The 56,665-nt window shown below is 72.2% G+C and carries 50 protein-coding genes and 2 pseudogenes (1 of these 52 cut by a window edge); 20 read left to right on the top strand and 32 right to left on the bottom strand.

Going from position 1 to position 56,665, the window contains the following annotated elements; genetic code table 11:
* Positions 1-127: 127 nt before the first annotated feature.
* The 4 genes from IE251_RS15335 to IE251_RS15320 form a co-directional block, all read right to left on the bottom strand.
* Positions 128-805, bottom strand: a complete 678-nt coding sequence (locus IE251_RS15335) for an HdeD family acid-resistance protein (protein ID WP_189753496.1) — start codon at positions 803-805, stop codon at positions 128-130.
* 141 nt (positions 806-946) lie between these two features.
* The gene (locus IE251_RS15330) at positions 947-2,215 is read right to left on the bottom strand and encodes a cytochrome P450 (protein ID WP_189753495.1); all 1,269 of its coding nucleotides are present in this window, start codon (positions 2,213-2,215) and stop codon (positions 947-949) included.
* Positions 2,216-2,277: 62 nt separating this feature from the next.
* The gene (locus IE251_RS15325) at positions 2,278-3,681 is read right to left on the bottom strand and encodes an NAD(P)/FAD-dependent oxidoreductase (protein WP_189753494.1); all 1,404 of its coding nucleotides are present in this window, start codon (positions 3,679-3,681) and stop codon (positions 2,278-2,280) included.
* A complete protein-coding gene (locus IE251_RS15320; RefSeq protein WP_189753493.1) occupies positions 3,678-3,896 on the bottom strand; it encodes a ferredoxin in 219 nt (72 codons plus the stop codon). The genes IE251_RS15325 and IE251_RS15320 overlap by 4 nt, the downstream gene beginning before the upstream one ends.
* 795 nt (positions 3,897-4,691) lie before the next feature.
* On the opposite strand from IE251_RS15320, the gene IE251_RS15315 reads away from it, so the two are divergent.
* Positions 4,692-5,408 carry a hypothetical protein gene (locus IE251_RS15315; protein WP_189753492.1) on the top strand — a complete coding sequence of 239 codons (717 nt, stop codon included), beginning with the start codon at positions 4,692-4,694 and terminating at the stop codon, positions 5,406-5,408.
* A gap of 45 nt (positions 5,409-5,453) precedes the next feature.
* Here the strand turns inward: IE251_RS15315 and IE251_RS15310 are convergent, their stop codons facing one another.
* Positions 5,454-5,963: a hypothetical protein gene (locus IE251_RS15310; protein ID WP_189753491.1), complete on the bottom strand. Its 510-nt coding sequence runs from the start codon at positions 5,961-5,963 to the stop codon at positions 5,454-5,456.
* A 54-nt stretch (positions 5,964-6,017) separates the two neighbouring features.
* Complete coding sequence (locus IE251_RS42395) at positions 6,018-6,575, bottom strand: NsdA family TPR-like regulatory protein (RefSeq protein ID WP_491590664.1); 558 nt, start codon at positions 6,573-6,575, stop codon at positions 6,018-6,020.
* Between the two features lie 10 nt (positions 6,576-6,585).
* Between IE251_RS42395 and IE251_RS41025 the strand changes: the two genes are divergently transcribed.
* The gene (locus IE251_RS41025; protein ID WP_229896779.1) at positions 6,586-6,969 is read left to right on the top strand and encodes a hypothetical protein; all 384 of its coding nucleotides are present in this window, start codon (positions 6,586-6,588) and stop codon (positions 6,967-6,969) included.
* A gap of 14 nt (positions 6,970-6,983) precedes the next feature.
* On the opposite strand, the gene IE251_RS41020 is transcribed toward IE251_RS41025, so the two are convergent.
* The gene (locus tag IE251_RS41020; protein ID WP_229896778.1) at positions 6,984-7,265 is read right to left on the bottom strand and encodes a helix-turn-helix domain-containing protein; all 282 of its coding nucleotides are present in this window, start codon (positions 7,263-7,265) and stop codon (positions 6,984-6,986) included.
* 152 nt (positions 7,266-7,417) lie between these two features.
* Here IE251_RS41020 and IE251_RS15300 point away from each other — a divergent pair.
* A pseudogene (locus tag IE251_RS15300) lies at positions 7,418-7,828 on the top strand (ATP-binding protein); the annotation flags it as partial.
* Positions 7,829-8,057: 229 nt separating this feature from the next.
* Positions 8,058-9,683, top strand: coding sequence for a glycoside hydrolase family 43 protein (locus IE251_RS15295; RefSeq protein WP_189753490.1), 1,626 nt, complete (start codon positions 8,058-8,060; stop codon positions 9,681-9,683).
* 27 nt (positions 9,684-9,710) lie between these two features.
* On the opposite strand, the gene IE251_RS15290 is transcribed toward IE251_RS15295, so the two are convergent.
* Positions 9,711-10,724, bottom strand: coding sequence for a LacI family DNA-binding transcriptional regulator (locus tag IE251_RS15290; RefSeq protein WP_189753489.1), 1,014 nt, complete (start codon positions 10,722-10,724; stop codon positions 9,711-9,713).
* A 389-nt stretch (positions 10,725-11,113) separates the two neighbouring features.
* On the opposite strand from IE251_RS15290, the gene IE251_RS15285 reads away from it, so the two are divergent.
* Positions 11,114-12,079, top strand: a complete 966-nt coding sequence (locus IE251_RS15285; RefSeq protein ID WP_189753488.1) for a glycoside hydrolase family 6 protein — start codon at positions 11,114-11,116, stop codon at positions 12,077-12,079.
* Between the two features lie 45 nt (positions 12,080-12,124).
* On the top strand, positions 12,125-13,399 hold the full coding sequence (locus IE251_RS15280; protein WP_189753487.1) for a glycoside hydrolase family 6 protein: 1,275 nt from the start codon (positions 12,125-12,127) through the stop codon (positions 13,397-13,399).
* Between the two features lie 203 nt (positions 13,400-13,602).
* Here the strand turns inward: IE251_RS15280 and IE251_RS15275 are convergent, their stop codons facing one another.
* Together IE251_RS15275 and IE251_RS15270 are read right to left on the bottom strand one after the other, a co-directional pair.
* Positions 13,603-14,346 carry a class I SAM-dependent methyltransferase gene (locus tag IE251_RS15275; protein ID WP_189753486.1) on the bottom strand — a complete coding sequence of 248 codons (744 nt, stop codon included), beginning with the start codon at positions 14,344-14,346 and terminating at the stop codon, positions 13,603-13,605.
* Between the two features lie 131 nt (positions 14,347-14,477).
* A complete protein-coding gene (locus IE251_RS15270) occupies positions 14,478-15,167 on the bottom strand; it encodes a DUF6882 domain-containing protein (protein ID WP_189753485.1) in 690 nt (229 codons plus the stop codon).
* A 382-nt stretch (positions 15,168-15,549) separates the two neighbouring features.
* Here IE251_RS15270 and IE251_RS15265 point away from each other — a divergent pair, with 382 nt between their 5' ends.
* Complete coding sequence (locus tag IE251_RS15265; protein ID WP_189753484.1) at positions 15,550-16,155, top strand: TetR family transcriptional regulator; 606 nt, start codon at positions 15,550-15,552, stop codon at positions 16,153-16,155.
* Positions 16,156-16,459: 304 nt separating this feature from the next.
* Here the strand turns inward: IE251_RS15265 and IE251_RS15260 are convergent, their stop codons facing one another.
* The 3 genes from IE251_RS15260 to IE251_RS15250 all read right to left on the bottom strand — a co-directional run bounded on the left by IE251_RS15260 (position 16,460) and on the right by IE251_RS15250 (position 18,777).
* Positions 16,460-17,131, bottom strand: coding sequence for a ScbR family autoregulator-binding transcription factor (locus tag IE251_RS15260; RefSeq protein ID WP_189753483.1), 672 nt, complete (start codon positions 17,129-17,131; stop codon positions 16,460-16,462).
* A gap of 156 nt (positions 17,132-17,287) precedes the next feature.
* Positions 17,288-18,061, bottom strand: coding sequence for a glucose 1-dehydrogenase (locus IE251_RS15255; RefSeq protein ID WP_189753482.1), 774 nt, complete (start codon positions 18,059-18,061; stop codon positions 17,288-17,290).
* Positions 18,058-18,777: an HAD family hydrolase gene (locus IE251_RS15250; RefSeq protein ID WP_189753481.1), complete on the bottom strand. Its 720-nt coding sequence runs from the start codon at positions 18,775-18,777 to the stop codon at positions 18,058-18,060. Before IE251_RS15250 ends, IE251_RS15255 begins: the two co-directional genes overlap by 4 nt.
* Positions 18,778-19,359: 582 nt before the next feature.
* Here IE251_RS15250 and IE251_RS15245 point away from each other — a divergent pair.
* Positions 19,360-20,322 carry a ScbA/BarX family gamma-butyrolactone biosynthesis protein gene (locus IE251_RS15245; protein ID WP_229896777.1) on the top strand — a complete coding sequence of 321 codons (963 nt, stop codon included), beginning with the start codon at positions 19,360-19,362 and terminating at the stop codon, positions 20,320-20,322.
* Positions 20,323-21,343: 1,021 nt separating this feature from the next.
* Here IE251_RS15245 and IE251_RS41015 read toward each other — a convergent pair.
* From IE251_RS41015 to IE251_RS15195, 10 genes are all read right to left on the bottom strand, one after another.
* On the bottom strand, positions 21,344-23,587 hold the full coding sequence (locus IE251_RS41015; RefSeq protein WP_229896776.1) for an SWIM zinc finger family protein: 2,244 nt from the start codon (positions 23,585-23,587) through the stop codon (positions 21,344-21,346).
* Complete coding sequence (locus IE251_RS15235) at positions 23,584-26,442, bottom strand: SCO1167/SCO6262 family helicase (protein ID WP_189753480.1); 2,859 nt, start codon at positions 26,440-26,442, stop codon at positions 23,584-23,586. Before IE251_RS15235 ends, IE251_RS41015 begins: the two co-directional genes overlap by 4 nt.
* Before the next feature lie 97 nt (positions 26,443-26,539).
* Positions 26,540-27,121, bottom strand: coding sequence for a sugar kinase (locus IE251_RS15230; protein ID WP_189753479.1), 582 nt, complete (start codon positions 27,119-27,121; stop codon positions 26,540-26,542).
* Positions 27,118-28,263 (bottom strand): ROK family glucokinase, encoded by a 1,146-nt coding sequence (locus tag IE251_RS15225; RefSeq protein WP_189753478.1) that lies wholly within the window; start codon positions 28,261-28,263, stop codon positions 27,118-27,120. Before IE251_RS15225 ends, IE251_RS15230 begins: the two co-directional genes overlap by 4 nt.
* Before the next feature lie 68 nt (positions 28,264-28,331).
* Positions 28,332-29,102, bottom strand: a complete 771-nt coding sequence (locus tag IE251_RS15220; RefSeq protein ID WP_181796299.1) for an ATP-binding cassette domain-containing protein — start codon at positions 29,100-29,102, stop codon at positions 28,332-28,334.
* Entirely contained in the window at positions 29,099-30,142 is a 1,044-nt protein-coding gene (locus tag IE251_RS15215) for an ABC transporter permease (protein ID WP_189753477.1), read from the bottom strand. Before IE251_RS15215 ends, IE251_RS15220 begins: the two co-directional genes overlap by 4 nt.
* Positions 30,139-31,143, bottom strand: a complete 1,005-nt coding sequence (locus IE251_RS15210) for a sugar ABC transporter substrate-binding protein (RefSeq protein WP_189753476.1) — start codon at positions 31,141-31,143, stop codon at positions 30,139-30,141. Before IE251_RS15210 ends, IE251_RS15215 begins: the two co-directional genes overlap by 4 nt.
* 221 nt (positions 31,144-31,364) lie before the next feature.
* On the bottom strand, positions 31,365-32,102 hold the full coding sequence (locus IE251_RS15205; protein WP_189753693.1) for a GntR family transcriptional regulator: 738 nt from the start codon (positions 32,100-32,102) through the stop codon (positions 31,365-31,367).
* Positions 32,103-32,234: 132 nt separating this feature from the next.
* Positions 32,235-32,948, bottom strand: a complete 714-nt coding sequence (locus tag IE251_RS15200) for a response regulator transcription factor (protein ID WP_189753475.1) — start codon at positions 32,946-32,948, stop codon at positions 32,235-32,237.
* Between the two features lie 838 nt (positions 32,949-33,786).
* Positions 33,787-35,049, bottom strand: coding sequence for a sensor histidine kinase (locus IE251_RS15195; protein WP_229896775.1), 1,263 nt, complete (start codon positions 35,047-35,049; stop codon positions 33,787-33,789).
* A gap of 202 nt (positions 35,050-35,251) precedes the next feature.
* On the opposite strand from IE251_RS15195, the gene IE251_RS15190 reads away from it, so the two are divergent.
* Both IE251_RS15190 and IE251_RS15185 read left to right on the top strand, forming a co-directional pair.
* Positions 35,252-35,452: a hypothetical protein gene (locus IE251_RS15190; RefSeq protein ID WP_030617166.1), complete on the top strand. Its 201-nt coding sequence runs from the start codon at positions 35,252-35,254 to the stop codon at positions 35,450-35,452.
* A 90-nt stretch (positions 35,453-35,542) separates the two neighbouring features.
* Positions 35,543-35,938, top strand: coding sequence for a guanyl-specific ribonuclease (locus IE251_RS15185; RefSeq protein ID WP_189753473.1), 396 nt, complete (start codon positions 35,543-35,545; stop codon positions 35,936-35,938).
* Positions 35,939-36,024: 86 nt separating this feature from the next.
* Here IE251_RS15185 and IE251_RS15180 read toward each other — a convergent pair whose 3' ends face one another.
* The 3 genes from IE251_RS15180 to allB form a co-directional block, all read right to left on the bottom strand.
* Positions 36,025-36,837 (bottom strand): AIM24 family protein, encoded by an 813-nt coding sequence (locus IE251_RS15180; RefSeq protein ID WP_181795935.1) that lies wholly within the window; start codon positions 36,835-36,837, stop codon positions 36,025-36,027.
* 124 nt (positions 36,838-36,961) lie between these two features.
* Positions 36,962-38,077 carry an allantoicase gene (gene alc, locus IE251_RS15175; protein ID WP_189753472.1) on the bottom strand — a complete coding sequence of 372 codons (1,116 nt, stop codon included), beginning with the start codon at positions 38,075-38,077 and terminating at the stop codon, positions 36,962-36,964.
* Positions 38,078-38,116: 39 nt separating this feature from the next.
* Positions 38,117-39,454 carry an allantoinase AllB gene (gene allB, locus IE251_RS15170; RefSeq protein WP_189753471.1) on the bottom strand — a complete coding sequence of 446 codons (1,338 nt, stop codon included), beginning with the start codon at positions 39,452-39,454 and terminating at the stop codon, positions 38,117-38,119.
* Between the two features lie 275 nt (positions 39,455-39,729).
* Here allB and IE251_RS15165 point away from each other — a divergent pair, with 275 nt between their 5' ends.
* Both IE251_RS15165 and IE251_RS15160 read left to right on the top strand, forming a co-directional pair.
* The gene (locus tag IE251_RS15165) at positions 39,730-40,527 is read left to right on the top strand and encodes an IclR family transcriptional regulator (RefSeq protein ID WP_189753470.1); all 798 of its coding nucleotides are present in this window, start codon (positions 39,730-39,732) and stop codon (positions 40,525-40,527) included.
* A 98-nt stretch (positions 40,528-40,625) separates the two neighbouring features.
* Positions 40,626-41,042: a DUF6234 family protein gene (locus IE251_RS15160; RefSeq protein WP_189753469.1), complete on the top strand. Its 417-nt coding sequence runs from the start codon at positions 40,626-40,628 to the stop codon at positions 41,040-41,042.
* A gap of 264 nt (positions 41,043-41,306) precedes the next feature.
* Here the strand turns inward: IE251_RS15160 and IE251_RS15155 are convergent, their stop codons facing one another.
* A complete protein-coding gene (locus IE251_RS15155; protein WP_189753468.1) occupies positions 41,307-41,621 on the bottom strand; it encodes a DUF5955 family protein in 315 nt (104 codons plus the stop codon).
* A 215-nt stretch (positions 41,622-41,836) separates the two neighbouring features.
* On the opposite strand from IE251_RS15155, the gene IE251_RS15150 reads away from it, so the two are divergent.
* A complete protein-coding gene (locus tag IE251_RS15150) occupies positions 41,837-42,445 on the top strand; it encodes a nucleotidyltransferase family protein (protein ID WP_189753467.1) in 609 nt (202 codons plus the stop codon).
* Between the two features lie 184 nt (positions 42,446-42,629).
* The gene (gene aceB, locus IE251_RS15145) at positions 42,630-44,255 is read left to right on the top strand and encodes a malate synthase A (RefSeq protein ID WP_189753466.1); all 1,626 of its coding nucleotides are present in this window, start codon (positions 42,630-42,632) and stop codon (positions 44,253-44,255) included.
* Between the two features lie 59 nt (positions 44,256-44,314).
* On the opposite strand, the gene IE251_RS15140 is transcribed toward aceB, so the two are convergent.
* Entirely contained in the window at positions 44,315-45,229 is a 915-nt protein-coding gene (locus IE251_RS15140) for a HipA family kinase (RefSeq protein ID WP_189753465.1), read from the bottom strand.
* A gap of 500 nt (positions 45,230-45,729) precedes the next feature.
* Positions 45,730-45,961, bottom strand: a pseudogene (locus tag IE251_RS15135) (ATP-binding protein); the annotation flags it as partial.
* 1,363 nt (positions 45,962-47,324) lie between these two features.
* On the opposite strand from IE251_RS15135, the gene IE251_RS15130 reads away from it, so the two are divergent.
* The 4 genes from IE251_RS15130 (at position 47,325) to IE251_RS15115 (ending at position 52,454) form a co-directional block, all read left to right on the top strand.
* Positions 47,325-47,795, top strand: coding sequence for an RICIN domain-containing protein (locus IE251_RS15130; protein WP_229896793.1), 471 nt, complete (start codon positions 47,325-47,327; stop codon positions 47,793-47,795).
* Positions 47,796-48,377: 582 nt separating this feature from the next.
* On the top strand, positions 48,378-50,834 hold the full coding sequence (locus IE251_RS15125; protein ID WP_189753463.1) for a hypothetical protein: 2,457 nt from the start codon (positions 48,378-48,380) through the stop codon (positions 50,832-50,834).
* Complete coding sequence (locus IE251_RS15120; protein ID WP_189753462.1) at positions 50,831-52,114, top strand: CHAT domain-containing protein; 1,284 nt, start codon at positions 50,831-50,833, stop codon at positions 52,112-52,114. The genes IE251_RS15125 and IE251_RS15120 overlap by 4 nt, the downstream gene beginning before the upstream one ends.
* Positions 52,086-52,454, top strand: a complete 369-nt coding sequence (locus IE251_RS15115) for a Pepco domain-containing protein (protein WP_189753461.1) — start codon at positions 52,086-52,088, stop codon at positions 52,452-52,454. Before IE251_RS15120 ends, IE251_RS15115 begins: the two co-directional genes overlap by 29 nt.
* Before the next feature lie 432 nt (positions 52,455-52,886).
* On the opposite strand, the gene IE251_RS15110 is transcribed toward IE251_RS15115, so the two are convergent.
* Positions 52,887-53,477 (bottom strand): TetR/AcrR family transcriptional regulator, encoded by a 591-nt coding sequence (locus IE251_RS15110; protein ID WP_189753460.1) that lies wholly within the window; start codon positions 53,475-53,477, stop codon positions 52,887-52,889.
* 85 nt (positions 53,478-53,562) lie between these two features.
* On the opposite strand from IE251_RS15110, the gene IE251_RS15105 reads away from it, so the two are divergent.
* Positions 53,563-54,462 (top strand): alpha/beta fold hydrolase, encoded by a 900-nt coding sequence (locus IE251_RS15105; protein WP_189753459.1) that lies wholly within the window; start codon positions 53,563-53,565, stop codon positions 54,460-54,462.
* 435 nt (positions 54,463-54,897) lie between these two features.
* On the opposite strand, the gene IE251_RS15100 is transcribed toward IE251_RS15105, so the two are convergent.
* Both IE251_RS15100 and IE251_RS15095 read right to left on the bottom strand, forming a co-directional pair.
* Positions 54,898-55,239 (bottom strand): GNAT family N-acetyltransferase, encoded by a 342-nt coding sequence (locus IE251_RS15100; RefSeq protein ID WP_189753458.1) that lies wholly within the window; start codon positions 55,237-55,239, stop codon positions 54,898-54,900.
* Positions 55,240-55,265: 26 nt separating this feature from the next.
* Positions 55,266-56,246 (bottom strand): pirin family protein, encoded by a 981-nt coding sequence (locus IE251_RS15095; protein WP_373302002.1) that lies wholly within the window; start codon positions 56,244-56,246, stop codon positions 55,266-55,268.
* Positions 56,247-56,327: 81 nt separating this feature from the next.
* Between IE251_RS15095 and IE251_RS15090 the strand changes: the two genes are divergently transcribed.
* On the top strand, positions 56,328-56,665 hold the 5' portion of the coding sequence (locus IE251_RS15090; protein ID WP_189753457.1) for a carboxymuconolactone decarboxylase family protein. Its footprint extends 145 nt past the window's final position; 338 of the gene's 483 nt are visible here — the first part of the coding sequence; its start codon is at positions 56,328-56,330; its stop codon lies off the right edge, out of view.

Here is a 56,665-nt window from a genome sequence, read left to right as displayed (position 1 = left end):
CGTCTCACGACCGCCCCTGTAACGGAGGTGACGACTGCACAGGTCCGGCCAGGTGGCTGAGCTCCCGGGCCGCGTTCGCCTGCCGGTCGGCGTTCAAGCGGGGCCCGGGGCCTCGGCTTCCCAGCGGTCAGTGCTGGGGGTGCGGACGCGCGTGGAACAGGGGGCGCCGCCCGGAGGCCGTGCCGGCGGCCAGACGGCCGAGCTCGGCGCGTGTGCTGACGGCACGGACCACTTCGGTCAGGCCGACGACGATGGCCATGATGCCTGCCACCAGGGTGAGTGTCGTGATGGAGGCGAACGGCATGACGATCATCACGATGCCGGCCATGGTGCCGATGATGCCGAAGGCCACGTGCCAGCCACGGCCTGGCATGGTCTCGTCGGAGGCCGCCGCGACCGTCTCCAAGGTGCCCCGGAGCAGCCAGCCGAAGCCGATCCACAGGGCGAGCAGGAAGACCGACTCGAGCGGACCCCGGAGACAGACCAGTCCCAGCAGGACGGAGGCCGCGCCGCTGATGAAGTGCAGCACGCGAAGATGCCGGGGGACGTGGGTGCCGAAGGCGGCGGCGAGCTGGAAGACACCGGTGGCCAGCAGGTAGACGCCGAAGAGCACGCCGACGACGCGGAGCGTCTCGCCCGGCCAGACCAGGGCGATGACGCCCAGGGCGATGGTGGCGAGGCCCATGGTGAGCAGGATCTGCCAGCCCGCGTTCGCGAGGGCGGCGATGCCCTGGGCCGCGGGCCCCTCCCGTGGCTCGGTGCCGCGTGACGGAACGGGGCCGGGGGAAACGGAAGGAGATGTCATGGCACCTGCCTCCTTCTGTGAGCAGCGTGGCACGTCACCACAGGTCCATCGTCACCCGATCGGCCTCATGACGCCCGGTGGAAGCGGGTCTCCCGGCCCTGACGGCAGTCGACGCACACCCCGCGGCCCCGGGACCGCTGGTCAGTCGCGGATGCCGTCGATGTCGACGAGGACATGCCGTGGGCCCCGGAAGATCTGGTTGTGCCGGTACGGCGGCGGGTCCTCGACCAGCCGGGGATTCCGTACCCGGCGGACGAACTCACCGACCGCGATCTGGACCTCCAGACGCGCGAGCGGCGCACCGAAGCAGAAGTGGATGCCCTGGCTGAACCCGAGGTGTTCGTTGTCCCGGCGTTCGAGGTCGAGCCGGTCGGGGTCGGTGAACCGTTCCGGGTCACGGTTCGCCGACCCGTACACCAGGAAGATCGGTGCGCCCGCCGGGATGGTGGTGCCGGCGATGTCGATGTCCTCCACGGCGGAACGGGTGTGCCAGAACTGCACCGACGACTCGAACCGCAGCAGTTCCTCCACCGCGGGCACGATCAGCTCGGGCCGGCGGCGCAGCTTCTCCAGCGCGTCGGGGTGCCGCAGCAGGGTGAGGACGCTGTGGGCGATGAGGTTGACCGTGGTTTCGTGCCCCGCGAAGATCAGGAGCAGGGCGTTGCTGGCGAGGACGCCCTTGGGCATCCGCCCTTCCGGGCCGTTGTCGTTCGCCATCGCGGAGAGCATGCCCGGGCCGGGTTGCCGGGCGTACCGGTCGAGCAACGCGTCCGCGAACCGTGCGAACTCCTGTACGGCCTGGCGCCCTCCGGCACGTCGGCTGCGGATCTCTTCGGAGGCTGCCTCGGGGCCGAAGTCCAGGGCGTCCAGGGCTGTTTCGACCCAGTGGTGGAAGCGCGGCTCGTCCTCCATCGGCACGCCCAGGACCTTGCAGATCACCGTCACCGGCAGGGGGTAGGCGAAGTCGTCGACGGCGTCGATCCGGTTCTTGCCCTTCATACCGTCCAGGAGGCCGTCGACGATGCGGCGGATGTCGGGCTCCAGGTCGGAGATCAGGTGGGGCGCATGGGGCGGGCCGACGAAGTGCGGCATCATCATCCGGCGGTCCCGGTCGTGCTCGGGCGGATCGCAGGTGATGATGTTCGGCTCGGTCAGCACCTCCCTGATCGGCTCGGCCGCCTGCTCCTCCGAGCCCTCCGCCTGGGCCGCGGCCGGGGCGGGGCGCTTTCGTGGATCCGAACTGACCCGGGGGTCGTGCAGCAGCGTGACGATCTCCCGGTAGGTGCTCACGACGTAGGTCCCGTCCGGCTGGCGCGCCACCGGTGTCTTGCGGAGTTCCTCGTAGAAGGGATACGGGTTGGCGCGGTTGGCGTAGCGGAGGGCCTGTTGCCAGGGGGTTTCCTCGACCACGGGGCTCCCCTCCTTCCTCCTGTCGGTGCGGTCCGCTTGCGGGCCGGGGCCGTCGGGCCGGGTCAGTGGCGCCGGGGCCGGAACTCCGCCGTCCGCTCGCTCGGGGCATGGCCGGTCAGGACGACGTCGGGAATCGCCGTCGGGACCCTCGGGTCCGGGAACTCGGCCGGCATCGGCTCGGTGTCGGCCGGCTGGTCCCAGCCCGACGGCGGAGGCGGGAACGGACCGGACCGCTCGATCAGCCGGGCGTAGTACTCCAGCCACTTGCCGTGGTCGAAGGTCACGGCGGCGACGATGCGGCCCCGGCGCCCGTAGGCGGCGGCGAACCGCCGGTCCTCGACGGAGCCCTGGGTGAAGACGATCTCGTCACCGAAGGGAGGCACGCCGACGGACTTGATGTTGACGCCGAACTGCCCGGACCAGAAGCCGGGCAGCAGCAGATGCGGCCGGTAGTGGGGCTCGAGGTTCACCATGTTGTGCGCTGTGACCTCGGCGCCGAAAACAGCGTTGTCCCAGTGCTCCATGGCGAGGAACTGGTACTCGTACAGCACGTGCGGTGCCCGCGCCACATCGCCTGCCACGAAGACGCTGTCGGTGACCACGCCGTTGATGTCGAAGGCCCGTCCACCGGCGTCGCACCCCACGCCCCAGAAACCTGCCGCCAGCCCGGAGCCCTCCAGCCACTCCACGTTGCGGATCGAACCCAGCGAGGCCACCACCACGTCGGCGTCGACGACCGTTCCGTCGGACAGACACGCACGCCGCACGTGCCCGCCGGAGTCGCCCTCCAGTGACGACACGCCCAGGCCGCAGCGCAGGTCCACGCCGTGATCGCGCTGCAACCGGGCGGCGATCCCCCCGATCACCCCGCCGAGCGCGCCGACCAGCGGCGCCGAACCCCGCTCGACGACGGTCACCGGGATGTCGAGCTCCCGGCACACGGAGGCCACTTCCGAGCCGATGAACCCGGCGCCGATGACCACGACCCGGGACGGCGACTCGGAGAACTCCTTCTGCAACCGTGCGGCGTCGTCGCGCGAGCGAATCGTGTGGACGCCCTCCAGTGCGGCCTCGTCCGGGTTCGGCCACTGCCGCGCGCGGGTGCCCGTGGCGATCAGCAACCGGTCGTACGGCACCTCCTCACCGTCGGCCAGCCGCACCCGCTTGGTGACCCGGTCCAGCCCGACGGCGGCCACCCCGAGGCGCCAGTCCGCATCCACTTCCCGCATACGGGGCAGCTTGGTGTGGTCTGCCGGCACCCAGCCCTTGAGCACCTGCTTGGACAGCGGCGGACGGTCGTAGGGCTCGTACGGTTCGTCCCCGATGATGGTCAGGGAACCGGTGAAGCCCTCCCCGCGCAGCGTCTCCGCCGCCCGGAGCCCGGCCAGGGAGGCCCCCACGATGACGATCCGGCCGCTGGCCCGGAACTCGCGCACCAGCTCCGCGACCGTCGCCCTCAGGGTCATGACGTCGTACTCCCCTCCGCGCCGTCCAAGCGGTCGATCATGATCGCCTGCACCGGGCAGGCCGCGGCTGCCCGCTCGACCCGCAGGCGTCGCTCGTCATCGGGATTCGGCTCATAGGTGAGCGCTTCCTGACCGTTCAACCTGAAGACCTCGTGCGCCAGATACACGCACTGCGCGTATCCCTGGCACCGGTTCAGGTCCACGACGATTCGCATGGGCGGACTCCCTCGGGCAGACGAGCTTCTCGGGGCGGAAGGCGCTCCGGGACGCGCGGTGGTCTCCGCCGTAGCCATGGCCGTCCCCATCGTCTTTCGCGGGTCCCGTCAGGAAGGCGCGAGGTGGATGGCCGTCGCCGGGCTCGGCAAGCGGGGTGCGGCGCGGTCCTCAGGTGTCACCGCAACCAGGATCGGGGAAGACCGGCGGCTGTGACCGGGCGGCCGGCAAGCCTATGGGCGAAAGGCACACGGCGCGTCGTGGACTGCGGCCTTCGCTCGAAAAGCCTAGTCCCGCCCGCGCTGCACGGCATGTCGAGCGAGGGACGGCAGAAGCGACCGGCGCTCTGATCCACCGTTACGTGCCCCGCCGTCGGCCCCCGTGCGGCCTTCCTCCGTCAGACCAACCTCCGCAGGGTGCGACGGAGCAGACTGCGGGCCGAGCGCAGTGCGGGGCGGCCCGCTGCGGGAGGGACGGTGCCGGGCCGGATCAGTGGCGACTCGGACATGGCATGCCTGCGTCCAGCGATCTCCAGTGCGCACGTGGGGGCATCCTCGGCGCTCCCACGGCTGTGGAGAGCGACGGCGAAGGGCTTCGGCGGGTCACCCGGCAGCTCGGCGGTGAGTACGATCGCGGACGGGCGGTGCCGGGTCGGGATCCGCTGATACCCGACCACCTTGCCGTCCACGAGCAGCTCTGTCTCCCGTGCGGCGTGGCGGGTCTGAACCGTCACCGAGTGACCGTCCACTTCGAGGTGGAAGCGGTGGGCGCGGGACACGGACCCCCAACGAGGCCACATGGTCGACATCCCCCCGTCCCGGCGACGCCTCGCCCGGCTGGCCCGCATCGAACGGCTCGACCCGGTGCACGACCACGGCGAGATCTACCGCATCAGCACCGGTCTGGAGTTCCCCTGGGAATACCTGCGGGCGCTGGAACTGGCGAATCTGCGTACCTTCGCCGCGCCCTCCGTCAGCGGCCTGCTCGCGGCCACCGGGCAGTACGCGCGCGCTCCCCGGCGGCGGTACGAGAGCACTCTGGTCCTGATGGGCGCTCTGGCACATCGGCCGGCGCATCGGGATCAGCGACATCCCCGGCGACATCGCCGGCATGGAGGCATTCGCGGAAGACTACGAACGCCGGTGCTTCCGTCGGCACCCGGCCAATCACGCCGTGGCCGAGCAGGCCATGAGCGTGTTCTACGACCGGCTCCCCGTCCCGCGCGGCCCGCCGCACGCCAGCTGGTCATCAGTCTGCTCGACGACCGCGCCCGTAGCGCGCTGGGATACGACGCCCCGGCCCGGAGCGTCCGCCGGGCCGCCCGTGACGCCCTTCTGCTGCGCCGTCAGGTGCAACGACGACTGCCCCCGCGCCGACGCTCGTACTACGACCACCCGCCGCGGTTGCACGCCTACCCTGGCGACCTGCACGACTACGTCCTCGCCGACTTCGCCGTCCCGCACCCCACGCCCGTCCCCCCGCCCTGGCGCAGGGCCGCGCCCGGACGACCGTAGGTACCTCCTCATCGCATCGGCATCGTCCCCGCCTCGCCACCGCCTTCAGTCGGCGTCGGTCGCGAGTGCCGTGCGGGCCACGACCACGAATTCCTTCATCGCCGTACGGACCTCCGCCAGGAAGTCGCCGCCGATGCGGGCAGGGCGCTCCTCGTCGTCCACCAGCCCGGACAGGTCCGCGGCCAGGGCATCGCCATGGAGCTTGACGAGTGCCTTCACCACCTCGTTCGCCACGTCGCTCACCGCCTGCGGCCCTTCCAGGTCCACTTCGGCCAGCAGGCGCATAAGAGCCGGGAGATGTTCGTCCAGAGCGAGGCCGAGCGGCCCGAGGGCGACCTCTCCCGTGTCCTCGTCCACGAGATCCAGCACGGCCTGCACGGCTTCACGGCTGCCGGTCAGGAAGTCGCGGTACACCTTCCGTCGCGGTTCCCGCAGGGCCAGTCTGGCGTTGCTCCGGAGCTGGACCTTCGTCTGCCGGTAGGTGAGCAACGCGGCCAGTGAGGCGACGGAGCCGGTGATGCCGGCGCCGAGCACCGCCGCGAGTCCTGAATCCATGCGCTCATCATGCTTACGCCGCCCGCTCCGGAAGGCGGCGGGGTCGGCGGGAGGTCACGCGAGCAGCAGATGCCCGTGGTCGGCCGGCACCGCACGCGCCTCGGGCACGTCCTCATACGCCTGGAGCCGGCGCAGGACCGTCCGGGCTCGGTCCGCCGTGCGCTCCGAGGACAGATCGCCGGACGCCTCGATGACGCGGCGAGCTTCCTCGGCGGCCCGCTCGGGCTCGTTGGCGTCCGCCAGCGCGACCGCCAGCCACGACCGGTACAGCGCCATTTCCCGGGCGTGCGTGGCGTCGTAGCGCCCGAGCACGTCCTGGAGCAGCGGCACGGCTCGCAGCGGCCGACGCAATTCGGTGAACACCCTGGCGTCCATGACCTCCAGCTCTTCGCGGTTCACCCAGTACGCCCACGAGGGCGCCGGAGCGCCGTCCGTGGCGTCGAGAGCGGCGTGCGCCTCCCCCAGTGCGCGAAGGGCCGGTTGTGTCTCCGCGGCTCGCGTGCGCGCCCACGCGAGCCGGTCCAGGAACAGCGCGCGTCGCGGCCGGGGCGGCCGGACCGGCCTCCGCCACGGCCGCTTCCGCCAACTCCAGTCCCTGCCGCTCCCGGCCACTGTTCGACAAGTGGTAGCCGAGGCTGCCCACGAGTTGTGCCAAGAGCACCGCGTCCCCGGCCTGCCGGGCGGCGGAGATGCCGAGCCGGTAGGCGCGCTCCGCGTGGTGTCCGCGTCCGGCGTCCGAGGCGATCCACCCGGCGATCTGCCCCAGTTCCCCGATCTGCACCAGCAGGCGGCGCCCCGTGTCTTCGGAGTGTTCGGACTCCCGGTGGAGCCGGACGGCTGCGCGCAGTTCCCGGAAGGCGGGGGCGATCAGGTCGCCGCCGGACAGCACGTCGTCCGCGAGCCGGAGACCGTGCACCCGCGCCGCCAGGCAGTCCACGGCCTCCGCACCGATCCGGCGACCGCGACGCGCCTCCGACGGCTTCCGCATCTCCTCGGCGGGCAGTAGGTCCGCCAGGGACATCACGACCCCGGGAAGGACGGCCTGGGCGTCCCCCTGGCATACGCGGCGGCCTGCTCCAACTCGTGCAACGGCACCCCGAGTACCTGAGCGGAGACGGGGAGCCACACGTCCGGGATGCGTTCGCCGCGCTCCCATCGGGAGACTTCGTTGCGGGTGATCGACTGGGCACCGGACACGGCGCACAGCGCGGCGGCGAACTGCCGTTGCGAGCGGCCCGAGTTCCGCCGCAGACCGGCGAGGTAGGCGCCGAAACGGCGGCGACGTTCGGTGTTGTCGCTCATGTCGGTTCCCTTCCGCATCCAGTGTGGCCCCTCCGCGGCCCCCTCGTTGGCTCCTCCGCGTGATCACGTCTCCCCGATTACCTGTACGCGCAGCGCCCCGGCGACCGTGCGACCGGCCCCGGGGCTTGGCCGATCCGAGAGAGCAGACCGACATGCCAGAAGCTACAACGCGGGCTCGCGGTACGGGTCACCCCGGGTACAGCGAGACTCTGCCGCGCGAGCCCGAGAGCGCCGCCCGGGCCCGACACCTGGTCCGCGCGGTACTGAGCGCCTGGAACCTGTCGGACTTGGCCGACGACGGTGCCCTGATCGTCTCCGAGTCGGTGACCAACGCGGTTCGGCACACCCGGCGGGACTCCATCCGGGTCGTCGTCGACCGCCCCGACCGGGGGCGTGTGCGCATCGGTGTCGTGGACTTTTCGAAGGCCAGGCCGGAGCGCGAGGTGCCGGGCCTCGATGACGAAGGCGGGCGCGGTCTCGCGCTGGTGGGAGAGCTGGCCGAGGACTGGGGCACCGATCCGCTGCCGTGGGGGAAACGGGTGTGGGAGGAACTGCGCGGAAAGACACGCTCGCCGCGGCTCGCAGCCATCCGGAACGGCAGAGGCGCGCGAATGTTTCGACGGTCCAAGCGAATCCTGCGAGGGGGATTGACGGGGATCCACCACCCCCCGATCATCCAGGTTGCCGGTAAGCCGACCGGCGTTCGCTATACCGAACGTCTCGAACCTGCTCCACGCACGGCACCTCCACGTAACGCCCACCCGCAACGGCCGAGCCGCAAGGAGTACGCCCATGGTTCCGTCATGGCCGCACCAACCACTGTCCCGTCGCCGCGTGTTGACGGCGGCCACCGGTCTGGCCGCCGGTGCCGCCCTCCCGCTGGGCGGGGCGGCCTCCGTCGCCGCCGCCTCCTCCGCCGCCACCTACACCAACCCGGTCATCTGGCAGGACTTCGCGGACATCGACGTCATCCGCGTCGGTGACACCTACTACGCCTCGGCCTCGACCATGCACTACTCGCCGGGCGCGCCCGTCCTGCGCTCGTACGACCTGGTGAACTGGGAGATCGCCGGCCACTCGGTGCCCGCCCTCGACTTCGGCGCCAAGTACGACCTGAACGGCGGCCGCGGCTACGTCCGCGGCATCTGGGCGTCGTCGCTGGCCTACCGGCCGAGCAACAGGACCTTCTACTGGCTCGGCCAGATCGACTTCGCCAAGACGTACGTCTACACGGCCACCGCCGCCGAGGGGCCGTGGAGCCGGCTCACGACGATCGGCACGGCCTACTACGACGCGGGACTGCTCGTCGACACCGACGACACCCTGTACGTGGCGTACGGGAACACCACCATCAACGTGGCCCAGCTGTCGCCCGACGGCCGCACCCAGGTCCGTACGCAGCAGGTGTTCACCACACCGTCGAGCGTCGGCACCCTCGAGGGCTCCCGCTTCTACAAGATCAACGGCCAGTACTACATCTTCCTGACCCGGCCCGCGAACGGTCAGTACATCCTGAAGTCGTCCGGCGGCCCCTTCGGCCCGTACACCATGCGGCAGGTCCTGCTCGACCTGCGCGGGCCGATCCCCGGCGGCGGCGTCCCGCACCAGGGCGGGCTGGTGCAGACCCAGAACGGCGCCTGGTACTACCTGGCCTTCATCGACGCCTACCCCGGCGGCCGGATGCCCGCGCTGGCGCCGGTCACCTGGACCTCGGACGGCTGGCCCGTCGTCCAACTGGTCAACGGCGCCTGGGGCACCACCTATCCCAGCCCGGCCGTCCCCGCTCCGCCCCGCCCGGTCACCCCCATGACCGGCGTCGACACCTTCAACAGCACCGCTCTCTCACCGAGATGGGAGTGGAACCACAACCCGGACAACACCAAGTGGTCGGCCGGCAACGGCCTCACGCTGCGGACGGCGACCGTCACCAACGACCTCTACTGGGCCCGCAACACCCTCACTCACCGCATCCAGGGCCCCACCTCCACGGCCACGGTCGAACTCGACCACTCCGCGATGCGGGACGGCGACCGCGCCGGACTCGCGCTGCTGCGTGACTCCTCCGCGTGGATCGGCCTCAAGCGCGACGGCGGCGTCACCCGGATCGCGATGGTCGGCGGACTGACCATGGACACCAACTGGAACACCACCGGCACCGGCACCGAACTCGCGAGCGCGCCCGTCTCCGGAAGCCGGATCTGGCTGCGCGCGAGCGCCGACATCCGCCCCGGCGCGCCACGCCCCGGCACCTTCTCGTACAGCACCGACGGCACGACCTTCACCCGCCTCGGGCCGGACTTCACGATGGGCAACGACTGGCGGTTCTTCATGGGGTACCGGTTCGCGCTCTTCAACCACGCCACGCAGGCACTCGGCGGCGCCGTCCGCGTCACGCGGTTCGAGCTGTCCACGCCCTGACCGGCCCCCGTTGGCGGGACGGGCCCGTCAGGCGCTCGCGCGGACGACCAGACGGGTGGGCAGGATCAGCGGAGTGGGGTCCTGCCCACCCACGAGCGCGACGAGCATGCGCGCCATCTCCCGGCCGAGCGCCGTGACGGGCTGATGGACGGTGGTGAGGGGCGGATCGGCGACCCGTGCCACGGCGAGGTCGTCGAAGCCGACCACCGCGACCTCGGCGGGGACCGGCCGTCCGGCCTCGCGCAGCGTGCGCAGCGCCCCCACCGCCATGTTGTCGTTGGCCGCGAACACCCCGTCGAGGTCGCCGTGTTCCGCCAGCAGCGCCGCCATGGCGGCGGCCCCGCCGGCCTCGGTGAAGTCGGCCTCCCGGGGCGGCAGGGGGTCGAGACCGGCGCCCAGCATGGCGTCCCGGTAGCCGCGGTACCGGGCGCGCCCGGCCTCGGTGTCCAGCCGCCCGCAGATCGTGGCGACGCGCCCGCGGCCGCGGGAGAGGAGGTACTCGGTCGCCTCGCGAGCCCCGCCGGTGTTGTCGGCGTCCACGTACCACCGGGGCGTGGCGCCGACCGGGCGGCCGCCGAACACGACGGGCATCTCGGCCCGCTCGGCCAGCTCGGCCAGCGGGTCGCCCTCGCGCAGCGCCATCAGCATGGCACCGTCGGCGCCCTTGCCGCGCAGGAGTTCCGCCACCCGCTCGCGGCCCCGCGGGGAGGCGGCCAGGCACAGCATCAGGTGCAGGCCGGCCTCCTCCAGGGCGGCCGACGCCCCCACGATCACCTGGGCGAAGAACGGATCCGCGAAGATCGACGGGTCCTCTCCCGAGATGACCAGGGCGGCGGCTCCCGTCTGCCGGGTCGCCAGGGCGCGCGCGGTCGGATTGGGGACGTAACCGAGTTGCCGTACGGCCCGTTCGACGGCCTCGCGCTTGGCGCGGCTGACGTGCGGGGCGTTGTTGAGCGCGCGGGAGGCCACGGAGCGGGAGACACCGGCGCGTTCGGCCACCTCGTCGAGCGTCGGCTGCCGACGCGGCGCACCCTCTGCCATCACTCTTCGGCCTTTCGCTGCGGAGGCGTCCGGGCCCGGGGACCGGGAGCGCCGAACGGGACTGGAACCGCTTCCAGTTCCAGGGCTCCGGGGCGTGGGACACGTCCAGGGCTCCAGGACCTGGAACACGTCGAGGACTCTAGAGCCTGGGACCCCTCCCGTGAAGGGCCGGGAACGGCTGTGAACTGCGGTAACCGCGGCGACCCTTGACAGCTCCGGCGGCCCGCAACACGATTACCCACCACACCCCGTAGGCCGCACGGTGCTGTGGGACCGCTTCCAATGGGAGCGCTCCCAACGGGGTGACGTACCACCGCACTTCCTCAGCGCGTCGCACGTCCGGGACGAGGGCGTGCGCGCTTCCCTGCCAGGAAACCGAGGTACCGTCCATGCGCCGCAGAATCCGCGCCCTGGTGGCAGGCCTGTTCGCTCTGCCGCTGGCGCTCGCCGTCGCCCCGTCCGCCCACGCGGCCGACCCGACCACCATGACCAGCGGGTTCTACACGGACCCCGACTCCAGCGCGAAGCGGTGGGTCGCCGCCAACCCCGGCGACGGCCGGGCCCCCGCGATCAACTCCGCGATCGCGAACACCCCGATGGCCCGCTGGTTCGGCTCCTGGAGCGGCAGCATCGGCACCGCCGCGGGGGCGTACGCGGGGGCCGCGGACGCCCAGGACAAACTGCCCCTCCTCGTCGCCTACAACATCTACAACCGCGACTACTGCGGCGGGCACTCCGCCGGCGGTGCCTCCTCGGCGTCCGCCTACGCCACCTGGATCTCCCAGTTCGCCGGCGGCATCGCCGGCCGCCCCGCCGTCGTCCTCCTCGAACCGGACTCCCTCGGGGACTACGGCTGCATGACGCAGGCGCAGATCGCCGAGCGCCAGTCCATGCTCACCGGCGCCCTGACCCAGTTCAGCCGCCAGGCCCCCAACACCTGGGTCTACCTGGACGCCGGCAACCCGGGCTGGGCGAGCGCGGCGACCATGGCCCAGCGCCTCAACGACGCCGGCCTCCGCCAGGCCCACGGCTTCTCGCTCAACATCTCCAACTACTTCACCACGGCCGAGAACACCGCCTACGGCAACGCCGTCAACAGCGAACTGAGCCGCCGTTACGGGTACACCAAGCCGTTCGTCGTGGACACCAGCCGCAACGGCAACGGCTCCAACGGCCAGTGGTGCAACCCCTCGGGCCGCCGCATCGGCACCCCGACCCAGCTGGGCGGAGGCGCCGAGATGCTCCTGTGGGTCAAGGCCCCGGGCGAGTCCGACGGCAACTGCGGCGTCGGGACCGGCTCCTCGGCCGGGCAGTTCCTCCCCGAGGTCGCCTACAAGATGATCTACGGCTACTGATCCGGCCCGCCGCCTCCCCCACCCACCCATCGACCAGGAGCAGTCATGACAGCACGCAGCCTGAGACGCGGCACGGCCGCCGTCCTCGCCGCGCTCGCCGCCTGCGCCGCGCTCACCGCCACGCCGGCGGAGGCGGCACCGGCCCGGGGCGGACTCACCCCGGCCACGCGGTTCTACGCGGACCCGCACGGCAAGGCCGCCGAGCAGGCCCTCGTGGACCTCCGCAACGGCGACCTGCGGAACGCCGCGAACATGGCCAGGCTCGCGAGCTGGCCGCAGGCCACGTGGTTCACCGAGGGCACGCCCGAAGAGGTACGGGGCAAGGTGGGCACACTGGTCCGCCGGGCCGGCGCCGCGCACCGGACGCCCGTGCTGGTCGCGTACAACGTCCCGGGCCGGGACTGCTCCCAGTACTCCAGCGGCGGAGCCGCCTCCTCCGCCGCCTACCGGAAGTGGATCGACGCCTTCGCCGCCGGCATCGGCGACCGCGCCGCGGTGGTCGTCGTGGAACCCGACGGCCTGGCCCTGCTCCCCCGGGACTGCGGGCCGGCCACCGACCCGACCGGTGAGCTCACGGCCACGCGCGTCGCCGACCTCGCCTACGCCGTCAAGACCCTGAAGGCCAGGCCGCGTACCGCCGTCTACCTGGACGCCGGCAACGTCCAGTGGCGGGCCGTCGGCGACATGGCCCAGCGGCTGCTGGACGCCGGGGTCCGCCAGGGTGACGGCTTCTCGCTGAACGTGTCCAACATGCACCCCACCGACCACAACGCCCGGTACGGCACCTGGGTCGCCAAGTGCATGTGGTTCGCCACCGAGGGCCCCGAATGGGCTCGCGGCCACGCCGACTGGTGCGCCGGCCAGTACTACTCGTCCGCCGCCCCGAACGACGGCACCCCCGGCAACAGCGTCTCCTCCACCGACCCCGCCACCTGGCGGTGGACCGACGCCTGGTTCGACCAGAACGCGGGCACGCCGCCGGCCGACGAGCTGAGCCACTTCGTGATCGACACCAGCCGCAACGGCCGCGGTGCCTGGACTCCGGAGCCGGGCAAGTACAGCGGCGACCCGGAGCCCTGGTGCAACGCGCCCGGCCGGGGCCTCGGCCCGCGCCCCACCGCCGACACCGGCGTCCCACTCGCCGACGCCTACCTGTGGATCAAGGTCCCCGGCGAGTCCGACGGCAGCTGCACGCGCGGCACCGGCGGCACGGTCGACCCCGAGTACGGCATCGTCGACCCGCCCGCCGGCGCCTGGTGGCCCGACCAGGCCCACGCCCTGGCCCGCAACGCGGTACCGCGTCTGACGTTCAACCGCTGAGCGGAGCCCCGGCCGGGGGCCGGGGCTCCCCGGGTCCGGCCGGGGCGGAGCGGGCACGCCGCTCGGTCCCGGCCGGCACGTCACCGCGGAGCAGGCGGCCGGCCGGGGCGTGGGTGTGCTCGCCCGGTCCCGGCCGGCGGGCCTCCGCCTCGCCCCTGCCCGGTGCGGCCGTGATCCGGCGACGCGGGAACGCGCCGGCCGCCTCAGTCCGCGGCCTTCTCCCACACCGACACGTGCCGGCGGCTCTCGCTGGTGAACGGCTCCCGCGTCCACCCGTCCCACCGCGCCCGCGGCCGCGTCCCGGCCAGCCGGGCCATGAGGTCCAGCTCGGCGGGCCAGACGTAGCGGAACGGGATGGCCAGGTATTCGCCGCGGCCGTCCCGGACGGTGACGTGGTGCGAGCTGACGAACTGGCCCGCCACGTCGTACAGGTCGAACCCGAGCCGCCCCTCGCCCACCCGGAACGGCACGGCGTTCTGCCCGGGCGGCAGCCGCCGCAGGTCGGGCACGCCCACCTCCACGACGAAACAGCCGCCGGGCTCCAGATGGCGGGCGGCGTTGCGGAAGCAGTCCACCTGGGCGTCCTGCGAGGTCAGATTCATGATCGTGTTGTAGACGAGGTAGACGACCGAGAAGGTCCCCTCGACCTGGGCGGTCGCGAAGTCCCCGATGGTGACTCCGATCCCGTCCCCGCCGGGCTTGGCCCGCAGCCGGTCGACCATCGCCCGGGACATGTCGATGCCGTGCACCTCGACGCCACGCGCCGCGAGCGGCAGGGCGATCCGCCCGGTCCCGATCCCGAACTCCAGCGCCCGCCCGCCGTCCCCGGCCAGCTCCGCCAGCAGATCCACGGCGGGCCCCACGACCCGCGGATCGAACATCTCCGCCGACGACTCGTCGTACGACGCCGCGACGGACTCCCCGAAGTACCCGTCCTCATCGAGCATGCGCCGACTGTACGACGGCCACCCGGGCCGAAGCCCGGGATTTTCCGGCGCGGCCGGCACCGGTGCGCATCCTGGGCCGCGTTCCCGGTGGCGGCGGGCAGGTCCCGGCGTCCGGGGCCGTGACGCCCGGCTCACGGGAGGATCCGGGCCTCCACTCCCGCGATCCGTCCGGCCGCGTCGAAGGTGACCTCGGCCGCCGTGCCGCCGGGCAGTTCGGCGACGATCCGGTCGCCCTCCGTACGGTGCGGGACGCCGTGGTGGTCGAAGTACCCGCCGACGACGTGCCGGGCCGAATGCCCGATCAGCCGCGCGCCGTCGAGCAGCGTCCGCGGCAGGGCGACCGCGTCCAGGGCGGCGCGCGGCACCCGGGCGTCGTCGGGCAGGAAGTACACCTGGGTTTCCGGCCCGGCCGGGGCGCCTATGTACCCGGGTGCTCCGGCCACCCCCATGCCGGTGAAGGCGAGTGTCTCGGCGGCCCGGCGCGGATCCGGGAAACCCGACAAGTCCAGCACCTCCTCGGTCAGTTCGGTGATACCGTGCGCCCGCCCGTACCGTTCGACGGCCGCGGACGAGGAGACCACCTCCGTGCCCCGCAGCCCCGGGTTCGCCCAGCCCCACATCCAGGACTGCTCCGAGGTGTCGTACGTGCCCAGCACCCCCACGCGCAGCTCCAGGTCCCCCTGCCGGTACCGGCATGCCGCCAGGTCGGCGGTCCAGGGCCCCTCGGGCAGGAACGCGGTCAGAGTCCGCAACTGGACGGCGCCCCATGCAGCATGCCGCTCGGCCTCGCGGAGGAAGGCATCACTGAATTCACTGGCCATGGCCCAACTCTATGAGCCGAAGATCAGGTGACCATGCGAACCCTGAGAGAGCAGGGACCCTCACATCGGACGGATCCAGCCAAATGGGGGCGCCCGAAGCCGAGTTCAGCGACAATACAAACCGGGGGTTCGGTTTACAAGACGAGTTCCAGCGTTGGACAATCGAAGCCCCAGAAGGCCGCACGCACTCGGAACACCCATGTGAACTGCGCTTTCACTGGAAGAGGCGGGGCATACGACGGACGAAGCGCCGCCGACGCTCGACAGCATGGGCATGCCAGGATGCGGCGGCAAGCTGGATATCCGTCCTGTTACGACTGACCGTCACCAAGTGATCATCGAACGGAGTTACGGTGGATATGCTGCGAAACGGGTCCGCCGCATGAGGCAAGTGAGGGCCGAAGAGACCCGCAACGCCCTGCTTCTGGCCGCGGCCCAGATATTCGACCGCGACGGCTACGAGGGCACCACGCTGGCGACGGTCAGCGACCGCGCGGCGGTGAGCAAGGGTGCGCTCTCGTTCCACTTCAGCAGCAAGTCGGCGCTCGCGGACGCCGTGCAGTACGTGGCGTGCGAGCGCTCCGGCGCCGAGCTGAAGGCCCTGGACGATCCCGGGGTCCCGGCCCTGCGGGCGCTGGGCGGCATGGTGCGCGGGCTGGCCGGCCGGCTGGCGACCGACCCGCTGACCCGGGCCGGGCTCAGGCTGGCCCGGGAGCGCGGACCGTCCCTGGGAGCGGCCATGGACTGCCGGCTCGCCTGGCGCGCGGTGCTCCGGCAGACGGTGCTGCGCGCCCAGGAGGAGGGGAGCCTGCGGTCCGGCGCCGGCGTGGAGTCCGTCGTGGACCTGGCGCTGGCCCTCGCGCTCCATCAGGAGGCGGTTCCCGCGGACCGCGACCGGGAGGCCTGGCTGACCGACGCCTGGGAACTGCTGCTCCCCGCGCTGGCCTCGCCGGCCTTCGCCGACCGGCTCACGCCGACCTCTTCTTGACGCGGGAGGCCGCTGGTCGCGGCCAAGGTTGACAAGGGGTGAAACGACAGCCGGTCGTCATCGGGTGGACGTCCACGCCGATGGCGACCGGCAAGGAGCCCGTACATCCGCCGGCCCACATCGGAGACCGGAGCCGGCCGGTACGCACCCGGCCCGTGACCCGGCGACTCCGGCCGGCCGAGCCGCGCTCACCGGTTCCGCCGGCAGGGCATTGACGCACCCGGCGCGGAAACCCTGGCCCACTCGACGCGGGAGTCTTGGCACACCCCGTGCGGGAGCCCTTGCCGGTCCGGCCCGGTGGGGGTCAGCTCGCCGGTTCCGCCACCAGCGCCGCCGCGTCCTCCGCGCGCATCTCGGCGAGCACCCGGGTCCCGCGGTCCGGTCCGAAGTCGAGCTGCGCGAAGATCGCGGGCATCGCGACGCTGGGCAGCGTGTAGGCGAAGATGGAGGAGATGCGCTCTTCCAGGTCCTGCCACCCTGACGTCACCTCCGAGACTATCTGGGCGCCGACCCAGGAGCTGACCAGGAAGCGGCCCAGTTCCTCGGGCGCCACGTGCGGATAGACCTCGCCGTGTTCCTTGGCCGCGAGGACCATGGAGGCGAACCGCAGCGCCCACGCCTCCCAGGGGCCCCCGTCGGTCAGTTCCTGGAGCTGCGGCTCCATCGCCAGCTTGGCGCCGGCCCGCAGCATGATCTCCTGCGGCAGCCGGCAGGCCAGCGCCATGGCCTCGTCGACGAGTTCCTGGAGCTTGTAGGTGCGCGGCGGATACCCCTGTTCCGTCACCTGCTCGGCGAAGATGCCCTGGACCAACTGCTCCTTGGAAGCGAAGTGGAAGTAAAGAGCCCCTCGCGTGACCTGGGCCCTGTCGAGAATCTGCGCGATGCTGGCACCGTGGTAGCCGTGCTGCGCGAAGACCTCCGCCGCCGCGTTCAGGATCGCGCCACGGGTTCGGATCGCGCGCAACTGCTGTGCCATGTGTTCGTCCTCTCGTCCGCGCCACGCCACCCCCTCCGAGCTGACGCGGATGCCTGATCCCGGCCTGCGGGGTGCGGGCCGGGAGACAAAAGAAACCAGATGATTGGTACTTTACCAATCCGTGAAGCCGGGCCGCCCTTGGCCGAACGCCGCGACTCACCAGGCTCCGGCGCCGCCGTCCACCGCCATGGTGGCACCGGTGACGAAGCTGGCCTGGTCGCTGCAGAGCCACACCGCGACCTGGGCCACCTCCTCCGGATCGGCCACTCTCCCCTGCGGATTACGGCGGCGCATGCGCTCCTCGGCCGCCGGGTCACGGGCGAAGACGCCCTCGGACATCTCCGTCCGGGTCAGCCCGGTGGCGAGCGCGTTCACCCGGATACCGTGCCCCGCGTACTGGGCCGCGGCCGACTTGGTCAGGCCGAGCACGGCGTGTTTGGCGGCCACATAGGGCGCCCCCTGCGAGGTCGCGCGGACCCCGGCGATGCTGCTGTTGTTGACGATCGCGCCGCCCGTCCCGTGCGCGAGCATGGCCCTGATCTCGTGTTTCATGCAGAGCCAGACGCCACGGACGTTCACGTCGAGCACCGCGTCGTAGTCGGCGTCGTCCGTCTCGTGCAGCAGGGCCGGTTCGGTCGTCGTACCGGCGTTGTTGAACGCGGCGTCGAGCCTGCCGTACCGGTCGACGGCGAGCCGTACCGCCCGCTCCACGTCCTCGGCGCTGGTCACATCGCCGTCGGCGCAGGCGACTTCGGTGCCCTTGTCCCGCAACTCGGCCGCCAGCTCCTCCAGTCGGCGCAGCCGGCGGGCCATCAGCACCAGTTTGGCACCGTTGCGCGCGCCCACCCGGGCCGCCGCCGCGCCGATGCCGCTGCTCGCCCCGGTGACCAGCAGGACCTTGCCGGCGAGCAGTCCGCCTTCCGATGTCACTCCACCGCCTTTCCGGGCGCGCCGGCCCAGAGGGTACCGGCCCGCGCCTCCGCGTCGATCGTACGCAACAGCGCGTCGTCGATCTCGTCGAGCGAGCCGACGACATGACGCGCGCCGGTCTCGGCCATGAGCTGTCGCTGGTAGCCGTGCTCGAAGTCGCTGGGGTGTCCGATGAACGGGGCGCCCAGCTCGCGGGCCGCCTCGGCGACCCGGGCCACGTCGTCCACGAACAGCACCTCGTCGCAGGCGAGTCCGGCGTGGTCGACGGCGATCTCGTACAGGCCGGGACGGATGTCGTTGGTGCACACGTACCGGGGCTCGTCGAACAGGTCGGTCAGGTGGCCCAGGTAGCGCTCGAAGTGGGAGGCGTCGAGTCCGCCGTAGCAGACGGTCCGCAGCCCCAGGGCGCGGATTCTGCGCAGCAGTTCCGCCGCGCCGTCGAGGACGCGGACCGGGTGGTCCGCGAGGTAGCGCGCCCGGTCCTCGAAGTAGACGGCGATCGTCTCCATCGGGGAGGTCCGCATGCCGCACACCTCCGCGAGGATCTTGCCCGCGACCGCCTGCGGCTGGGAGAAGATCCGGCGCTCCAGGTCGGCGGAGTAGGTGCCGCCCCGGCTCGTGACGAAGTGGTGGATGACGGGACTGAACGTGTCGTTCAGCAGGACTCCGTCGATGTTGAGCGCGACCATGCGGAGCTTCTCGAGCTGCTCGGTCATGGATTCATCTCTCCTCCCGCGATCCGCCGGCGCTTCGCGTGGACAGCGAATCGAGTAAACCTGACGACCGGTTGAGATCTTCACACGGGTGCCGTCGATAGTCCATGGATCATGTTCCGGCGTCTCGGGTCCCGGGACCCGGCGTTCCACACACAGTGTCCTGCTCGTCACACCGGTGGGTCACCCTCGACCGGCCCCGAGTAGGCTGGCCGGACCCGGTTCCGGGCGTCCGCACGGACGCGCGGAGCGGGCCGGACTGCCGTGCGCGGAAGTCCGGGATCGGCTGCAATCTCCAAGGGAGCGTGCAGAGTTGACTGCGAAGGCAACGCGTGCGCACGGGGCCGTCCGCCCTCGTCCGCCGGGCTCGGCGGCGCGTTGTCCGACGCGGTCACGCCCGCCCGGGCACGCCCGGCGGCCACCTGCCGGAACGGACCGGAAAGGCTGGAAAAAAAACCGGTCAGTCCGTACAGTGGCGCCCGTCGTTCACCGCTCAGCTCAAACCGCGCTCCACGCAATCCCGTTCACGGCTTGACCTGCGTTCCGGCAGCACTCCGTCCTCGACTGCCCAGGGGGAGAGGCAAGATGACCACGTTTGCGCCCATCGACAGTATGATCACGGACTTCCAGGCCGCCCTGCCCACCACACCCGTCGGACTGGCCACATTGACGACAACCGTCCCCAAGGAGTACGTCCACCGCTCGGTGGTCACCGAAGTCTTCCTCACCGGCTGGCGCCAGACGGACCCGGACACCTGCACGGTCACGGCCCAGTGGCCGCGCGCCCACACCTTCTACGGACCCGCCGGCGGCTTCCACGACCCGCTGCTGTTCAGCGAGACACTGCGGCAGACGGTGCCACTGCTGTCCCACGCGGTCTTCGGCGCGCCCATGGACCACAAGCAGATATGGCGTGACCTGCACGTCGCCCTGGACCCGGCCGCGCTGCGCGCCGGGCTCACCCCGGCCGACGTGGAACTGAGCATCCGCTGCGAGGACGTCGAGCGGCGGGCCGGTGTGCTGCGCGGGATGCGGATGGAGGTGACCGCCACCCGCGAGGGGCAGCAGCTCGGCACGGCGTCGACCTCGTTCAGTTCGCACAGCAGGGCGCTGTACCGGCGGCTGCGCGGGGCCTACGCGGACGCCGAGCGGGCCATGGCGGCGGCCGTCGAACTGCCGGCGTCGCTCCAGCCCGGGCTCGTCGGCCGGGACCGCCCGCAGGACGTGGTGCTCTCGCCCCGCGCCGCCGACGGCCGCTGGCAGCTGCGGGTGAACACCCTGCACCCGATCATCTTCGACCACCCGAACGACCATGCTCCCGGCATGCTGCTCCTGGAGGCGGCCCGCCAGGCGGCCCAGCACCACCTCGGCCCTGAGCCGGTCCTCGCCACGGGCCTGGACGCGGCCTTCCACCGGTACGCGGAGCTGGACGCCCCCGCGTGGGTCGCGGCCGAGACAGCCGCCGACGGCCGCGTCCGCGTGACCGTCGAGCAGCACGACGCGCTCGTCTTCGAGTGCGCGGTGAAGACACACCCGGCCACGGCCTGACCACGACGTACCGGGCGCGGTGCGGCGGGGCGGCCGGAGCGTCGATGTGGTCGGCTTCCTGCAGGCGGAGGTACGAGGTGGCCGGGCGGCCTGGTCAGGAGCCGTCCGGCACACCGGAATCCGAAGCCGCCCGACAGATCCGGGACAGGGGGTGCCCCGGCTGACGGCGGACGGCCGGCGCCGAGGATGCTCCGCCGGACCGGCCTCGGGGACGACCCGACGGGCCGGGGACAGGGCCTGGCGGCCGGTCTCGACGGGCGGCCCGGTAGGCCGGAGTCAGCAACGACCCGGCGGGCCGGTGGCCGGGGACGGGGGTCGTTGGACTGGTCGCCGGGCGGGAGGCCCGGGGCAAGGGCCGTCCGGCGGGCTGGAGTCGGCGACAACGCGACAGACCGAGCGCAGGGTCTGGCGATCGGCCGCCGGGCGACCATGGCCAGCAGCCGCCGGGCGAGCCGGAGTCAGCAGCAGCCCGGCCGGTCGGGGCGTTGGGCTGATCTTCGGGGGCCCGGAGTCACGAACGACCCGGCAGGCCGGGCACAGGGCCTTACGGCCGTCGCCGAGCAGCCAAGGCCAACGGACCTCCGGCGGGCCAGAGTCAGGAACGCCCCGGAAATCCGGGGCCGTTGGGATGGTCCTCGGGCAAGGCGGGATCACGGACAACCCCGCAGACCGGGCACACGGCCTTACGGCTCGCCGCCGAGCAACCAGGGCCAACGGGCCTCCAGCGGGCCGAAGACAGGAACAACCCCGGCAGGCAGGAGGCGTAGGGCTGATCTCTGCCGCAGACCGGAGCCACGAACAACCCCGCAGACCGGGCACAGGGCCTTGCGGCTCGCCGCCGAGCAACCAGGATCAACAACCTCCGGCGGGCCGAAGACAGGAACAACCCCGGCAGGCAGGCAGGCACACACGGCCTTGCGGCTCGTCGCCGGGCGGACGGAGTCGACAGACCTCCGGCGGGCGGTAGCCAGGAAGGGCTCGGCAGGCCGGAGGTGTCGGGCTGGGTATGGGCGAGGTGGGGTCAGAGGTGGTCGGGTAGGGCGAGGCCGGTCAGGGCGCCCACCGGGTCGGAGTCCGGGGTGCCCCGGGGCCACCAGTCCTCCCGGCCCGGCTCCGACTCGTAGGCGTACCACAGTCCGTCGCGGCCCAGCCGCAGCTGGACATGGCCGCGCGGATGGGTGAGGCGGTTGCGCCAGGGGCGGAACGCCGGCAGGTCGGCGGCGAGCAGCAGCGGACGGGCCCGGTCGAAACGGCCGGCCGGCGGGTCCCACGGCTCCTCCAGGACGGCCAGCCCCGCCTCCCCACCCTGCCGCCAGGCCGCGACGGCTCGCGCGAGATCGGCCGGCGTACGGCCGGTGGCGTCGGCGAGGGTGGCGTACAACGCGCGGGTCGCCGCGGTCAGTCCGGAACCGGGACGGGCCGCGGCCAGGCGCACCGCGTCCTGCCACAGGGACAGTTCACCGACCGGATCACGCCCGGTGGCGAGCAGCGCGTGGGCGCGCGCGGCGGCGTCGGTCGCCAGCTGGTCCAGCGCGAAGGGATCCGGGCCGCCGGGTGCCGAGGGGTACACAGGGGGCTGCTCGGGGTGCGGAGGAACCGGCAACGGCTGCGGCAGGGGCGGGAGTTGGCGGGGAGCCAGGGCGTCGACGGCCCGGACGCCCGGCAGGGTCCGCGGCTGCCGTTCGCTCGCGGCGCGGGCCGCGCGGGCCGCGCTGCGCCGGGACAACGCGTCGAGCAGCTCCTTCTCGCCCCGGCCGCGCAGCAGGAGGAGGACGAAGGGATCGGCGTCGAGCAGCCGGGCCGTCTGGTAGCACAGGGCGGCGGCGTGCTTGCAGGGGTGACCGGAATCCGGGCAGCTACAGCGCGGAACGAGGTCGCCGGGGCCGGGCAGCAACGGCACACCGCAGTCGGCGAGCGACTGGGGCAGCTCCTTGTCGAGCAGCGCCGCGATATGCCCCGGCCGGTCGGCGGCGGCGTCCAGGAACCGCTCCCAGTCCGCGTCCTCCAGGGTCCGTACCCGTACCTGCGCCCGGTACGGCCGGGGCCGGCTGCCCCGTACGTACGCCAGCACCAGCCCCGGAGTGACGGTGATGGCGTCCACTTGCCCTTGGTCCGCGTAACCCCGGCCGCGCGCCAGCCGCTTGGCGTCCAGCGCGCCCCGCTCCAGCGCACCGACCCAGGCGTTGCCCCACCAGGTTCCGGCGAACGCTTCCCCGGCGCCGCCACCCTCCCGGGCGGGGAACGCCGGGAAGGTACGGCGGAGTTCACCGTCACGGTGGGGAGTTCCCATCCCCATGGTCCCGGCCCCGAAGTGCGACCGCGCCACCGCGCCCGCCGTCGGCCCGATCTCCGCGGAACGGCCGGTCTCCGCCGCATTGCCGGTCTCCGCCGAGGGGCCGGCTTCCGCGCGGCGGCTGGTCCCCGCCGAGGGGCCGACGCCCGCCGAGCGGCCTGTTCCCGCCAAACGGCCAGTCTCGGCCGAGGTCGGACGACCACCTTCCACCAAACGGCCCGTTCCCGTCGCACGGCCCCCCTCCGCCGCACGGGGCCTCTCCGCCGCGCGTCCCCCCTCCGCCGCACGACCTGTCTCCCCCGGCTCCGGCGTCACCGGGGCCGGCTCGGCGGGCGGGGCGGCGGCGGGAGCGGTGCCCTCCGGGGCGCCCTCAGCGGTGCCCTCCGAGGCGCCGTCGGCGGTGTCCTCCGGGGCGCCCTCGGCGGTGTCGGTCCACGAGGGCATCCGGAAGGCGGTCGCCAGGTAATGCCGCATGTCGTGTACGGCCTTGGCCCGGGCGGTGCCCGCCCCCTGCCCGGAGCGGGACGAGGTGTCCGGCGCGGCGGACCGGGCCGGCCCGGTCGCCCACCGCTCGCGCGGCGACCCGGCGGCCTCCGCCTCCGCGCGCGCCGCTTCCCGCCGCGCCGCCCGCAGCGCCTCCCGGGCGACATCACCGGGACGCCGGCCGACGGCACCTCCGGTACGCGCACCGGAACCGGCATCGTCCGGCTCGGGCTCGGCTCCCCGTACCAGGTCGCCACCGTCCGGCGCGTCCGTGGGCACGGAGGAAGCGGCGCTCCCGGGTCCGGTCTCCCCCGGACCCGTCCCCGCACGCTCCCCGTCGACCGTGCCCTCGACCGAATCGACGGCGCTCTCCCCTTCCACCGAACCCCGTGCCGCCGTGCCCTCCCGTTCGGTGTGCGCCCGTTGGCGGGCCTCCCGGAGGGCGCGGCGGGCCGCGTCGGCGGGGTGGGGGCGGCCGGGGGGCGTCATGGCGTCCTCCGCAGGGAGACGAGGTCGGACAGTTCGCGGTCCGTCAGCTCGGTCAGGGCCGCCTCGCCGGAGCCGAGGATGGCGTCGGCCAGCGCGCGCTTGGCGGCGAGCATCTCGGCGATGCGGTCCTCCACCGTGCCCTCGGTGACCAGTCGGTGGACCTGGACGGGCTGGGTCTGGCCGATGCGGTAGGCGCGGTCGGTCGCCTGTTCCTCGACCGCCGGGTTCCACCAGCGGTCGAAGTGGACGACATGGCCGGCGCGGGTGAGGTTCAGGCCGGTGCCGGCGGCCTTCAGGGACAGCACGAGAACGGGGGTCTCGCCGCTCTGGAAGCGGTCGACCATGCGCTCCCGCTCCGCGACCGGGGTGCCGCCGTGCAGCAGGTCGACCGGGATCGCGCGGGCGGACAGATGGGCGGTGAGCAGCCGGGCCATGCCGACGTACTGGGTGAAGACGAGAGCCGAGCCGTCCTCGGCGAGGAGGGTGTCCAGCAGCTCGTCGAGCAGGGCGAGCTTGCCGGAGCGGGCGGCCGTCCGCTCGGGGTCCGGCCGCTCCTTCAGATACAGCGCCGGGTGGTCGCAGATCTGCTTGAGCGCGCCCAGCATCTTCAGTACCAGGCCCCGCCGTGCCATGCCCTCGGCGGTCTCGATGGCCAGCATCGATTCGCGCACCACCGCCTCGTACAGCGCGGCCTGTTCCCGGGTGAGCGGCACCGGGTGGTCGGTCTCGGTCTTGGGCGGCAGCTCCGGCACGATGCCCGGGTCGGACTTCTTGCGGCGCAGGAGGAAGGGCCGGACCAGCCGGGACAGGCGCTCGGCCGCCTCCGTGTCCTCGCCGCTCTCCACCGCGCGGGCGTGCCGGGCGCGGAAGGACTTCAGCGGGCCGAGCAGTCCGGGGGTGGTCCAGTCGAGCAGGGCCCACAGTTCGGAGAGGTTGTTCTCCACGGGGGTGCCGGTGAGCGCCACGCGCGCGGGGGCCGGGATGGTGCGCAGCGCCTTGGCGGTGGCCGAGTACGGGTTCTTCACGTGCTGCGCCTCGTCGGCGACGACCATGCCCCAGGGCTGTGCGGCGAGGTGGGCGGCGGCGGAGCGCATCGTGCCGTAGGTGGTAAGGACGAAGCCGCCGTCGACGCCGTCCAGGGTGCGGTCCTGGCCGTGGAAGCGGCGGACCGGGACGCCGGGCGCGAACCGGGTGATCTCCCGCTGCCAGTTGCCGAGGAGGGAGGCGGGGCAGACCACGAGGGTCGGTTCGGTGCGGGCCCGTTTCAGGTGCAGGGCGATGAGGGTGACGGTCTTGCCGAGGCCCATGTCGTCGGCGAGGCAGCCGCCGAGGCCGAGGGAGGTCATCAGGTCGAGCCAGGCCAGTCCGCGCAGCTGGTAGTCGCGCAGGGTGGCGTTCAGGCCGGGGGGTGGGGTGGCGGGGCGCAGCCCGGCGGTGAGCCGGTCGCGGAGGGCGGCCAGCGCGCCGACGGGGACTGCCTCGACGGTCTCGCCGTCCACCTCGGCGGTGCCGGTGAGGGCGACGGACAGCGCGTCGACCGGGTCGAGCAGGCCCAGTTCCCGTTTGCGGGCCTTGCGGACCAGCGCGGGGTCGACCAGCACCCACCGGTCGCGGAGCCGAACGACCGGGCGGTGGGCCTCGGCGAGGGCGTCCATCTCGGCCTCGCTGAGGGCTTCCCCGCCGAGCGCCAGCTGCCAGCGGAAGCCGAGCAGCTCGGCGCTGTCGAAGAAGCCGGTGCCGTCGGTGGCGGAGCCGGGGGCGGGGCGGATCACGGCGGTGGCGGTCAGGTCGCGGGCGAGGTCCCGGGGCCAGTGCACGGCGACCCCGGCGGCGGCCAGGCGGCTCGCCGCGACGCCGAGCAGGTCGTTCAGCTCGTCCTCGGACAGGGCGAGGACGTCGGGCACGTCCTGCTCGGCGAGGCGGTCCAGCGGCGGCCACACCCGGGCGGCGCGCCGGACCGCGAGGGCGGCGTCCACGCGTGCGCGGGGCCCGAACGCCGGGTCGGCGTCCCCGGCCCACAGGGCGGCCGCGTCGGCCACCAGGGTGGGGTCGGCGAGGCTGTGGACCTGTACGACGGCGGCTCCGGCGGCGCGGGCGCCCTCGCTCGTGCCGGAGTCGAAGACGTCGTACGCCGACAGGTCCAGGCGCAGCGAGACGCGGACGCCCGCGTCCATCCCGGCGGCGACCTCGGCCGCCCACTCCTGGGCGGCGGGCAGGCTCTGGGGTGCCCGGGCGGCGAAGGGCCGGCCGGAGGCGTGGGGGGCGGCGGGGGTGCGCGGCAGGGTGTCGGCGACCGCGTCGAGGAAGGAGCGGACGAGGGCCTCGGGCTCGGGCAGCCGCAGCGCGCCGGGACCGGGGAGGGGCACGGCGTGGCCCTCGGGGGGCAGGGCGGCGGCGATCGCGCGCAGGTGGGCGAGATCGTCGCGCTCCAGCGGGCCGGCCCGCCAGGCGTCGTGGCCGGCCGGGGTCAGGCCGGGCAGCAGCCGGCCGCGGGCGACGAGCCGCAGCGCGTGCAGGGCGGCGGCGCCCCAGGCGGCGGTGGCCGGGTGGGCGGCCGGGTCGTGCCGGGCGCGCACCAGCGGCGGCAGGGCCGCGGCGAGCGGCAGGGTCAGCGCGGGCACCCGGTGGCGGCGCGCCCCGGCGCCGTGCCGGCGGACGACCGTGAGCTCCTCGGCCGCGCCCTCGGGGGCCGGGGGCAGCGGGTCGCCCGCGGGGTCCCAGAAGGCGAGGCGGCCGTCGCGGGGCAGGGGGGCGGGCAGGTAGACGCACGCGAGGCGCGCCCAGGCCGGGTGCCCGGTCCGCGTCTCCCGGGGACCCTCCGTGTGCTCGGCCACCGCGGCCGCTTCGCTCGTCATCCGTCCTGCCACCTCCCGCCCGTGTGTCGCACCAGTCGTCCTCGACTCTACGGGCGGGGTCTGACAATCGGCTCCGGAGCCCGGACGGGGCCCCTGGTCAGGGGACCGTGCGGGAGACGACGTACACCATCGGGAGCCGGGGGTCGGACAGGTTGACGACCACGTCCTGGGTGGGTGCGGGGTTCTTCTGCTCGTGGGTCAGCCCCCACCAGGGGCCGCGCCCGCCGAAGGTCCAGCCGCTGACCTCGCGGTCGCGCTCGCCGATCGTGATCTCGTCCTTCCGCAGCTGCTCGCGGCGTACGCCCATGGCCCCCAGGAAGCTGTCGAGGCCGGCGGGGTTGGTGCGGAACTGGACGTAGAGGCGGCTGGTCTTCCAGTTGTTCGTCTCGTAGTAGGCGACGTCCTCGGCGGGGTGCGGGACGGACACCTGGTAGAGGCGGCGCTGCACCTTGGACGGCCAGCCCGCGGTGAGGCCGGTCGCGGAGTACTTGGCCTCCTTGTCCTTGCCGCTGTCGCGGCTCTGGTTGGCCGAGATCACCAGATAGCCGGCCGGTACGCCGATGAGCAGGACGATGATCAGCAGGGTGAGGGCCCGGCGCCGGGCCTTGTGCCGGGGGACCTCGGCGGGCCGGGCCGGCCGTGGTGGCGGACCGGCCTGGTGGGGCAGCGAGGGCGTCATGCGGTGTCCCGGTCGCGGCGGGCCTGGGCGTAGCGCTCGTAACGCTCGTAGCGCTCCACCCGGCGCCGCTTGGCCCGGCGGAACCGGCGCGCGACCAGCCGGGCCAGGTCGGCGGCGCCCACCATGCCCGCCTCGGGGCCGAGCTGGGCGCGGGTGATGCGGGCCTCGGGGCGGTAGCCGCGCCCGGTGAGGTGGCGCTTGAAGGCGTCCCGGGCCGGGCCGATGAGCAGGTCGTCGGCGGCCGAGACGCCGCCGCCGATGACGAAGCAGGACGGGTCGAGGGCCGCCGCCAGGTTGGCGATGCCGACGCCGAGCCACTGGCCGATGTCCTGGAGCAGTTCCACGCACATCGCGTCGCCCTGGCGGGCCAGCTCGGTGATCATCGGGCCGGTGATGTCGCCGATGTTGCCCTTGACGTGCTCGATGATGCCGTAGGCCACCGGGGAGTCGGCGACGGCCAGCTCCTTGGCCTCGCGGACGAGCGCGTTGCCGGAGCTGTACTGCTCCCAGCAGCCGCGGTTGCCGCACGGGCAGCGGTGGCCGCCGGGCACGACCTGCATGTGGCCGAACTCTCCGGCGACGCCGAACTTGCCGCGCTTGACCTGGCCGTCCTCCAGGATGGCGCCGCCGATGCCGGTGCCGAGGGTGATCATCACCAGGTGGTCCTCGCCGTGGCCGGCGCCGAAGCGCCACTCCGCCCAGGCGGCGGTGTTGGCGTCGTTGTCCACGAGGACCGGCACGGACAGCCGGCTGGCGAGGCGGTCGCGCAGCGGTTCGTTGCGCCAGGACAGGTGCGGGGCGAACAGGACGCGGTTGCGGTCGGCGTCGACCCAGCCGGCGGCGCCGATGCCGACCGCGTGCACGTCGTGCCGGTCGGAGAGGTCCAGGACCAGCTCCACGATGGTGTCCTCGACGACCTTCGGGCTCTTGGACTTGTCCGGGGTCTCCGTGCGGAGCTTCTCCAGGATGTTGCCGTCGGCGTCGACGACGCCCGCCATGACCTTGGTGCCGCCGATGTCGATACCGACCGTGGGCACACGGGGGGCGGTCAGGTGGGACCGGCGCTCCCTGGTGCCGACGGTGCGCAGGACGGGGGCTCGGCGGGAGCCGATGGGGGCGGTGAGGTCGCGGTAGGTGCTCATCGTTGGTCGATTCTGCCGCACGCTCACGCCGGGTGCCGTACGGGGCGGGGAGGGAGGGGGCGCGTCCTTCAGTCTCGTTGCAGTTCGTGGCGCAGGGCGTCCAGGTCGGAGCCGCCGGCCATCTGCTGGGTCAGTTCGTCCAGGGTGATCTCGTCCCGTGTGTAATTGCCCACCATCGTGCCCCTCCTCAGGAGCACGAATCTGTCGCCTACGAGATACGCGTGATGCGGGTTGTGGGTGATCAGAACAACACCCAGGCCCTCGTCGCGTGCCGCGGCCACATATTTCAGGACCACACCGGACTGCTTGACGCCCAGGGCGGCCGTCGGTTCGTCCAGGACGAGGACCTTCGCGCCGAAGTGGACCGCACGGGCGATCGCCACGCACTGGCGTTCGCCGCCGGAGAGGGTGCCGATGGGCTGGTCGACGTCCCTGAGGTCGATGCCCATGCGCAGCAGCGCCTCGCGGGTGGTGCGGCGCATGAGGTCGATGTCCATGCGCTTGAAGGGGCCGACGCCCTTGCGGGGCTCGGAGCCGAGGAAGAAGTTGCGCCAGACCGGCATCAGGGGGACGACGGCCAGGTCCTGGTAGACCGTGGCGATGCCCCGGTCCAGGGCCTCGCGCGGGGAGGAGAGGGTGGTCTCCTCGCCCTCGATGCGCAGGGTGCCGCCGTCGTGCCGGTGCAGGCCCGCGATCATCTTGATCAGGGTCGACTTGCCCGCGCCGTTGTCGCCGAGGACGCAGGTAATCTCGCCCGCGTGGACCTCGAGGGAGACGCCCTCCAGGGCGCGGACGGTGCCGTAGTGCTTGCTGACGTCGGTCAGTTCGACGAGGGTCATGCGGTCGCCTCCGCGCGCTTGCGGACCCAGGCGTTGAGCAGGGTCGCGAGGAGCAGCATCGCTCCGAGGAAGAACTTGAACCAGTCGGGGTTCCACTCGGCGAAGACGATGCCCTTGCTGGTCATGCCGAACAGCAGCGCGCCCACGGCCGAGCCGACGGCGCTGCCGTAGCCGCCGGTGATCAGGCAGCCGCCGATGACGGCCGCGATGATGTAGATCAGTTCGTTGCCGACGCCCTCGCCGGACTGGACGGCGTCGAAGGAGAAGAGCAGGTGCTGGCCGGAGACCCAGGCGCCGAACGCGACACCCATGTAGAGGGCGATCTTGGTGCGGGCCACGGGGACGCCGACCGCGCGGGCCGCGTCCGCGTTGCCGCCGACGGCGAAGATCCAGTTGCCGGTGCGGGTGCGCAGCAGGATCCAGGAGGCGACGGCGACCATGCCGAGCCACCACAGGATGGTGACCTTCACGTCGACACCGCCGACGGTGAGCGTGGAGGCGAAGACGGCGTGGGCGCTGGAGAAGCCCTCCATGTCGCCGATGGTCTTGGTGGAGACCGTGCCGTCGATCAGCTTGGTGAAGCCCAGGTTCATGCCGGTCAGCATCAGGAAGGTGCCCAGCGTGATGATGAAGCTGGGCAGCTTGGTGCGGGTGAGCATGAAGCCGTTGAAGGCGCCGACGGCCAGGGTGACCAGCAGCGACACGCCGACGCCGACCCAGGTGTTCGCCGTCATCTGGTAGCTGAACATCGAGGAGATCAGCGCGGACGACGTCACCATGACGCCCGCCGAGAGGTCGAACTCGCCGCCGATCATCAGCAGCGCGACGGGTACGGCCATGATGCCGATGGTCGACGAGGCGTACAGCACCGTGCTGAGGCTGGTGGCACGCAGGAAACCGTCGGCGACGAAGGCGAAGAAGAGGAAGACGGCCAGGGCGCCGACGACCGAGCCGAGCTCCGGGCGGGCGAGCAGCTTGCGCAGCGGGGAGGCGGGCAGCAGCCGTTCGTCGAGCGGCTTGTGATCGGTGACCGTGCTCATCGGGTACCCCGATCGGTGTACTCGGCCAGCTCGGCGGCCTGCTCCTTGGTGACGATCTGCGGGCCGGTCAGCACCGGCTTGCCGCCGCCGAGGACGTCGGCGTTGTACTTGTACAGCCACAGCAGGTCGACGGCCTCGTAGCCCTGGAGGTACGGCTGCTGGTCCACGGCGAAGCCGAGGGTGCCGTCCTTGAGCGCCGCCGCGACCTTGGGGTTGAGGTCGAAGGTGTCGATCTCGGCCTTGCTGCCCGCGTCGGTCCTGGCCTTCACGGCGGTGTCGGCGAAGGGCGCGCCGAGGGTGACGACGGAGTCGATCGACCTGTCCGCCTGGAGCTTGGCCCCGATGGCGGACTGCACGTCGGGCATGTTGGTGCCGTTGACGTAGAGCTTGCCCAGGGTGCCGCGGAAGGTCTTGGCGACGCCGTCGCAGCGCTGCTCGTGGCCGACGTTGCCCTGCTCGTGCAGCACGCACAGGGCCTTCTTCTTGCCGCGCTTGTTCAGCTCCTCGCCGACGGCCTCGCCGGCGATGGTCTCGTCCTGGCCGATGTGGGTGAGGGCGCCGAAGGCCTTGGACTCCTCGGAGCCGGAGTTCACCGTGATCACCGGGATGCCGGCCTTCTCGGCGCGGGCCACGGCGGCCTTCATGGCGTCCGGCTTGGCGAGGGTGACGATGATGCCGTCGACCTTCTTGTCCACGGCCGCGTCCACCAGCTGGGCCTGCTGCTGGGCCTCGTCGTCGTGGGAGTACAGGAAGTTGATGTTGTCCTTGACGGCGGCCTGCTTGGCGCCGCTCTGGACGATGTCCCAGAAGGTGTCGCCGTCCCCCGAGTGGGTGATCATCGCGAAGGTCCAGCGCGGGGTGTTCACCGCCGCCCTGCCCTGGGCGGCGGCGGCCTTGCGGGCGTCCTCCGCCCGCTTTCCTCCGGTGCTGCTGCACGCCGCGAGGGACACGGAGAGTGCCCCCGCCAGCGCTATGCCTACCCAGGTCCGAAACCGTGCCACGAGGCCGTGCCCTTCTTGCCGCTTCTGCTCTGCTCCGACGTACGTCTGCTGCTCTGCCGCGACGCACATAAGGGGCGGGCGACCTCACCGTGGGCGCGTCCCGGCGGCGATTTCACCTGCCCCAAACACTTCAGTATCGGACATGCCGGCCGTGCATGGCACGACCGGGGACCGGGGAACGGTCGCTTTGTCCGGACATCTCATCGAATACCGGGGCCCGGTCAGGACCGCACCAGCAGCTGGAACTCGAAGGAATAGCGGCTCGGGCGGTAGGTGTGGTCGCCGAGTTCCACCGCGCGCCCGGTGTCGTCGTAGGTGGTGCGCCGCATGGTCAGCAGCGGGGCGCCCTCCGGCTCGGTCAGCCGCTCGGCCTCGGTGGCGGTGGCGCCCCGGGCGCCGATGGCCTGGCGGGCGCTGTGCAGGGTGATTCCGGCGGACCGCATCAGCCGGTACAGGCCGGTGGCCTCCAGCCGGTCGGTGTCCAGGTCGAGCAGGCCCGTCGGCAGGTGGTTGATCAGGTAGGCCATGGGTTCGCCGTGGGCGAGGCGGAGCCGTTCGACGCGGTGCACGTCACCGCCCTCGGGGACGCCGAGCGCGGCGGCGACCTCGGCGGGGGCCGGTACGACCGTGTTGACCAGCACCCGGGTGGCGGGGCGCTGCCCGGCCGCCTCCAGGTCGTCGTAGAGGCTGCTCAGTTCCAGCGGGCGCTTGACCTGGCTGTGCACGACCTGGGTGCCCACGCCCCGGCGCCGGACCAGGAGCCCCTTGTCGACGAGGGCCTGGATCGCCTGGCGGACGGTCGGCCGGGACAGTCCGAGCCGCGCGGCCAGCTCGATCTCGTTGCCCAGCAGGCTGCCCGGGGTGAGACTGCCGTGCTCGATGGCGGACTCGAGCTGCCGCGAGAGCTGGAAGTACAACGGCACCGGCGAGCTACGGTCCACGCGGAGGTCGAGCGCCACGGTCGGGCCCACATCTGGTTTCGGCACGGGGCCGAGCGTAGTCCGGTGCCTGGTTGACGGGAAGTCGTGTAGTCAGGTTGTCCGGACATATTGGGGGCCGGTAGGTTCCGGCGGCGATTTCCCGCGACCGGTTCAGCCGGCGCCCTGGAAACCGTCGGCGCCGACGCCTCCCTCCTCGTCGCCGTCCAGCAGCCCCGCGTCGTAGACCAGCAGCGCGATCTGCACCCGGTTGTCGAGGCCGAGCTTGGCGAGGACGCGGGAGACGTGGGCCTTGACGGTGGCCACGCTGAGGAACAGCTCCGCGGCGATCCGCGCGTTGGCAAGCCCGCGCCCGACGGCGACGGCGACCTCGCGCTCCCGGTCGCCCAGGACGGCCAGCCGTTCGCGTGCCCGGGTCCGCCGGGCGTCGGCGGCGGTGCCGGCCGCGTGCCGCATCAACTGCCGGGTGACCGCGGGCGACAGCACCGGGTCGCCCGCGGCGACCCGGCGCACGGCGTCGACGATCTCGGCGGGCGGGGTGTCCTTCAGCACGAAGCCGGCGGCGCCGGCGCGCATCGCGTGCAGCACCTGTTCGTCGGCGTGGAAGGTGGTGAGCACCACGACCTGCGGCGCGTCCGGCCGCGCGCGCAGCCGCCGGGTCGCGGTGATCCCGTCCACCGCCGGCATCCGGATGTCCATGAGGACGACGTCCGGCCGGGTCCGCCGCACCAGTTCCTCGGCCTCCGCGCCGTCGGCGGCCTCCCCGACGACCTCGATGTCCCCGGCCCCGCCGATCATCAGCGCCAGACCGGCGCGTACCAAGGGGTCGTCGTCCACGAGGAGCAGTCTGATCGGCGTCGCAGTCATGGGGTTACGTAATCACGGCCGGCGGCGCGGGACGGCGGATCCCCGAGACGACTGCGGCCCGGACGAAGTCCCGAGGCGAGCCCGGCCCGGGGAGGAGCCCCGGAGCGACCCGGGCCCGGGACGGAACCCCGGAGCGACCCCGTACCGGGACGGATTCCCGAGGCGCCCACGACCCGGGACGGCGGATCCCCGAGACGACTGCGGCCCTGACGAAGTCCCGAGGCGAGCCCGGCCCGGGCAGGAGCCCCGGAGCGACCCAGGCCCGGGACGGAACCCCGGAGCGACCCCGTACCGGGACGGATTCCCGAGGCGCCCACGACCCGGCACGGCGGATCCCCGAGGCGCCCGCAGTATGGGGCGGAGACTTCGAAGCGACCCCGGCCCGGGGCGGATCCCCGAAGCATCCCCAGCCCGGGAGGGCTGATCCCCAGGACGCCCGCGACCGGGCGGTTCCCCGGAGCGTCGCCGGCCCGGAGCGGCGAATCCCCGACGGCACCCGCAACCAGGAGCGAACCTCCCCAAAGCGTCCCCGGGCCCGGACAACGGATCCCCGAAGCACCCCCAGCCCGGACGGCGAATCCCCAAGACGCCCGCAACCGAGACGTATCCCCGAACCGCCGCCGACCCAGAGCAACGAATCCACGACGGCACCCGCACCCCGAAGCGAACGCCCAAAAGTGTGCCCGGCCCCCGGTCGGGGGATCCCCGAAGCGCCTGCGGCCCCGGACAGCGGATCCCCGAGACGCCCCCAGCCCCGGACGGCGGATCCAGGTGCCCGCACCCCGAAGTGGATCCCCGAAGCACCCCAGGCCCGAGACGGCCGATCCCTCGGTCCCCCTTACCCCCGCGGCCACGGCAGCCACCCCCGGACCTCGAAGCCTCCGTCGGGCCGCGGGGCGTGCCGGAGTCGGCCGCCGGCCAGGGTGGCGCGTTCCGTGAGGCCGATCAGGCCCTGGCCGGAGCCGGGGACGGGCGGGACCTCGGCGGGCGGTGCCGGATTGGCGACGGTGATCGTCAGGCCGTCGCCGGGGGCACCGGTCAGGCGGACGGTGACCTCGGTGCCGGGGGCGTGCTTGCGGGCGTTGGTCAGGGCCTCCTGTGCGATGCGGTAGGCGGTGCGGCCGACGGAGGCGGGGACGGCGGCCGGGTCGGCGACGCGATGGTCCAGGGTGACCTTCATCCCGGCCTCACGGCACTCGGCGACCAGGGCGTCCAGCGCGGCCAGCGTCGGCTGGGGCCGCCCGCCGGAGGGCTCCTCTCCGTCGCCGGCCCGCAGCACGCCGATGATCTCCCGCAGGTCCTGCAACGCCTCGTGCGCGCTCTCCCGGATCACCCCGGCGGCCCGCGCGATCTCCTCGCGGGACGCGTCCGGCCGGAACTCCAGGGCGCCCGCGTGCACGCTGAGCAGGGTGAGCCGGTGGGCGAGCACGTCGTGCATCTCGCGGGCGATGGCCTCGCGGGCCAGCCGCTGCGCCTGCTCGGCGCGCAGCCGGGCCTCGGTCTCCGCCCGGTGCGCCCGGTCCCTGAGGCTCAGCATCAGCATCCGCTTGGAGCGGACGAACATGCCCCAGCCGATGATCGACACGGTGAGCAGCGTGATGAACACGAGAACACCGGTGTAGGACAGGTCGGGGTCGGGCCGCACCCAGTACACCAGCGGCACCAGCGCGAGGCCGGCGCCGCCGATCCAGGCGACGTACCGGAAGGGCCGGTGCACGGCGAGCGTGAACAGGGCGACCATGGCGGCGCCGCCCGAGCAGTTGGACAGCAGGCCGACCAGGAACATCGCGACGGCGAGCCCGACCGGCCACCGGCGGCGCAGCCAGACGGCGGCGCAGGACAGGGCGCCCAGCACCTGGTCGAGCGTGGCGAGGGAGCGCGGCAGGCCGGTCTCCTCGGGCAGGGACCGCGCCGCCGCAAGGCCGATGAGGACGGCCAGGAGGAAGCAGGAGAAGTCGACGACCCAGTCCCGCGCGGTGCGCCGGGGCCGTCGTCCGGAGGACCCGGCGTCCGGGTCCAGCTCATGGATCAGCGTGGACGGGAACAGCCACCGGCGTCCCGTGAACCCACCCGGCGCCCGCGTCCGCTCGTCGTCGCTCACGGTCGGCAAATCTATGCGGGGCCGGGGCTCTGCCGCCGCCCCGGACCGGGGATCAGCGACCGTACGACCGGCGGCACCGACCGAAGTCGCACCTCCGGAGAACTTTCGGCGCGGTCCGCCGCCGCGGAACGGGGGCTTTCGGCGGTGCTCGCTCGCCGCGCGGCCGATGCGCGGGAAGCCGCCGCCGGGCGAGAGTCGCCGGGTGAAGCAGCTACTGGAACTTCTCGGATTCATCGCGTTGGTGCAGGGGGTCATGGGCCTGGTGCACGAGTTCACCGACTGGCGGGTGGGCCTGGTGCAGCGCCTCGGCTTCCTCGACGGCTACGAGGTCTACGCGAGCGTGGCGCTCGTGGTGCTGGCGCTCGCCCTGTTCGCCGCGGCGGACAGCCGGAAGCGGCCGTAGGTTAACCCCCGGGAAAATCATCGGACGTACCGGCGAACACTCTGTGATTGACATTGACATGCCATGTTCTACGCGCGTCATGATGAGGCCATGAGATTCCCCCCACGCGCGACGCGCATCGGTGCAGCGGCCGCCCTCCTGTCCGCCCTCCTCGTGGGCGGCACCGTCACGGCCACCACGGCGGACGCCTCGGCGGCCTCGGTCGGCAGCGTCTGTTACGGCAGCCTGCCCGCCCAGGCGTACGACACCCTGGAACTGATCGACCAGGGCGGCCCGTATCCGTACTCCCAGGACGGGAGCGTCTTCCAGAACCGGGAAGGCGTCCTGCCCAGCCACACGGCCGGCTACTACCACGAGTACACCGTGATCACTCCGGGCTCCTCCACCCGCGGTGCCCGGCGCATCGTCACCGGTCAGAAGTACCGGGAGGACTACTACACGGCGGACCACTACGCCTCGTTCGACCTGATCGACTACGGCTGCTGAGCCCCTCCCCCACGGGGCCGGCCCGAGGAACGGCGCGACACCCCGGGGCCCGGCCCGCCGCGGCTGGGCCCCGGGGGGAGTGAGACTCAGCCGGCGTGGGTGGAGAACAGTCCGCCGGTCGGGCCCTGCTTGTCGCCGCCCTGGGCCTTCTTCAGGGCGTTGGCCAGGCCCTCGATGGTGAGGGACTGCAGGATCACCCGGCCGTTGCCCTCCAGGGTCGCCAGGGACAGGCCCTCGCCGCCGAAGACGGCGTTCATGATCCCCTGGCGGTTGAGGCCGCCGACGCGCTGGACGCCGTACTGGATGCCCTCCTCGAAGGCGACCACACAGCCGGTGTCGACCTCGATCCGGCCGCCGAAGTCCGCCGGGTTCAGGTCGATGAAGTTGCCCGCGCCGGCGATGATCACCGTGCCGTGCCCGGTGAACTTCTCCAGGACGAAGCCCTCGCCGCCGCTCATGCCGGTGCGCCCGCCCGCGAAGGCGATGCCGAACTCGACGCTGGACTCGGCGGCCACGAAGGCGTCCTTCTCGGCGAACCACGCGCGCGTGCCGTCCAGCTCCAGCGCGCGCATCTCCCCGGGGAGCACGCCCGCGAAGCCGACCGTGCCCTCGCCGCCCTGGGCGGTGAAGTACTGGAAGGCCAGCGACTCACCGGCGAGCATGCGCTGCCCGACCTGCATGGCGGTGCCCATGGCCTGGCGCAGCAGCCCGCCCATGCCGCCGGAGCCGCCCTGCTGCTGTCCGCCGCCGCCCGACGGGCCGGACAACCGGGTCTCCATGGTCACGTTCGCCGTCTTGAACAGGAACTTCCCGGCCTCGCAGTACACGGTCTGGCCGGGACGCAGGTTGACGACCGCCATCTGCATGGCGTTGCCGACGATCTCTTGCTGAAGGGTCACGTCAGAAAGAACGTGTCAGGTGGACGGAAGAGTTCCGGACCGGCGGTAGGCGGGCCCCCATGGGTGACGCGGGGGCGCCCCGGTGCTGTCCGGCCGGGGCGCCCCACGCGCGCGTGAGCGGGGATCAGCCGCCCAGCTCCTGGTGACGGGCGGCCAGGCCGCTCGCGCCGCGCTCGGTCAGCGAGCCGAACAGGCGCAGCCGGGAGATGCCGCCGTCGGGGAAGATGTCGATCCGCGCGTGCGTGCCGACCGCCGCCTCGGGCAGGACGAAGCGGTGGTTGGTGTCGGGCTGGAGGCGGGTGCGCGGCAGGACCTCGGTCCACTCGCCGTCCTCGCCGTCACGGACGGACACCGACGCCCAGCCGGCGCTGTTGCCCTTCAGGTAGGCGGTGTCGATCTCGACGGCGCGGATCGCGGACTGGGCCACGAGCCGGTAGCGGATCCAGTCGTTGCCCTGGTCGCGGCGGCGGCGGGTCTCCCAGCCGTCGTCCATCTTGCGCGAGCGGCCCGGCTGGATGGTGTTGGTGGCCGGCGAGTAGAAGAGGTTGGAGGCGTCCTCGACCTGGCCGCCGTTCTCCAGCGCGACCACGTCGAAGGTGCCGAGGGCCGCCAGCCACTCGGGGTCCGGGACGACCTCGCCGTACACCCGCAGGCGGGCGATGCCGCCGTCGGGGTGCTGGTTGATCCGCAGGTGGGTGAAGCGCTGCTCGGCGGTGACCTCGAAGCCGTTGGCCGCGTGGCCGCCGACCGGGGTGCGCGGGACGAGGGTGGTCCACTTCACGTCGTCGCCGAGCAGTTCCCCGGGTGACGGCGAGCCGGGGACGCAGGCGCCCTCGACGGAGACGGCCTGCGGGTAGTTGCCGCGGAAGTGAGCGGTGTCGATCACGATGCCGCGGATCACCCCGGGCGCGCCGAGGCGGACCAGCGCCCAGTCGTGGTCCTCGGCGGTGGGCCAGGGGTGCTCGGCGGAGACACCGCGGCGGCGGCGGGTCTCCCAGCCGTCCATGATCTTGCCCTTGTGGCCGAAGTGCCCGGGGTCGAACTCGGCCCGCTCGGGCACCAGCAGGTTCTCCCGCTGGGCGAAGAACTCGTCGTTGGCGGCGATGACACCGGCGCCGAGCTGCCGGTCGGCGAGGTTGGCGTACTGGGTGAAGGGGAAGTCGGCGGTGCGGTAGTCCGCGTACGGGTCGCCGCCTCCGTAGGGGTTCGCGTCGCCGGTGAAGCTGGGTATCGCCGTCACGGTGATCAGTTCTTCCTTTCGGGGCTCGGTGGGTGGGATTCAGCGGGTCCGGCTGAGCAGCGTCCCCTTCGGTTCGGTGAACTCGCCGTCGGCGACGATGCGTTCGCCGCGCAGCCAGGTGGACTTGACGACGCCGTACAGGGTCCTGCCGGCGTAGGCGGTGACCCGGTTGCGGTGCTGGAGGCCGGCCGGGTCGACGGTGAAGGTCTCGTCGGGGGCGAGGACGGCGAAGTCGGCGTCGCGGCCGGCCTCGATGGCCCCCTTCTGGGTCAGGCCGACCAGCTCCGCGGTCCGCGCGGACATCCAGCGGACGACGTCCTCCAGGGTGTGGCCGCGCTTGCGGGCCTCGGTCCACACCGCCGGCAGGCTCACCTGGAGGCCGGCGATGCCGCCCCAGGCGGTGGCGAAGTCGTCGGTCTTCAGGTCGGCGGTGGAGGGCGAGTGGTCGGTGACCACGCAGTCGATGGTGCCGTCGGCCAGCGCCTCCCACAGCAGGTCCTGGTTGGCGGACTCGCGGATGGGCGGGCAGCACTTGAACTCGCTGGCGCCGTCCGGGACTTCCTCGGCGGTCAGGGTGAGGTAGTGCGGGCAGGTCTCCACCGTCACGCGTACGCCCTCGGCGCGGGCGGCGCGGATCAGCGGCAGGGCGTCGCAGGAGGACAGGTGCAGCACGTGCACGCGGGCGTTCAGGCGCCGGGCCTGCGCGATGAGGTTCGCGATGGCGGTGTCCTCGGCGTCGCGCGGGCGGGAGGCGAGGAAGTCGGCGTACTTCGGGCCGCCGTGCTGCGGGGCGCTCTCCAGGTGGTGCGGGTCCTCGGCGTGCACGATGAGCAGCCCGTCGAACCCGGCCGTCTCGGCCATCGACTGGGCGAGCTGGTCCTGGTCGAGGTGCGGGAACTCGTCCACGCCGGACGGGGAGAGGAAGCACTTGAAGCCGAAGACGCCGGCGTCGTGCAGCGGGCGCAGGTCCTTGACGTTGTCGGGCAGGGCGCCGCCCCAGAAGCCGACGTCGATGTGCGCCTTGTCCCGGGCCACGTCCTGCTTGATCCGCAGGTGCTCGACCGTGGTGGTGGGCGGCAGGGAGTTGAGCGGCATGTCGATCAGGGTGGTGATGCCGCCGGCCGCCGCCGCGCGGGTGGCGGTCCAGAAGCCCTCCCACTCGGTGCGGCCCGGGTCGTTGACGTGCACATGGGTGTCGACCAGGCCGGGCAGCAGCACGTGGTCGCCGACGTCCTCCAGCCGGGCCGCGGCCGGAATCTCGGCGTCGTACGGCAGGACGGCCGTGATCTTCCCGCCGGACACGGTGACCGTGGCGGCCCGCGTGCCCTCCGGAGTGATCACCCGCGTCGAGCGCAGCACCAGTTCAGCGTCGGACACCCGAACCCCTCTCTATACCGCCGTTATTCACACCCAGGAAACGGGATTTACACCCACGTAACGGACTTCAACGTTCTGTTGAAGGAGTCTTCACTTCCCCTACTCCGCCGTCAAGAGGCACCCTTCGAGGTGGCACGCGAGGCATACCCACTCTGGACGTTTCCACAAAGCGGAATTAGAATTCCAACAAGCAGAACGTAGCTACGTACAAGCGGGGAGTCAACCGACTGCCGGGTAGGCTTCTGCTCTCCCGCCAGTCCCGAAAGGAACGCGCCGTGCCGACGTCCAGCGCCAGCACCACCGACTCCGCCAAGCCCTCCGCCGCAGGCGGGGTGCAGTCCCTGGAGCGCGCCTTCGACCTGCTCGAGCGGATGGCGGACGCGGGCGGCGAGGTGGGCCTGAGCGAACTGTCCGCGGCCAGCGGCCTGCCGCTGCCCACCATCCACCGCCTGATGCGCACGCTGGTCGCCTGCGGCTATGTGCGCCAGCAGGCCAACCGGCGCTACGCGCTCGGCCCCCGCCTGATCCGCCTCGGCGAGTCCGCCTCCCGGCTGCTCGGCACCTGGGCCAGGCCGTACCTGGCCCGACTGGTGGAGGAGACCGGCGAGACGGCCAACATGGCGCTGCTCGACGGCGACGAGATCGTGTACGTCGCCCAGGTGCCGTCGAAGCACTCGATGCGGATGTTCACCGAGGTGGGCCGGCGGGTCCTGCCGCACTCCACCGGCGTCGGCAAGGCGCTGCTCGCCGGGGTCCCGGACGACGAGGTGCGCGCGCTGCTGACCCGCACCGGCATGCCCGCGGCCACCGACAAGACCATCACCACGCCGGAGGGCTTCCTCGCGGCGCTGGAGGAGGTACGGCAGCTGGGGTACGCCGTGGACGACAACGAGCAGGAGATCGGGGTCCGCTGCCTCGCGGTGTCCGTGCCCGACTCCCCCACGGCGGCGGCCATCTCCATCTCGGGGCCGGCCGGACGGGTCACGGAGACGGCCACGGAGAAGATCGTGCCGGTGCTCCAGCAGATCGCCCGCGAACTCTCCGCGGCCCTGGCCAGCCAGAACCAGGGCTGAGCGACTCGGCGCCGGAGAGGCCGTCCGGCCGCCGCCCCACGTCTGCTGAGTAGCCGTACTCATGCGCCCGGCCCGCCCTCGCGGGCAGGGTGGCGGGCATGGATCTCCCCGTCGCCCCGCCGGCCTTCGACGCCACCGGCGACGCCGGGCCGCACCGGCACGCCGACCGGGGTGCCGACATCGGTGCCGGCTGCGGGCTGGTGTTCCTGGAACTGGCCGCCCTGGTCGTGATCTTCGGCCTGTGGTGGTTCTCCGGGTTCGACCTCGACCCGGCATCGACCGTCACGGCCGACCCCCTGTGGAACTACCTGATCGCCGCCGGCGTGGTCGGGGCGGTCGCCCTCGTGGCGGCCGTGATCGCCGCGCGGGCCGGGGCCGTCGTGACCGTGGTCGCCCAAGGCCTCATGGCCACCGTGGTCTGCCTGCTCATCGCCGGCGGTGCCGCGGGGCAGTCCCACGAGGACCAGCGGTGCCGTGAGATCCCGGCGGCACCGGGCTGCCGGAACGGCCGCTGACCCGGATCCGGGACGCCCTCGCACCGCATCCCGGCCGACGCGCGACCGCCCCGGCCCCGGACCGCGATGCGCCTGGCACCGACGCCTGGCCAGGCCCCGGCCGACACCTGGTCACACTCCAGCCAAGGTCCGATCACGACCCGGCCGACACCTGGTCGCGCCCCTGCCGAAGTCCGGCCACGACCGGACTGACGCCCGGCCGCCACCCGGCGATGCCCCATGACGACCCCACCGAAGCCCGGCCACATCCCCGTCGGCGGCCGGCTAGGCCCGCGGCGGCTCGCCGAACAGATCCACGGCGGCGCGTACCTGGGACAGCCCCCGGGCCAGCGCGCTCATCGAGCCGATCGCGCCGGCGACCAGCAGCAGGGAGGCGCGCAGCCGCGGGATCTCCGGGACGCCTCCGGCGGCCATCGCGGCCAGGGCCGCCAGCTCGTCCTCGGCTATCGCCCGGTCGGGGAAGTCCGCCGGTAACGCCGCGAGCTGGCGGCGCAGCCGGGACACGGCGGTACGCAATTCCGCCACTCTCGGGTCCTCGTCGATGCCGGTCACCGGCCTCTGCCCCAAGCTCCGCAACACAGCCCTCCCCGTCGGCACGCCCTTGTGCGCGGGCCAGTAAACGCCACCTCCGGGCCCCGGCGCCACAGCGCGGACCGAAATTCAGCCCAACGGAACCGGCACCGCGCACGCGGCCGGTTTCCGTCGACGCCGGCTCCGGTGGCGCGGCCGGATTCCATCGCCGCCGGACCTCGGCACCGCGGCCGGTCGCCGTCGCCGCCGGGTATGCAGGAGCCATGACGGAGAACCGGGAACTTCACGGGGAGATCGCGGGGCTGCTGCTCGCCGCCGGCGGCGGCCGACGGCTCGGCGGGCGCCCCAAGGCACTGCTGACGCACCGGGGGCGGCCCCTGGTCGAGCACGCGGTGGAGGTGCTGCGCGCGGCCGGGTGCGGACGGATCCATGTGGTGCTGGGCGCGGCGGCGGACGAGGTGCGGGCCCGCGCCGCACTGGACGGCTGTGTGCTGGTGGACAACCCGGACTGGACCGAGGGCATGGGCTCCTCGCTGCGCGCGGGACTGGCCTCGCTCGCCGGCACGGGGATGCGCGCGGCGCTGGCGGGCCTGGTCGACCAGCCGGGCATCGGACCGGCCGCGGCGGCCCGGGTGCTGGGTGCCTACCGGGACGAGCGGTCGCTGGTCTCGGCCGCCTACGACGGGGTACGCGGCCATCCGGTGCTGTTCGGGGCGGCGCACTGGGCGGGCATCGCCGAGGCGGCCACCGGCGACCGCGGGGCCCGGGCCTATCTCCTGGCGCACCGGGCGGAGCTGCGGCTCGTGGAGTGCGGGGATGTGGCCGAGGCGTACGACATCGACACCGAGGCGGACCTGAGCCACCTTGAGTGAACGGGGTGGCACCCAGCGCCACCTTCGCTCGACTCAGAGAATCTCGACATCAACAGACCATTGAAGTTCCACGATGAGGAAACTACTATCCACTGTTCAGAAGCGTCCGACCGCACAGTGGGCGCTGTCTGTCCTATTCGTGCCACTTGGCACCCGGTGCCACCGCTGAAGGAAGTGACAGCTCATGTCCGCACCAGCGCCGTCCCCGCTGGCCATCGTCGACGCCGAGCCCCTGCCCCGGCAGGAGGAGGTCCTCACCGACGCGGCGCTCGCCTTCGTGGCGGAGCTGCACCGGCGGTTCACCCCGCGCCGTGACGAACTCCTCGCCCGCCGGGCCGAGCGCCGCGCCGAGATCGCCCGCACCTCCACCCTCGACTTCCTGCCGGAGACGGCCGCCATCCGCGCGGACGACTCCTGGAAGGTCGCCCCGGCCCCGGCCGCGCTGAACGACCGGCGCGTCGAGATCACCGGACCCACCGACCGGAAGATGACCATCAACGCGCTCAACTCGGGCGCGCGGGTCTGGCTCGCCGACTTCGAGGACGCCTCCGCGCCCACCTGGGAGAACGTCGTCCTCGGCCAGCTCAACCTGATCGACGCCTACACCCGGAACATCGACTTCACCGACGAGCGCACCGGCAAGTCGTACGCGCTGCGGCCGAACGAGGAGCTGGCGACCGTCGTCATGCGCCCGCGCGGCTGGCACCTGACCGAGCGGCACCTCGTCGACGCCGACGGCACGCCGGTCCCCGGTGCCCTCGTCGACTTCGGGCTGTACTTCTTCCACAACGCCCAGCGGCTGCTCGACCTCGGCAAGGGCCCGTACTTCTACCTGCCCAAGACCGAGTCGCACCTCGAAGCCCGGCTGTGGAACGAGGTGTTCGTCTTCGCCCAGGACTACGTCGGCATCCCGCAGGGCACCATCCGCGCCACCGTCCTGATCGAGACGATCACGGCGGCGTACGAGATGGAGGAGATCCTCTACGAACTGCGCGACCACGCCTCCGGGCTGAACGCCGGCCGCTGGGACTACCTGTTCTCCATCGTGAAGAACTTCCGTGACGGCGGCGCCAGGTTCGTCCTCCCGGACCGCAACGCGGTCACGATGACGGCCCCGTTCATGCGGGCGTACACCGAACTCCTGGTCCGCACCTGCCACAAGCGCGGCGCGCACGCCATCGGCGGCATGGCGGCCTTCATCCCGTCCCGCAAGGACCCGGAGGTCAACAAGGTGGCCTTCGAGAAGGTCCGCGCCGACAAGGACCGCGAGGCGAACGACGGTTTCGACGGCTCCTGGGTCGCCCACCCCGACCTGGTGCCCATCGCCATGGAGTCCTTCGACAAGGTCCTCGGCGACAAGCCCAACCAGAAGGACCGGCTGCGCGAGGACGTGCGCGTGGCGGCGGCCGACCTGATCGCCATCGACTCGCTCGACGCCAAGCCGACGTACGAGGGCCTGGTCAACGCCGTCCAGGTCGGCATCCGTTACATCGAGGCCTGGCTGCGCGGGCTCGGCGCCGTCGCCATCTTCAACCTGATGGAGGACGCGGCCACCGCCGAGATCTCCCGCTCGCAGATCTGGCAGTGGATCAACGCCGGGGTCGAGTTCGCGGGCGGCGAGAAGGCCACCCCGGAGCTGGCCCGCAAGGTCGCCGCCGAGGAACTCGACGCCATCCGCAAGGAGATCGGCGAGGAGGCCTTCGCGGCCGGCCACTGGCAGGAGGCGCACGACCTGCTGCTCCAGGTGTCCCTGGACGAGGACTACGCCGACTTCCTCACCCTGCCGGCGTACGAGCGGCTGCGCGGCTGACCGTCACCGCCACGAGTGGGCCCGGGGGCTTCCCCCCGGGCCCTTCGCCGTGTCCCGGCTCACCCCAGGTGCGCCGACCAGTCCTGCTCCGCCGCCGGCTTGCCGTGCAGGTCGGGGACGCGCTTCAGCCAGTCCGGGCGGCCCGCCTGGGTGCGGGCCGCGCGGGCGGCCTCCTCGGCGGCCAGCTGCTCGCGGCTCGGGAAGTCGGTGGGCAGCCACTCGGCCGAGAGCCGCACCCGGTCCAGCAGATAGCCGACGTAGGCGTCCCGGACGTCGTCGGGCGTGGCGAACCCGGCGTCCTCGGCGAGCCAGGCGTCCGGCACCTCGGCGACGATCCCGCGCAGCAGCTCCTCGGTCACCCGGGGCGCCAGCTCGGCGTCGGCGGCGCGCACATCGGGGCCGTAGTGGCCGAGGGCGTGATGCCGGAAGTCGTACCGGCGGCCCGGGGTCGTGGTGTCCCAGCGGTGGTGGAAGACGAGGGCGGCGCCGTGGTCGATGAGCCACAGCCGGGCCGGCGCGGTGCCGAGCGTGGGCCAGACCATCAGGTTGGAGCTGTGGACCGTACGGTCGACGTTGACGGTCAGCGCGTCCAGCCAGACGATCCGGCCGGCCTCCAGCGGGTCCACCGCGAAAGTCCGGGCGATCTCCGGGGTGAAGTCCCGGGCCCCCGGCAGATAGTCCATGCCGAGGTTCACCCCCGCGCTGGCGCCGTGCAGGTCCCGCACCTCCTGATGCGGCTCGGCGGCGGCGATGGCCGGGTCGAAGTGCACGAGCACCAGCTCCGGGAAGCGCAGACCGAGCGCCCGGGCGAGTTCCCCGACGATGACCTCGGCGACCAGCGCCTTGTGCCCCTGCGCGGACCCGGTGAACTTCACGACGTACGTACCGAGGTCATCGGCCTCGACGACCCCGGGGACGGAGCCACCCGAGCGCAAGGGTTCGATGTAGCGGGTAGCGGCGACTTCTCTCAACACTTTCGAAGGCTCCCCACTCGCTGGCCTCGCATTCCATGGTCCGGTCCAAGGCGCTGCAGTCCGTGCATATGTCCACGATGAGCCCTGGGGAGAATCTGGGGAGTTTCAACCGGCACGCTCATGTCCCCTCCTCCCCAGCAGTCCATCGATCGCCGCGGGCCCTCGGCTCCGGCCCCAAGGCACGAAGTGAGCATAGTAACCAAGCGTGACGGCCGGGGAGGAACCCCGAGCCATCGTGCCGGCCTCACTACGGACTCCTCCGCCTCGAGCTGGTCCGACCCGGCTTCATCACTTCCGAGATCGCCGAACGGTACGGAGTGAACCCACACCTTGACCAAGGTCTGGGCGCGGCCTCCGCCTGGCCGACCCCGGCCGGGAAACTCGGCCAGTGAGGCAGTACTCCGCGTAGGACATCGCGACTTCGTCCGCAGCGCCGTCAAATGCCAGGCCGCTGTCCTCGAACCAGAACACCCGAACACCGCCCACCGCCCGCCAACCGGCATCGCGGCCTCGGTGTCGAGCGCGATCAGCAGGTGCGACTTGCCGGTGCCGGAGTCACCGATGAGGCAGAGTGGCTCACCCTTCTTGGCCCACTCGAGGTGGCGAGCGTATTGACGGTAACCGGGTCGATGTTGGGGTTGGCGTCGAAGTCGAACGCCCGCGGGCTCCTGTCGCGGGGGAGGGGAGCGGCCTTGATCCTGCGTTCGGAGCGTAGGCGGCCCGGTCGTCGCACGCCACCGCCGCCGCACGACCGCGCCACCAGGCCGACACCGCAGGACGACACCTCCACGTCATCGCCCTGGCCGCCGGCCAGGCCCTGCTCCGCGCGGTCCCGCCCGGAGTCCTGCGCCCGGACGCCGCCTCCCGCTCCGACCGGCCCGAGCCCACGCTCGAGCGGCCCGCCCAAGAACTGCTCCAGGACGTCATCGAGGCCCGCACCGTCGGCGAGGTCTCCGAGGCGCGCTCACCGCCGCACGGCCCGGCTACGATGCCGGGCCCCTGGTCCGGCTGGAACGCCTCCTCGACACCGCGGCCCGCTTCTCCTACGCCCTGCCACACCGTCCGCGGCCGGCAGATCGGCGCCCGGCTCGCCGCCCTCGGCCGCCAACTGGCCTTCCTCACCCAGGAAGTCCACGACGCTGCCGAAGACCTCGGTGCGACCGTCGCCGTCCTGCCCCCACACAGCACTCCGGCACCGCCCCGTCCAGCCGTGAGCACCGAACCTCCCACATCACCGGCCCGCAGCACGGCCACCACCCGCCGAGCGTAGGCCCGACTGCGCGACGGCGAACTCTCCCTCCGTCTCCGCGGGCCGGGTTCGCCCGCCGGCTCGCCGTACGAGACTGCACCGACTACTGGAAGGCCGCCCCACAGCAACGACACCGCCTCCAAGGAAGAGTGGCTCGCCGCCAAGCGCGCCGAGGAACAGCGTGCCGCCGCCGACGGGGCCACCCAGTTCGGCGTGCCTCCGCTGGAAGGACCCGACCGCGCCCTTGCCTTTAGACGAACGCTCCCGCCACCAGCTCATGACCGCAGCCCACACCGCCCTCGTCATCGAGAATGCACGGGACGAGGCGACTGGGCGGTACTGGAAGAGAAGGCCCGCACCATTACCCGCGCCGGATGGTGCCGGATATCAGCATCAGCGTTTATTCGCAGCGCCCTGGAACGCCTTGCCAGACGTGAACTTCACCGCGTCGATGAGTTCTTGCTTTCCGATGACCCTCTTCCTCCTTGATCACCAGTCATTCGGAACACGCGTCTCCCCTTTCACGCCTCCCGCCAATCGGACCGCCGCAACGTTCACCCCTGCGAGCGAGCGTTTTCCCACCATGCCGGATCTGCATCTACTCGCGTGGAGCGTCAGTGTTGAAGTGCGTTGACTGCTGAAGTTGCACCCGGATGGACGCCAGGGGAAGCTTGGGAAGTCGGCGCCATGCCAAGGAAACACAAGGCGTGCTTGGGCTGCCGACCGGACCAGTGCAGGTCGTGCACGAGGCATCGCGCCGCTAGTTCTACAGTCAAGAAACTCCAATCCTGAAGAGAGGTGGGGAGTTATGGTGAGTGCCCTCAAGCGTCACGGCATGTGGCCATCATGGCGGCCTCGCTGGCGGTGAGCGGAATTTCCGCTCCGTCCGCCGCGGCGGACGGAGGAGTACTGGTCCGCAACCAGCGCAGCGAAAAGTGTCTCGAAGTCAGCACTGGCTCGCTTGCCCAGGGGACGAAAGCCGTGCAGTGGTCTTGCACGGGCAACCAGCACCAACTGTGGCGAGTAAACGACCTGAACAACGGCTACGTTCAACTTCAGGTAGAACACAGTGGGCAGTGCCTGGAAGTCGACAATGCCAGCCTCGCGCCCGGCGCCGGGGTTCTGCAGTGGCCCTGCCACGGCGGGGTCCACCAACAATGGAAGAAGATTGCCGTGGGCAGCCGCTTCCAGTTCAAGGCCAGGCACAGCAGCCAGTGTCTCGAGGTCGACCAGGCTACCGGCGGCCTCTCGAACGGCGACAGGGTCCTACAGTGGCCCTGCCACGGCGGCTCCCAGCAGCGGTGGCGTCTGGGCTGAGTGTGGTGCGGGGAGGCTGCCCCGACAAGTGATCGTTCAAGAATCTTGAACGGCGAGGACCCCGGCAGGTGTCGCCGGGGTCCTCGCGTCGGTGCTGTCGGACGTCGGTGCCGACGGTTCACGTAAGTCCCCGGCGCCACCCGTCAGCGGCAGTGTCACACCGTGCTTCGCCGGATCACTGACTTCGGCTCGGAGCTTCCTGCCGATCAGCGTGGCCACCCGAGCGGCAGTCCGCACCTGCTCCTCCACCCATCCATGCGCAGCCGGCCCCTGCTCGAGACACGGCGAAGGCCAAGCGTCACAAGGGCGGTTGTTCGTCGGTCATCCGGCGGTCCCGGACCTCTGCCGGAACGGCGTACCGCGCCGACGCCGGAAGGGGTGCGGCTCCCGCCTGTTCTCCACTCGTCGGTCGGCCGGACTTCGCCAGAGAGCCTGCGGCAGCCTCAGTGAATGGCAATACTGGCCGGCGGGAGCGGCAACGGGGGTGCGATGACAGCGAACACGGTGCGGCGACGGACTGGCATCGCCGCCGCGGCCGTCTCCGTATGCGGCGCGGCAGTGGGAACGGTCCTCGCTGTCACCATGCCGGTGCACGACCTTTCCACGGCTCTGGTCCGGCTGGCGCTCTGGCTGGCGCTCGCCGCGTCGGCCTGGCGATTCGCCGCACTGGCCGCCGCCCGCCTCGGACCGGCAAGGCCCCCTACCGCGTCCACCTCGGCCAAGGCGAGAAAGCGACACCTACGCGCCAACGGCCTGCTGGCGACCTGCCTGTTCGCCCAGTTGCTCCTGATCGTCGCGGGTGCCGCCCGCGACGACCTGGCTGTGGAGGCGGGGGCAGGCGGGCTGATGCTCGCCCTTGTCTCCTTCGCGACATGGCATGCCATCCGCATCGGCGTCACCTACGGCAACGGATTCACCCCGTCCGACAGCTTCCGCACCGTCGGGGCGTTCGCGCTGACCGGGTTGTGCGGCGTCTGGTTGACCGTCCGCGGTGCCGCGCGGGGCCCCCTCTGGCTGGCCTGGCTGGTGGGCGTCTTGTCGGTGCTGCTGGCGGCGCTGTTCTGGCTGCTCGACGATCGCAATGCGTCGGAAGCCGAGAGGGCGAACTTCCTCATGTTCGCCTCCACCGCCGCGGCGGGCGTCCTCGGCGTGGTGATCGATGCCTTCGCCCGGGACGTCAACGTCCCCGTGCCGGTGCTGCTCGGCTCGGTCCCGGCCCTGCTGCTCTCGGCCGCCGTGACCGGTGTCCTGTGGAGGCTGCGCGGACGGCCCCTGGACACGGGTCCGCCGGGAGCGCAGCTCGCGGGGCTCGTCGTACCGCTGGGGAGTGTCCTCTGGGCCGCCTGGAAGTGGTGGGAGTGGGACGATGCCACGCTGATCGTGTGGGTGCGCGTCAGCGGGCTCGTGGTGTCGGCCGCGCTCCTGCTCGTCCTCCAGACGGTTGTCCTGGGCTGGCTGGACACCACGCTCGCTCCGAGCCGGGTCGCGACGCTTGTGCGCGCGGTGCGCGATACGGCACAACGCGTGGCGGACGAGCGTGACGACATCGCCAGGTCCACGTACCGGTTCCCCGACGCCCACGCGTACGAAAGGGAGCGCGCGTACCGCGAGCGCGAGGTCCGGGAACGGGAACGCCGGTTCCTCGACCAGCAGCTGGGCCACGCCAAGCTGATCCCGGCCCACGGCGGCGGTACCACCCTCCGCCATCTGCTCAGCCACCCCTTGCTGTCGCCGGGAGTCGCGGCCGTCCACCGGGACACCACGCTGCGCACCGGCCTCGCCATCGACAAGATGTGGCCCCGGGTGGAAGTCATCGCCCCGCCCGCCATCCGGCAGCGCGTCCGCCGCTCGGAACGCAGGGTGCTGATCTGGCGGCTCATCGCGGCCAGTGCCCTGTGCACGGCGGCCGTCTGGGCCGTGGTCGCCTACCTCACCGCCACCCACTCGGGGCGCGCGGATGATGCCCTCGACCCGGCACTCCTCGCCGTGCTCGTCGGCGTCGGGCCGTTGCCGCCGGCCGTGTTCGCCGTGGTACAGGCCCGCCGACAACTCATCGAGAGCACCATGGCCAAGGCGCAGGCAGTCGACGTCCTGCGCTACGACCTCGCCCGCACCATGCAGCTGGAACTCCCCGAGGACACGCACAGCATGATCCTTCTGGCCCATGCCCTGAGCGGTGACCGCCTCCCTGACTCCCCTCCTGTGCGTCTGCGCCACCGGCGCACGGTCGCCGAACCGGGTGGGCGGCCGGCCACCGACCCGACGGACCTGGACAGGTTGCGCCGCGACATCCGGGAAGAGGTGCGGAGGGAGGTCCGCTCGGCCCTCCGCGACGCCTCTGAGACCCTGCTCCCGCGCAGCCCGGCCCCGGTCACGCTCCAGGAGGAGCACCTGTCCCGGCTCGCCCGCGACACCGCCGAGCCGATCGGCAACCGTCTGAAGGACCAGCTCACCGAACTCGTTCAGAGCCTGAGGCGGGAGATGGGCGCCGTCGTCCGCACCTCGCTCGACGAGACCGTGACCGGTCCGCCGCTGACGAACTTCCTCGGATATTTGGCCATCGAGCCCGACCGGCGCGCGGAGAACACCGAACCGCCCTTGCGCGCCGAGCGCGGCACGCTCAAAGCCACCGCGGGCGGCCGGATCAGCCTGATGCTCTCCGTCGTACGCGACCGGCGCGCCCAGAACACGGCCGCCCTTGTCGCCGCCGGCGCGGGGAAGGAGTTCTTCGTCTACGAGCCGATCCGTATCGAGGGCGGCCAAGAGGCCGGCAGCGTGCCGTTCGAAGCCATGGTGGACAGCTCAACCCTCACCCCGCTCCCTCAGCGCAAGAGCCTCAGTGTCGCCCACGAGGTGCAGACGCCCTTCGGTTTCCGGTTACCCGAACAGCCCGGCACCCACGAGGTGTGGTTCCAGCTCTACCAGGCCGGCCGTCTCATCCAGGTCACCGCTCTCAGAATCGAGGCGGAGGCCGCACCGGAACCGCCGGCAGCGTCCGAGACATCGGGTACCCGAGGCAAGGACGCACCCGGCAGATGAGACAGGCGTACCCGCCCGACGTCACCGTGCGCGTGATGACGACCAGTGAGGCCACCACCCTGGGTTTCCGCGCACGCCGACCTGACGTACCGCCCCTGTCCCTCACCCTTGTCGGCAGCGACGCCCTGACCCGGGTCCGCCACGAGCTGGACCTGGGGCTGACCCGCCTCAAGGACGAACTGCCGTCCCTTGCCGTCGAGGACGGCAAGGACCTCGACCGGGTGTTCCAGTGCCTGCACGGTCTCGGCCGCACCCTGCTGTTCGTCCTCTTCGGCGCCCGGCAGACCGTCCTGAGGGACCTCCAGGCGTTTTGGCGACAGGCGATTCCGTTCGCCCGGAACCCCACCCTGCCGCCGCCGCTCGTGGAATGCGTCGGGCCCCGGGACAGCTTCTTGCCACTGGAGTTCCTGCCCCTGCTCGGCATCGCCCCTGGGCCGCCCGTCGAGGACCGCACGGCCTTCATCACCGCATGCGGCACGCTCGTGGGTTTCTCCTGCGTCGTACGCCGCGCCATGCTCCCCGCCCCGATCCGCGGCGGCACCGGAGCCACCGCTTTACACACCGGACCGCAGGGCCGACTCCCGGCCCGCTACTTCTACGACGAGCACCTCTCGGGGGCCAGGGCGGAACTCGCCTGGTTCACCGGGGCCGCGCATGCCCACGTCGACCTGGAGGGCCCCTACCCGCACGCGGCGGAAGGCGGGCCCAGTCTCGCCGAGCAGATCTTCGACCCCCGGCTCCTCCTCGACGGCGGGCGCCGTGCCCTGCCCGACCAACTCCAACACTTCGCCTGCCACTGCTACACCCGATCCGGCGACCCCCTCGCCGCGGAGATCGAACTGAGCGGCGCCGGACACCACTCCCGCACCACCCTGCGCAGCCTCGGAGCCGACTTGGTCAGCCTCGGCATCAGCCACGACGAGCGTGACTTCGAACTGCCGCTGGTGACGATGAACGCCTGCGGCTCGGGCCGGATGCGCGCCCAGGACGCGCCGTCCTTCCCGTACCTCTTCCTCATGAACGGCAACCGCGGGTTCATCGGCACAGAGACAGAGATCCCCGACGATGTCGCTGCGGCCTTCTCCCAAGCCCTCTACGAACGCTTCCTCATCCGGCGCCTCCCCCTCGGCCGGGCGCTGCTGGAAAGCCGTCGGCACCTGCTGCACACCCTGGCCAACCCGCTCGGTCTGAGCTACGCCGCCTACGCCGACCCCGACCTGCATATCCGCCCGACTCCCGAGGAGCAACCCCGTGACCCTGCCCCAGCAGACCACTACTGAGCACACCACCGCCGACCCGGAGCCCGTCGGAACGATCAGCGTCCTCGGCCTGGAGGACACCGACCAGAACCGCACCGACCGGCTGTCCCTGCGGCGCCTGGACGAATGGCGGGTGGCCAGGACGGAGATCCCCGCCGCGCAACTGCAGGCCCGTTTGCACGACTTCGTCGCGACCATGCGGGACGTGCTGGCCTCGCTGCCGCAGGGGGCCGGGGAGTTCCGGCTCAACGAGGTGACCTTCAGCGCCGAGATCAGCGCGAAGGGCACGGTCTCCCTGCTGGGCTCCGGCGGTGAACTGTCCGGCCAGGCGGGCATCACCTTCACCTTTACCCGCCCATAGGGTTCCGGGCCGCGCGGGACACGGCCGGCCTGCCCACCACGAACGGCCGCCCGCAGCGGGTGATCGGCACCAGGAACTGCGCCAGGGCATCGCCGAGCACGGTGTGACATCGGTCAGGACTCCTCAAGGGTTCGGCGGCATCCACGACGGCTGGTCATGGCCGTCGAAACGGTTTGCCCTTCCAACGGTTCCGTCACCTCCTGGCAGTGCGCGTGTTCCCGGGCGCGCCGGTCACCGGACCGCTGGACGTATCCCGCCAGGGCGGCACCGGCCAGGGTGCCGAGCACGGCCACGACGCTGGACCACCGGACAACGGGCAACACGGTGGCACGACGGAGCCCTGCACGTCGGCGCAGGTCACCGCCGTGCAGGGCTCCGTGATGCGTATGTCCGTCTCTCCTGGAGGGAGGACTCCCCCGCCCCGTACGCCGGCTATCCGACCGGTCTCAGCGCCCGCGCGAGCGCGTCGACGGTCACGCCGACGATCGCCCGCAGTTGCTCCGGGCTCGCCCCGGCCCTGCCCATCACCGCGAGAGACTGGTTCACGGCCGCTACGTGTACGGCGAAGTCCTCGGCGTCCTCGTCGGACATTCCGCCGGCCTTCAGCGCCGCGCGCAGGCGCGGGCGCTGGAGGCCGAACAACTCTTTGACGTGCTCTGCGACCCTCGGGCTCAGCGCCGGACTCGCCATGACCGACTGGGCCATCAGGCATCCATCGGGCACGGCGGGATCGGCGATGCGCCCCAGGGTGACGTCGAAGAACGCACGGACGGCGGCGACGGGGTCCTCGGCCGCGCACGAGAGGGCGGCGTCGTACTTGTCGCCGTAGCGCGTGGCGTAGCGATCCAGGCAGCGAAGGAAGAGCGCGTCCTTGTCGCCGAGCGAGGAGTAGATCGAGCTGCGGTTCAGGCCGGTCGCCCGGGACAGGTCGTCGAGCGAGGTGTCGGCGTAGCCGGAGCGCCAGAACTGGATCATCGCGGCGTCGAGCACCGTGTCCATGTCGAACTGCTTCTTGCCTGCCATGCGTCCCATCCTCCCATCTTGAACTGATCAGTTCAAGACGTGCTAGCGTCGAAGCACGGTCCACCCGCCTCGATGGAGGATTCCCATGACCAACCCCGTCCCCGCCCTGCCCCTGCACGACCTGGCCGGATTCACGCACCGCTGGGTCGACGCCGACGGCGTCCGCCTGCACGCCGTCGAAGGCGGTCGGCCGGACGGACCGGCCGTCGTCCTGCTCACCGGGTTCCCTCAGACGTGGTGGGCCTGGCGAAAGGTCATGCCCGCTCTCGCCGATCGGTTCCGGGTCATAGCGATCGACCGGCCGGGCCAAGGCAATTCGGAGCATCCGGAGCTCAGCTACGACACGCACACGGTCGCCGCGCACATCCAGGCCGCCGTGAGCGCTCTCGGCGTGGGGGACTACTGGCTCGCCGGGCACGACATCGGTGCCTGGGTCGCCTTCTCCCTCGCCCTGAACCACGAGAGCCGACTGCGCGGGGTCGCGCTGCTCGACGCCGGGATTCCCGGTATCACCATGCCGGAAGCGATCCCCCTCGACCCGGCTCTGGCGTTCAAGACCTGGCACTTCGCGTTCCATGTGGTGCCCGGCCTTCCCGAGACGCTGATAGCGGGCCGTGAGCGGGAGTACGTCAGCTGGTTCCTGAAGACCAAGTCCCTCGCGCCCGACGCGTTCGAGGAAGCGGAGCTCGAACACTACGGCGCGGCCCTCGCCGTCGACGGCGGCCTGCGCGCCGGCCTCGCCTGCTACCGCGACGCCGCCGAGTCCGCGCGCAAGAACCGCGCGGCACTCGAGCAACGGCGACCGACCGTGCCCGTCCTCGGAATCTCCAGCAGCCACGGCTCGATCCCGGACATGGCGGCCTCCATCAGCCCGTGGGCCGAGAACGTGACCGGCGTCATCGTGCCCGACGCCGGTCACTACATCCCCGAGGAGCAGCCCGAGGCCGTCGCCGCCGCCCTCACCGACTTCTTCAGCGGCCGATAGCGCGGAGAATCTGGCGACGGTCGCCGCGGCGGCGGCCCGCTCACCGAACGCCGGGCCCGCGCTCGCCCAGGGCCACGAGATCTACGTCGTCACCGGCGCCGTCGGCGGAGTCGGCCCCTACGAGCACGACGTACAGCCATGATCCGGGCCGGCGCGGTGCCGGTGACGTGGGCGCAGGTGTCGCTGGAGGTACGCCGGGACCAGGAGACGCAGACGTACGGCGCCGTCACCGACGTGGTCAAGAAGCACGGCGGCGTCTATGGCCCCGGCCTGCTCTGCACGCAGACCTTCACCGGTGCGCACGCCGCCGTCCACCGACTCTCGAAGGCCGCGGCGCGACGTGGCAGCAGCCATGAGGGCGTCCTGACCGCGCCTGAAAGGCCGGGACCGTACCTCGGGGTACGGTCCCGGCCTCTTCGGCGCCGAGGCCGCCGGTCAGGCGGCTTTGCGCTCCCTCAGCCAGCTGAGCACGTCGGGGGTCACCGGGTCGGTGATGTCGGCGAACTCGTCGTGCTTGGTGAGGTACTTGGCGACGTACGGGCACACCGGCACGATCCGCTTGCCCTGGGCGCGCACGTCGGCGAGGGCCTGTCCGACGAGCTGTGCGGCCAGGCCGCGGCCGGCGAAGGCGTCGTCGATCTCGGTGTGGTAGAAGACGCGCTGCTCGCCGCGGTCGCGGAAGGCGGTGAGACCGGCACGCTCGCCGGCGACCAGGATCTCGTAGCGGTGCCGGTCGTCTCTTCGTTCGACGGTGGGTTCGGTGGCGGGCTCGGTCATCGGATGTCCTTTCGGGGGCGGCGGGTTCAGCGCGGCGGATTGCTGCGCGGCCGGATGGTGGCGTTCGGCAGGGCGGGGGCGGGCAGCCGGTCGGCGACGCAGCCCTCGACGGCGCCGAACCGGTCGGAGGCGTCCTCCCATTCCCGCCGGGCCAGGACGATGTCGTCGTGACTGCGCCCGACGAAGTTCCACCACATGACGATCTCCTCCTCGAAGGGGGTGCCGCCGAGCAGGACGGTCCGGGCCGGGCCGGAGGACTCGTTGCGCAGTGTCAGAGTGCGCCGGCCGGGGCGCACGTACCCGAGTTGCGCCGGGCGCAGCACGGTTCCGGCCAGCCGGACGTCCCCGTGGTCCACGAGGAGCCCGTGTTCGAAGGAGGGGTCCACGGCGAGGGTGACCGAGGCGTGCGGCGCGAGGGCGATCTCGGCGCCCAGGAGGGGGGTGTAGGCCGGCACCGGCGAGACGGACCCGGCCAGCGCCCCGAGGAACACCCTGATCTCGGCGCCGTCGGTCCGCACGGGCTCGGGCACGTAGTGCCGGAAGTCGCGGGCGGTGTGGCGGTGTTCGTCCGGCAGCGCCACCCACAGCTGGACGCCGTGCAGGACGGAGGTCCGCTCGGTGGAGAACTCCGAGTGGCTGATGCCGTGTCCGCCGGTCATGAGGTTCAGCTCCCCCGGCCGGACGAGGGCGTGGCTGCCGAGGCTGTCGCGGTGCTCGATCTCCCCGCTGAACAGCCAGCTCACCGTCTGGAGCCCGGTGTGCGGGTGCGGGGGAACGCGCATGCCTCCGGTGCGGGCGACGTCGTCGGGGCCGTAGTGGTCGGCGAAGCACCAGGCGCCGATCAGGGTCCGGGACCGCTGCGGCAGCGTACGCCGTACGGTCATGGCGCGCGGTCCGCCCAGGGGCACGTCGCGCGGGGTGAGGATCTCGACCTCGCCGTCCGTCCGCCCGCCGTCCCGCCCCGCTTCGCCGTGGCTCTCCATGGCCTCCGCTTCCGTCCTGCTCATCGAGTTCCGCCTTCCACCCATGATAGTTTCACATTCAACAACTTCCTCGTCAACACCGACGCCGTCCGGAGGAATTCCGAGTTGACCAGCATCGCACCGGGATCCGCGCCCCGGCGGATCTACATCGACAAGCAGAGCCCCGCCGCCTACGACGCCCTGGTCCGCACCTCGGAGGCGGTCCGCAAGGTCGCCGCCGAGGCGGGACTCGACCGGTCCCTGGTGGAACTGGTCAATCTGCGCGTGTCCCAGATCAACGGCTGCGCCTACTGCCTGCACGTCCACACCCGCGCCGCCCTGCGCGCCGGCGAGACGACACCGCGCCTGGGAGTGCTGGCCGCCTGGCGGGACACGGAACTGTTCACGCCCGCGGAACGCGCGGCACTCGCCCTGGCCGAGGCGACCACCGCGCCGGCCGACAC

The organism is Streptomyces eurythermus, from assembly GCF_014649115.1.
Taxonomy (GTDB): domain Bacteria; phylum Actinomycetota; class Actinomycetes; order Streptomycetales; family Streptomycetaceae; genus Streptomyces; species Streptomyces eurythermus.
Note: the sequence above shows the minus strand (reverse complement) of the source record. Positions and strands in the feature narration are given on the sequence as shown.

What these genes read in the sequence shown, in the direction of transcription:
- IE251_RS15335 (WP_189753496.1), bottom strand. Translation starts at nt 805, where the DNA reads ATGACATCTCCTTCCGTTTCCCCCGGCCCCGTTCCGTCACGCGGCACC.
- IE251_RS15325 (WP_189753494.1), bottom strand. Translation starts at nt 3,681, where the DNA reads ATGACCCTGAGGGCGACGGTCGCGGAGCTGGTGCGCGAGTTCCGGGCC.
- IE251_RS15320 (WP_189753493.1), bottom strand. Translation starts at nt 3,896, where the DNA reads ATGCGAATCGTCGTGGACCTGAACCGGTGCCAGGGATACGCGCAGTGC.
- IE251_RS15315 (WP_189753492.1), top strand. Translation starts at nt 4,692, where the DNA reads ATGGTCGACATCCCCCCGTCCCGGCGACGCCTCGCCCGGCTGGCCCGC.
- IE251_RS15310 (WP_189753491.1), bottom strand. Translation starts at nt 5,963, where the DNA reads ATGGATTCAGGACTCGCGGCGGTGCTCGGCGCCGGCATCACCGGCTCC.
- IE251_RS41020 (WP_229896778.1), bottom strand. Translation starts at nt 7,265, where the DNA reads ATGAGCGACAACACCGAACGTCGCCGCCGTTTCGGCGCCTACCTCGCC.
- IE251_RS15295 (WP_189753490.1), top strand. Translation starts at nt 8,058, where the DNA reads ATGGTTCCGTCATGGCCGCACCAACCACTGTCCCGTCGCCGCGTGTTG.
- IE251_RS15290 (WP_189753489.1), bottom strand. Translation starts at nt 10,724, where the DNA reads ATGGCAGAGGGTGCGCCGCGTCGGCAGCCGACGCTCGACGAGGTGGCC.
- IE251_RS15285 (WP_189753488.1), top strand. Translation starts at nt 11,114, where the DNA reads ATGCGCCGCAGAATCCGCGCCCTGGTGGCAGGCCTGTTCGCTCTGCCG.
- IE251_RS15280 (WP_189753487.1), top strand. Translation starts at nt 12,125, where the DNA reads ATGACAGCACGCAGCCTGAGACGCGGCACGGCCGCCGTCCTCGCCGCG.
- IE251_RS15275 (WP_189753486.1), bottom strand. Translation starts at nt 14,346, where the DNA reads ATGCTCGATGAGGACGGGTACTTCGGGGAGTCCGTCGCGGCGTCGTAC.
- IE251_RS15270 (WP_189753485.1), bottom strand. Translation starts at nt 15,167, where the DNA reads ATGGCCAGTGAATTCAGTGATGCCTTCCTCCGCGAGGCCGAGCGGCAT.
- IE251_RS15265 (WP_189753484.1), top strand. Translation starts at nt 15,550, where the DNA reads ATGAGGCAAGTGAGGGCCGAAGAGACCCGCAACGCCCTGCTTCTGGCC.
- IE251_RS15260 (WP_189753483.1), bottom strand. Translation starts at nt 17,131, where the DNA reads ATGGCACAGCAGTTGCGCGCGATCCGAACCCGTGGCGCGATCCTGAAC.
- IE251_RS15250 (WP_189753481.1), bottom strand. Translation starts at nt 18,777, where the DNA reads ATGACCGAGCAGCTCGAGAAGCTCCGCATGGTCGCGCTCAACATCGAC.
- IE251_RS15245 (WP_229896777.1), top strand. Translation starts at nt 19,360, where the DNA reads ATGACCACGTTTGCGCCCATCGACAGTATGATCACGGACTTCCAGGCC.
- IE251_RS41015 (WP_229896776.1), bottom strand. Translation starts at nt 23,587, where the DNA reads ATGACGCCCCCCGGCCGCCCCCACCCCGCCGACGCGGCCCGCCGCGCC.
- IE251_RS15235 (WP_189753480.1), bottom strand. Translation starts at nt 26,442, where the DNA reads ATGACGAGCGAAGCGGCCGCGGTGGCCGAGCACACGGAGGGTCCCCGG.
- IE251_RS15230 (WP_189753479.1), bottom strand. Translation starts at nt 27,121, where the DNA reads ATGACGCCCTCGCTGCCCCACCAGGCCGGTCCGCCACCACGGCCGGCC.
- IE251_RS15225 (WP_189753478.1), bottom strand. Translation starts at nt 28,263, where the DNA reads ATGAGCACCTACCGCGACCTCACCGCCCCCATCGGCTCCCGCCGAGCC.
- IE251_RS15220 (WP_181796299.1), bottom strand. Translation starts at nt 29,102, where the DNA reads ATGACCCTCGTCGAACTGACCGACGTCAGCAAGCACTACGGCACCGTC.
- IE251_RS15215 (WP_189753477.1), bottom strand. Translation starts at nt 30,142, where the DNA reads ATGAGCACGGTCACCGATCACAAGCCGCTCGACGAACGGCTGCTGCCC.
- IE251_RS15200 (WP_189753475.1), bottom strand. Translation starts at nt 32,948, where the DNA reads ATGACTGCGACGCCGATCAGACTGCTCCTCGTGGACGACGACCCCTTG.
- IE251_RS15185 (WP_189753473.1), top strand. Translation starts at nt 35,543, where the DNA reads ATGAGATTCCCCCCACGCGCGACGCGCATCGGTGCAGCGGCCGCCCTC.
- IE251_RS15160 (WP_189753469.1), top strand. Translation starts at nt 40,626, where the DNA reads ATGGATCTCCCCGTCGCCCCGCCGGCCTTCGACGCCACCGGCGACGCC.
- IE251_RS15150 (WP_189753467.1), top strand. Translation starts at nt 41,837, where the DNA reads ATGACGGAGAACCGGGAACTTCACGGGGAGATCGCGGGGCTGCTGCTC.
- aceB (WP_189753466.1), top strand. Translation starts at nt 42,630, where the DNA reads ATGTCCGCACCAGCGCCGTCCCCGCTGGCCATCGTCGACGCCGAGCCC.
- IE251_RS15130 (WP_229896793.1), top strand. Translation starts at nt 47,325, where the DNA reads ATGGCGGCCTCGCTGGCGGTGAGCGGAATTTCCGCTCCGTCCGCCGCG.
- IE251_RS15125 (WP_189753463.1), top strand. Translation starts at nt 48,378, where the DNA reads ATGCCGGTGCACGACCTTTCCACGGCTCTGGTCCGGCTGGCGCTCTGG.
- IE251_RS15120 (WP_189753462.1), top strand. Translation starts at nt 50,831, where the DNA reads ATGAGACAGGCGTACCCGCCCGACGTCACCGTGCGCGTGATGACGACC.
- IE251_RS15110 (WP_189753460.1), bottom strand. Translation starts at nt 53,477, where the DNA reads ATGGCAGGCAAGAAGCAGTTCGACATGGACACGGTGCTCGACGCCGCG.
- IE251_RS15105 (WP_189753459.1), top strand. Translation starts at nt 53,563, where the DNA reads ATGACCAACCCCGTCCCCGCCCTGCCCCTGCACGACCTGGCCGGATTC.
- IE251_RS15100 (WP_189753458.1), bottom strand. Translation starts at nt 55,239, where the DNA reads ATGACCGAGCCCGCCACCGAACCCACCGTCGAACGAAGAGACGACCGG.
- IE251_RS15095 (WP_373302002.1), bottom strand. Translation starts at nt 56,246, where the DNA reads ATGAGCAGGACGGAAGCGGAGGCCATGGAGAGCCACGGCGAAGCGGGG.